The sequence below is a fragment of the Mucilaginibacter sp. P2_A5 genome (assembly GCF_056404995.1).
In genome coordinates this window covers 1-57,671 of record NZ_JBFUCY010000030.1, presented here as the reverse complement: position 1 = coordinate 57,671, position 57,671 = coordinate 1, and the positions used below count along the sequence as shown (strand labels likewise).

Annotated in this window: 51 protein-coding genes (1 of these 51 running past the window's edge); 23 read left to right on the top strand and 28 right to left on the bottom strand. The window is 43.2% G+C overall.

Annotation, left to right across the window (positions count from 1 at the left end; translation table 11 throughout):
• The 3 genes in view from fdhD to AC1DXF_RS22795 are tightly spaced (each overlapping or abutting the next) and all read left to right on the top strand, a layout consistent with a single transcriptional unit that may run on beyond the window.
• A protein-coding gene (gene fdhD, locus AC1DXF_RS22805) for a formate dehydrogenase accessory sulfurtransferase FdhD (protein ID WP_477451007.1) crosses the window boundary here: on the top strand, window positions 1-261 show its 3' end. Its footprint begins 609 nt before the window's first position; the window shows 261 of its 870 coding nt (coding positions 610-870); its start codon lies beyond the left edge, outside the window; it ends in the stop codon at window positions 259-261.
• A complete protein-coding gene (locus AC1DXF_RS22800; protein WP_477451006.1) occupies window positions 245-598 on the top strand; it encodes a DUF7009 family protein in 354 nt (117 codons plus the stop codon). The genes fdhD and AC1DXF_RS22800 overlap by 17 nt, the downstream gene beginning before the upstream one ends.
• On the top strand, window positions 598-2,916 hold the full coding sequence (locus AC1DXF_RS22795) for an FdhF/YdeP family oxidoreductase (RefSeq protein WP_477451005.1): 2,319 nt from the start codon (window positions 598-600) through the stop codon (window positions 2,914-2,916). Before AC1DXF_RS22800 ends, AC1DXF_RS22795 begins: the two co-directional genes overlap by 1 nt.
• Before the next feature lie 9 nt (window positions 2,917-2,925).
• Here the strand turns inward: AC1DXF_RS22795 and AC1DXF_RS22790 are convergent, their stop codons facing one another.
• From AC1DXF_RS22790 to AC1DXF_RS22780, 3 genes are all read right to left on the bottom strand, one after another.
• On the bottom strand, window positions 2,926-3,348 hold the full coding sequence (locus AC1DXF_RS22790) for an SMI1/KNR4 family protein (RefSeq protein ID WP_477451004.1): 423 nt from the start codon (window positions 3,346-3,348) through the stop codon (window positions 2,926-2,928).
• Window positions 3,349-3,362: 14 nt separating this feature from the next.
• Window positions 3,363-4,619, bottom strand: coding sequence for an arsenic transporter (locus tag AC1DXF_RS22785; protein ID WP_477451003.1), 1,257 nt, complete (start codon window positions 4,617-4,619; stop codon window positions 3,363-3,365).
• Window positions 4,620-5,195: 576 nt separating this feature from the next.
• Window positions 5,196-5,552: a hypothetical protein gene (locus AC1DXF_RS22780; RefSeq protein ID WP_477451002.1), complete on the bottom strand. Its 357-nt coding sequence runs from the start codon at window positions 5,550-5,552 to the stop codon at window positions 5,196-5,198.
• 384 nt (window positions 5,553-5,936) lie between these two features.
• Between AC1DXF_RS22780 and AC1DXF_RS22775 the strand changes: the two genes are divergently transcribed.
• The 10 genes from AC1DXF_RS22775 (at window position 5,937) to AC1DXF_RS22730 (ending at window position 17,119) form a co-directional block, all read left to right on the top strand.
• Window positions 5,937-6,254 carry a ferritin family protein gene (locus AC1DXF_RS22775; RefSeq protein WP_477451001.1) on the top strand — a complete coding sequence of 106 codons (318 nt, stop codon included), beginning with the start codon at window positions 5,937-5,939 and terminating at the stop codon, window positions 6,252-6,254.
• A 12-nt stretch (window positions 6,255-6,266) separates the two neighbouring features.
• Window positions 6,267-6,785 carry an O-acetyl-ADP-ribose deacetylase gene (locus tag AC1DXF_RS22770; RefSeq protein ID WP_477451000.1) on the top strand — a complete coding sequence of 173 codons (519 nt, stop codon included), beginning with the start codon at window positions 6,267-6,269 and terminating at the stop codon, window positions 6,783-6,785.
• 674 nt (window positions 6,786-7,459) lie between these two features.
• Window positions 7,460-8,182, top strand: coding sequence for a hypothetical protein (locus AC1DXF_RS22765; RefSeq protein ID WP_477450999.1), 723 nt, complete (start codon window positions 7,460-7,462; stop codon window positions 8,180-8,182).
• A 126-nt stretch (window positions 8,183-8,308) separates the two neighbouring features.
• Window positions 8,309-8,890, top strand: coding sequence for a Crp/Fnr family transcriptional regulator (locus AC1DXF_RS22760; protein WP_477450998.1), 582 nt, complete (start codon window positions 8,309-8,311; stop codon window positions 8,888-8,890).
• A 240-nt stretch (window positions 8,891-9,130) separates the two neighbouring features.
• A complete protein-coding gene (locus tag AC1DXF_RS22755) occupies window positions 9,131-10,147 on the top strand; it encodes an alpha/beta hydrolase family protein (RefSeq protein WP_477450997.1) in 1,017 nt (338 codons plus the stop codon).
• Window positions 10,148-10,559: 412 nt separating this feature from the next.
• Window positions 10,560-12,977: a glycoside hydrolase family 3 N-terminal domain-containing protein gene (locus AC1DXF_RS22750; RefSeq protein ID WP_477450996.1), complete on the top strand. Its 2,418-nt coding sequence runs from the start codon at window positions 10,560-10,562 to the stop codon at window positions 12,975-12,977.
• Between the two features lie 77 nt (window positions 12,978-13,054).
• Window positions 13,055-13,498 carry a DUF695 domain-containing protein gene (locus tag AC1DXF_RS22745; RefSeq protein WP_477450995.1) on the top strand — a complete coding sequence of 148 codons (444 nt, stop codon included), beginning with the start codon at window positions 13,055-13,057 and terminating at the stop codon, window positions 13,496-13,498.
• Window positions 13,499-13,517: 19 nt separating this feature from the next.
• Window positions 13,518-14,240 carry a DUF2071 domain-containing protein gene (locus tag AC1DXF_RS22740; protein WP_477450994.1) on the top strand — a complete coding sequence of 241 codons (723 nt, stop codon included), beginning with the start codon at window positions 13,518-13,520 and terminating at the stop codon, window positions 14,238-14,240.
• 2 nt (window positions 14,241-14,242) lie between these two features.
• Complete coding sequence (locus AC1DXF_RS22735) at window positions 14,243-14,617, top strand: hypothetical protein (RefSeq protein ID WP_477450993.1); 375 nt, start codon at window positions 14,243-14,245, stop codon at window positions 14,615-14,617.
• 1,275 nt (window positions 14,618-15,892) lie between these two features.
• On the top strand, window positions 15,893-17,119 hold the full coding sequence (locus AC1DXF_RS22730; protein ID WP_477450992.1) for an ROK family protein: 1,227 nt from the start codon (window positions 15,893-15,895) through the stop codon (window positions 17,117-17,119).
• A gap of 151 nt (window positions 17,120-17,270) precedes the next feature.
• Here AC1DXF_RS22730 and AC1DXF_RS22725 read toward each other — a convergent pair whose 3' ends face one another.
• The 6 genes from AC1DXF_RS22725 to AC1DXF_RS22700 form a co-directional block, all read right to left on the bottom strand.
• Window positions 17,271-18,122 carry a hydroxymethylglutaryl-CoA lyase gene (locus AC1DXF_RS22725; protein WP_477450991.1) on the bottom strand — a complete coding sequence of 284 codons (852 nt, stop codon included), beginning with the start codon at window positions 18,120-18,122 and terminating at the stop codon, window positions 17,271-17,273.
• A 131-nt stretch (window positions 18,123-18,253) separates the two neighbouring features.
• Complete coding sequence (locus AC1DXF_RS22720) at window positions 18,254-19,567, bottom strand: NAD(P)/FAD-dependent oxidoreductase (protein ID WP_477450990.1); 1,314 nt, start codon at window positions 19,565-19,567, stop codon at window positions 18,254-18,256.
• Between the two features lie 262 nt (window positions 19,568-19,829).
• Complete coding sequence (gene secDF / locus AC1DXF_RS22715; RefSeq protein WP_477450989.1) at window positions 19,830-22,817, bottom strand: protein translocase subunit SecDF; 2,988 nt, start codon at window positions 22,815-22,817, stop codon at window positions 19,830-19,832.
• A 115-nt stretch (window positions 22,818-22,932) separates the two neighbouring features.
• Window positions 22,933-23,415, bottom strand: a complete 483-nt coding sequence (locus tag AC1DXF_RS22710) for a dihydrofolate reductase (protein ID WP_477450988.1) — start codon at window positions 23,413-23,415, stop codon at window positions 22,933-22,935.
• 66 nt (window positions 23,416-23,481) lie between these two features.
• Entirely contained in the window at window positions 23,482-23,826 is a 345-nt protein-coding gene (locus tag AC1DXF_RS22705) for a four helix bundle protein (RefSeq protein ID WP_477450987.1), read from the bottom strand.
• 80 nt (window positions 23,827-23,906) lie between these two features.
• Window positions 23,907-24,728, bottom strand: a complete 822-nt coding sequence (locus tag AC1DXF_RS22700; RefSeq protein WP_477450986.1) for a thymidylate synthase — start codon at window positions 24,726-24,728, stop codon at window positions 23,907-23,909.
• 450 nt (window positions 24,729-25,178) lie between these two features.
• Between AC1DXF_RS22700 and ispE the strand changes: the two genes are divergently transcribed.
• Window positions 25,179-25,979, top strand: coding sequence for a 4-(cytidine 5'-diphospho)-2-C-methyl-D-erythritol kinase (gene ispE / locus AC1DXF_RS22695; protein ID WP_477450985.1), 801 nt, complete (start codon window positions 25,179-25,181; stop codon window positions 25,977-25,979).
• A 475-nt stretch (window positions 25,980-26,454) separates the two neighbouring features.
• Here the strand turns inward: ispE and AC1DXF_RS22690 are convergent, their stop codons facing one another.
• The 11 genes from AC1DXF_RS22690 to AC1DXF_RS22640 all read right to left on the bottom strand — a co-directional run bounded on the left by AC1DXF_RS22690 (window position 26,455) and on the right by AC1DXF_RS22640 (window position 38,979).
• On the bottom strand, window positions 26,455-27,681 hold the full coding sequence (locus AC1DXF_RS22690; protein WP_477450984.1) for a Gfo/Idh/MocA family protein: 1,227 nt from the start codon (window positions 27,679-27,681) through the stop codon (window positions 26,455-26,457).
• 20 nt (window positions 27,682-27,701) lie between these two features.
• On the bottom strand, window positions 27,702-28,724 hold the full coding sequence (gene ruvB / locus AC1DXF_RS22685; protein WP_147052417.1) for a Holliday junction branch migration DNA helicase RuvB: 1,023 nt from the start codon (window positions 28,722-28,724) through the stop codon (window positions 27,702-27,704).
• Between the two features lie 266 nt (window positions 28,725-28,990).
• A complete protein-coding gene (locus AC1DXF_RS22680) occupies window positions 28,991-29,722 on the bottom strand; it encodes a polyprenol monophosphomannose synthase (RefSeq protein WP_477450983.1) in 732 nt (243 codons plus the stop codon).
• Between the two features lie 48 nt (window positions 29,723-29,770).
• Entirely contained in the window at window positions 29,771-31,267 is a 1,497-nt protein-coding gene (locus AC1DXF_RS22675; RefSeq protein ID WP_477450982.1) for a POT-type proton-dependent oligopeptide transporter, read from the bottom strand.
• Window positions 31,268-31,396: 129 nt separating this feature from the next.
• Window positions 31,397-32,323: a hypothetical protein gene (locus AC1DXF_RS22670; RefSeq protein WP_477450981.1), complete on the bottom strand. Its 927-nt coding sequence runs from the start codon at window positions 32,321-32,323 to the stop codon at window positions 31,397-31,399.
• A 369-nt stretch (window positions 32,324-32,692) separates the two neighbouring features.
• Complete coding sequence (locus AC1DXF_RS22665; RefSeq protein ID WP_477450980.1) at window positions 32,693-33,871, bottom strand: acetyl-CoA C-acyltransferase; 1,179 nt, start codon at window positions 33,869-33,871, stop codon at window positions 32,693-32,695.
• 157 nt (window positions 33,872-34,028) lie between these two features.
• Window positions 34,029-34,187 (bottom strand): type II toxin-antitoxin system antitoxin, encoded by a 159-nt coding sequence (locus tag AC1DXF_RS22660; RefSeq protein ID WP_477450979.1) that lies wholly within the window; start codon window positions 34,185-34,187, stop codon window positions 34,029-34,031.
• A gap of 1 nt (window position 34,188) precedes the next feature.
• Window positions 34,189-34,728, bottom strand: a complete 540-nt coding sequence (locus AC1DXF_RS22655; RefSeq protein WP_477450978.1) for a hypothetical protein — start codon at window positions 34,726-34,728, stop codon at window positions 34,189-34,191.
• A gap of 4 nt (window positions 34,729-34,732) precedes the next feature.
• Window positions 34,733-35,590, bottom strand: a complete 858-nt coding sequence (locus AC1DXF_RS22650; RefSeq protein ID WP_477450977.1) for an SPFH domain-containing protein — start codon at window positions 35,588-35,590, stop codon at window positions 34,733-34,735.
• Between the two features lie 211 nt (window positions 35,591-35,801).
• Window positions 35,802-37,247: a DUF5723 family protein gene (locus AC1DXF_RS22645; RefSeq protein ID WP_477450976.1), complete on the bottom strand. Its 1,446-nt coding sequence runs from the start codon at window positions 37,245-37,247 to the stop codon at window positions 35,802-35,804.
• Between the two features lie 142 nt (window positions 37,248-37,389).
• The gene (locus tag AC1DXF_RS22640) at window positions 37,390-38,979 is read right to left on the bottom strand and encodes a hypothetical protein (protein ID WP_477450975.1); all 1,590 of its coding nucleotides are present in this window, start codon (window positions 38,977-38,979) and stop codon (window positions 37,390-37,392) included.
• Between the two features lie 85 nt (window positions 38,980-39,064).
• Here AC1DXF_RS22640 and AC1DXF_RS22635 point away from each other — a divergent pair, with 85 nt between their 5' ends.
• The 3 genes from AC1DXF_RS22635 to AC1DXF_RS22625 all read left to right on the top strand — a co-directional run bounded on the left by AC1DXF_RS22635 (window position 39,065) and on the right by AC1DXF_RS22625 (window position 42,981).
• Window positions 39,065-39,457, top strand: a complete 393-nt coding sequence (locus AC1DXF_RS22635) for a DUF423 domain-containing protein (RefSeq protein WP_477450974.1) — start codon at window positions 39,065-39,067, stop codon at window positions 39,455-39,457.
• A gap of 176 nt (window positions 39,458-39,633) precedes the next feature.
• The gene (gene priA / locus AC1DXF_RS22630; protein WP_477450973.1) at window positions 39,634-42,123 is read left to right on the top strand and encodes a replication restart helicase PriA; all 2,490 of its coding nucleotides are present in this window, start codon (window positions 39,634-39,636) and stop codon (window positions 42,121-42,123) included.
• Window positions 42,124-42,321: 198 nt separating this feature from the next.
• Window positions 42,322-42,981, top strand: coding sequence for a protein-L-isoaspartate(D-aspartate) O-methyltransferase (locus AC1DXF_RS22625; RefSeq protein ID WP_477450971.1), 660 nt, complete (start codon window positions 42,322-42,324; stop codon window positions 42,979-42,981).
• A gap of 115 nt (window positions 42,982-43,096) precedes the next feature.
• On the opposite strand, the gene smpB is transcribed toward AC1DXF_RS22625, so the two are convergent.
• The 3 genes from smpB to AC1DXF_RS22610 all read right to left on the bottom strand — a co-directional run bounded on the left by smpB (window position 43,097) and on the right by AC1DXF_RS22610 (window position 46,236).
• Window positions 43,097-43,549: an SsrA-binding protein SmpB gene (smpB, locus tag AC1DXF_RS22620; RefSeq protein WP_147059360.1), complete on the bottom strand. Its 453-nt coding sequence runs from the start codon at window positions 43,547-43,549 to the stop codon at window positions 43,097-43,099.
• Window positions 43,550-43,672: 123 nt separating this feature from the next.
• Window positions 43,673-45,586, bottom strand: coding sequence for an Nramp family divalent metal transporter (locus tag AC1DXF_RS22615; protein ID WP_477450970.1), 1,914 nt, complete (start codon window positions 45,584-45,586; stop codon window positions 43,673-43,675).
• Window positions 45,583-46,236, bottom strand: a complete 654-nt coding sequence (locus AC1DXF_RS22610; RefSeq protein WP_477450969.1) for a metal-dependent transcriptional regulator — start codon at window positions 46,234-46,236, stop codon at window positions 45,583-45,585. The genes AC1DXF_RS22615 and AC1DXF_RS22610 overlap by 4 nt, the downstream gene beginning before the upstream one ends.
• A 128-nt stretch (window positions 46,237-46,364) precedes the next feature.
• On the opposite strand from AC1DXF_RS22610, the gene AC1DXF_RS22605 reads away from it, so the two are divergent.
• A complete protein-coding gene (locus tag AC1DXF_RS22605; RefSeq protein ID WP_477450968.1) occupies window positions 46,365-46,835 on the top strand; it encodes an Lrp/AsnC family transcriptional regulator in 471 nt (156 codons plus the stop codon).
• 127 nt (window positions 46,836-46,962) lie between these two features.
• On the opposite strand, the gene ung is transcribed toward AC1DXF_RS22605, so the two are convergent.
• Window positions 46,963-47,640 (bottom strand): uracil-DNA glycosylase, encoded by a 678-nt coding sequence (ung, locus tag AC1DXF_RS22600; protein WP_477450967.1) that lies wholly within the window; start codon window positions 47,638-47,640, stop codon window positions 46,963-46,965.
• A gap of 73 nt (window positions 47,641-47,713) precedes the next feature.
• Here ung and AC1DXF_RS22595 point away from each other — a divergent pair, with 73 nt between their 5' ends.
• On the top strand, window positions 47,714-48,262 hold the full coding sequence (locus tag AC1DXF_RS22595) for a DUF2892 domain-containing protein (protein ID WP_477450966.1): 549 nt from the start codon (window positions 47,714-47,716) through the stop codon (window positions 48,260-48,262).
• 73 nt (window positions 48,263-48,335) lie between these two features.
• Here the strand turns inward: AC1DXF_RS22595 and AC1DXF_RS22590 are convergent, their stop codons facing one another.
• A complete protein-coding gene (locus AC1DXF_RS22590) occupies window positions 48,336-48,551 on the bottom strand; it encodes a hypothetical protein (RefSeq protein ID WP_477450965.1) in 216 nt (71 codons plus the stop codon).
• 171 nt (window positions 48,552-48,722) lie between these two features.
• Between AC1DXF_RS22590 and AC1DXF_RS22585 the strand changes: the two genes are divergently transcribed.
• Window positions 48,723-49,271: a hypothetical protein gene (locus AC1DXF_RS22585; RefSeq protein ID WP_477450964.1), complete on the top strand. Its 549-nt coding sequence runs from the start codon at window positions 48,723-48,725 to the stop codon at window positions 49,269-49,271.
• A gap of 280 nt (window positions 49,272-49,551) precedes the next feature.
• Here AC1DXF_RS22585 and AC1DXF_RS22580 read toward each other — a convergent pair whose 3' ends face one another.
• Complete coding sequence (locus tag AC1DXF_RS22580) at window positions 49,552-49,896, bottom strand: phosphoribosylpyrophosphate synthetase (protein ID WP_477450963.1); 345 nt, start codon at window positions 49,894-49,896, stop codon at window positions 49,552-49,554.
• Window positions 49,897-50,096: 200 nt separating this feature from the next.
• Window positions 50,097-51,707: a hypothetical protein gene (locus AC1DXF_RS22575; protein ID WP_477450962.1), complete on the bottom strand. Its 1,611-nt coding sequence runs from the start codon at window positions 51,705-51,707 to the stop codon at window positions 50,097-50,099.
• A gap of 210 nt (window positions 51,708-51,917) precedes the next feature.
• Here AC1DXF_RS22575 and AC1DXF_RS22570 point away from each other — a divergent pair, with 210 nt between their 5' ends.
• The gene (locus tag AC1DXF_RS22570; RefSeq protein ID WP_477450961.1) at window positions 51,918-52,316 is read left to right on the top strand and encodes a hypothetical protein; all 399 of its coding nucleotides are present in this window, start codon (window positions 51,918-51,920) and stop codon (window positions 52,314-52,316) included.
• A gap of 274 nt (window positions 52,317-52,590) precedes the next feature.
• Entirely contained in the window at window positions 52,591-52,767 is a 177-nt protein-coding gene (locus AC1DXF_RS22565; protein ID WP_477450960.1) for a hypothetical protein, read from the top strand.
• A 376-nt stretch (window positions 52,768-53,143) separates the two neighbouring features.
• On the opposite strand, the gene clpB is transcribed toward AC1DXF_RS22565, so the two are convergent.
• Window positions 53,144-55,759: an ATP-dependent chaperone ClpB gene (gene clpB / locus AC1DXF_RS22560; RefSeq protein WP_477450959.1), complete on the bottom strand. Its 2,616-nt coding sequence runs from the start codon at window positions 55,757-55,759 to the stop codon at window positions 53,144-53,146.
• A gap of 166 nt (window positions 55,760-55,925) precedes the next feature.
• Between clpB and AC1DXF_RS22555 the strand changes: the two genes are divergently transcribed.
• Window positions 55,926-57,260 carry a sensor histidine kinase gene (locus AC1DXF_RS22555; RefSeq protein ID WP_477450958.1) on the top strand — a complete coding sequence of 445 codons (1,335 nt, stop codon included), beginning with the start codon at window positions 55,926-55,928 and terminating at the stop codon, window positions 57,258-57,260.
• Window positions 57,261-57,671 lie beyond the last annotated feature (411 nt).

The following is a 57,671-nucleotide window of genomic DNA, read 5'->3' as shown; positions in this document are numbered from 1 at the left end:
GGGGCGGCGCTTGGCTATGGCTGGTTGCCTTTACAGCAAACCGTACTGCTTTTAAGCGGCAGGGCAAGTTTTGAGCTGGTACAAAAGGCGGTTATGGCCGGCATTAATATCATTGCGGCTGTAGGCGCTCCGTCAAGCCTGGCCGTACAATTAGCCGAAGAATTTAATATTACACTGATAGGTTTCCTGCGCGATGAGCGTTTTAATATTTACACCGCGGCACACCGCGTATTGATACCAAATTATGAAAATACGTATTAAAGGCAATTCATTAAGATACAGGCTTACCAAAAGCGATGTAGCGCAACTGGCAGAGGAAGGCCACCTGCAGGAAGAAGTCGACTTTGGCAGCCAGCAGCTATACTATGCCATTAAAGTGGTTGAGGATGATCACCTGTCGTCGATATTCAGGGAAAATACCATTATCCTGTTTGTACCTAATGATGTGATCAAAGAGCTTGCCGAAACTGATAAGGTTGGTTTTGAAGGCAAACATGGCAGCCTGCATTTACTGGTAGAGAAAGATTTTACCTGCCTGGATAATGTAGCCGAAGATCAGAGCGACAACTACCCCAATCCTTTAGCCGATAAAAAGTGATGAGTAAGGATGCTAAAGAACAGCCGTCGGCAGAAAACCCTGAAGAACTGCTCGACCTGAAAATCAGTAAGCCAAAAGTATGGGCAGCCGGCATTCCCGCGGTAACTGTTGCTATGGTTGATATTTTGCAGGAATCCGGCTTTGTGCGCGGTATGGAAGGCCTGTTTAAAATGAACAAGAAGGACGGCTTTGACTGCTCTGGCTGTGCCTGGCCCGATCCGGATGACGACCGGTCGCCCATTGCCGAGTATTGCGAGAACGGGGCAAAGGCCTTTGCAGAGGAAGCTACAACCAAAAAACTCACAGCCGAATTCTTCGCGCAAAACGCAGTTGCCGACCTGGCCAAACTGAATGACTACGAGATAGGCAAAAAAGGACGGATAGCCCAACCCATGTACCTGCCAAAAGGAGCCACCCATTATCAACCCATTAGCTGGGACGATGCCTTTAAAAAGATAGCCGGTAAGCTCAATAGCCTTGCCTCACCAAATGAAGCTGCATTTTATACCTCTGGCCGTACCAGTAACGAGGCCTCTTTTACTTACCAGTTATTTGTAAGGGAGTATGGCACCAATAACCTGCCCGATTGCTCAAACATGTGCCATGAATCCACCGGTGTAGGTTTGGCCGAGGCGATAGGTATAGGCAAGGGCACAGTTACCCTTAATGATTTTTATGATACTGATGTAATCATCATTATAGGCCAAAACCCGGGCACCAACCACCCGAGGATGCTTACCGCGTTGGAAAAGGCTAAAAAAAACGGATCTAAAATAATTGCGGTAAACCCCTTGCACGAGGCCGGGCTGATGGGGTTTAAAAACCCGCAAACAGTAAAAGGTTTCCTGGGAATAACCACCCAACTGGCTGATTTGTACCTGCAGGTAAAGATCAACGGCGATATGGCCCTACTGAAAGCCATAGAAAAACTGCTGTACAAAGCTGAGCTTGAAACCCCCGGTAAGGTATTTGATCATGAATTTATCAGGAACAATACCGAAGGTTATGAAGCGTTCCTGAACCACCTCGACCAATTTGATATAAACCATTTGGCCAATGAGGCTGGTGTCCCCCTGGATCAACTACAGCAGGCTGCCGACATGCTGAAGAACAAAAGCCGCATCATTATTTGCTGGGCTATGGGCGTTACGCAGCATAAAAACGGGGTTGATACCGTAAAGGAGATAGTTAATCTTGCTATCCTGAAAGGTGCCGTAGGTAAGCCCGGCGCCGGTTTATGCCCGGTACGCGGTCATAGCAATGTACAGGGCAACCGCACCATGATGATATTTGATAAACCGCAGCCCCGGCAACTGGATAAGCTTAAAGAGGTTTTTGGCTTTGAGCCCCCGCGCAGCCATGGTTATGATGTGGTTGAAACCATACAAGCCATGCATGGGGGTAAGCTTAAAGTCTTTTTTGCCATGGGCGGTAACTTTCTTTCGGCTACGCCGGATACTACTTACACGGCCGAGGCCATGCGCAAACTGGAAATGTCGGTCCATGTATCAACCAAGCTTAACCGCAGCCATTTGGTGCATGGTTATGAGGCGCTTATTTTGCCAACCCTGTCCCGCAGTGATAAGGACATGGTTGGGGGCGAGGCTCAGTTCATCAGCTGCGAAAACTCGATGGGTGTGGTCCAGATGTCAAAAGGTATGCTTAAACCTGTTTCCAAAGATCTGCTGAACGAGAACCAGATAGTTTGTCGCCTGGCCAAAGCCACGTTGGGCAACCGCTCGGTGGTCGATTGGGATACCTATGCAAATAGCTATGACGCTGTGCGCGATGTGATTGCCAAAGTGATCCCCGGTTTTGAGGACTATAATCAAAAGGTGCGCATCCCCGCGGGTTTTTACCTGCCCAATGGTCCAAGAGTGGGTAAGTTTAAAAGTGCGCAGTATGGTGATAAAATAGGCTTTAATATTGCCGGTCTGCCCAGTCACCAAATGGCCGCAGGGGAATACCGCATGGGCACCATCCGCAGCCATGACCAGTTTAATACCACCATTTACGGGCTGAACGACCGTTACCGCGGAATCCACAACGAGCGCCGGGTGATATTCATGAACCCCAAAGACATTGCCAAAGCCGGTTTCAAGGAAGGGGAGCACGTAGACCTTTACAGTAACTTTGGCGGGGTTGAGCGTGTGGCCCGCCTGTTTGTGGTGGTTCCCTACAACATCCCCGAAGGCAACACCGCCACTTACTACCCCGAGGCCAATGTGCTGATCCCGATTGACAGCGTGGCGGAGAAAAGCAATACGCCTACTTCAAAACTGGTGTTTATCACTATGAAAAAGCATGAGCAGGATTGAAATAACAGTTTATTTAAACCATTCTTCGCCGCTATTTAAACGGACAAACATATCGGTAAATGATGTGCCAATTTCTATGTGATTTATTGCTTCTAAGCCAATAAAAGGGGAGAGCACTATCCGATACCTATCTCTATCAATAAATTCAATTGCTATAAACTCACCACCGCCATCGCCACCAATCATCAGGGTATTTGGTAGTATCGACGTAATTTCATAATCTATATTTCGACGCAAGATGGAATCGATATCTTCAAGAACAACATATTCGGGTCCAACAAAATTTTCAAATGCTTCGTAATTTTCAAGGAAATACCGGTAATCATAAGGTAACCGGAAATTTATCGTAGCTTCAACGGTGTCTATAGTTGTCAAGGCTGAACCAGTTCGTTTTTTAGCGCCGTATAGTAATAAAATTTCTTCTATCTGCATATCTTAATTTAGAATTAAATCCACAAAGCTCCTAACGCAAACAGCAACGCAACCGTCATAACCAACGCCCCCAGCTTTAAAAACGTCCAAAAGCTTACATCCAGCCCCTCGCGGCGGAGGGCAACCAGCCATAAAATGGTAGCCAGCGAACCTGTTACCGACAGATTCGGTCCCAGGTCGATGCCAATGAGTACCGAACTTTTGATTATTTCGGGTACATTACCTTGTACAACATTGCCTGCTATTAATCCGGCGGGCAGGTTGTTCATCAGGTTACAGGCAAAGGCGGTAATTAAGCCGCTGCTCCAGGCCGTTGCATTTACAGCGTGGGCGGCATTTTCATGAAGCAGGGCCGTTAGACCTTCTATAATACCGGTTTTGCCCAGTGCCTCCACAATAATAAATAACCCGGCAACCAGGGGCAGCACAGCCCAGGAAACTCCTTTAACAACCAACCATGGATTTTTTTTACCCCTGATAATTACAATGGCCGATGTTAAAATTCCTGTAATGGCAGTGGGTAGGCCTAATTGAATATCAATTGCTGATGCAACCAGCAAAATAACAGCTGTTGCACCTATGCCAATGATAGCTGTTTTGCCGCCCTGCGCCAAAACCGGGATAGTTATATCTGTTTCAATTTTTGCTTTTAAAGCCTCACGCTGGGTAAAGCGCAACATAATATAAGTAACCGTAATGGCAAAAAACGAAGGCAAAAGATATTGCGCCAGCCAATGTAACAGCGGCGGCATATGGCTTCCATAAATTACCAGGTTGGCCGGGTTTGATATGGGCAATACAAATGAGGCGGCATTGGCTATAAACGCGCAAATAAACAGGTAGGGCAGGGGCTTATCAACCTTAGCAGCCCTTACAGCAGCTGCCACAGCGGGGGTAAGTACAACAGCAGTGGCATCGTTCGATAAAAAGACAGTAACCACTACGCCAACAAGGTATATGAGCAGGAAAAGCCTGCTTGCCGACCCGTTGGCCATCCGGGTGGCGTGGGCGGCCAGCCAGTCGAACAGTTTTTCTTCGCGTGCGGTTTCGGCAAGCAGCATCATGCCGGTTAAAAAAAGGTAAACATCGGTACCCTTGGCTATGCCGGTCAATCCATCCCCTAAGGTAATTAACCCAAAAATAACCAGTAGCGCCGCGCCCAATACGGCCCACCAGGCTTCGGCTACCTTAAACGGCCTGGTAATAACGCCTGCAATGGCTAAAAATGAAATGGTCCAGATGTAAATGTGCGTCATATAATATTTGCCCAAAGCAGCCAGTTGCAATAAAACCGGCCGGCCAATTTAGTGAAACGGGCTTAAATTCAGGGAACGATTAGCGCGATTGGTATGGAATCGTATTGATAGAAGCTAAAAGCATAATGCACAAAGCTTAAAGCTAACTAATTGATATTCAGAACTACCGTCATTGCGAGGTGCGAAGCAATCCCCGACATGCTAAGTCCTACAGAGTTGGTGATTGCTTCGTACCTTATAATGACATCGATATAAGTTATTGATTATCAAGCGTATTTTTTTTCCCCTCTCGAGAGGGGGCGGGATGGGAAGTGCGTTGGCAGGGGTGTGTTTTTCCGCGTTTCATTGCGTGTGCATAAACACACCCCTCCGCCCCTCTCAAGAGGGGAATCGCACATTTCCGCCGCTTTTAAAAGGGATCCGCAAAATTTCGTCTCTACATTTAGCCTCATTTGCAATCATGTCATCTCCATTTTTTTTGGTTTTACCTGATGGTTACTCGCAATGACGGCGGTTTAGGACATTGATTTAATTATATTTTGTTGTGCGTCACAATAGTTTTTTTAGGTTTTATCTGGGGGGCTGACCCGCTTATTTATCCAGCTTAAACCGCACAGTAACGCTGTTTTGCCCGCGGTAATATTTTCCGGTAATAACCCCCGGCATTTTATCATACGAATCCTGGATGTTAGCAAGCACAAAATATTCAATATTTTGGACGTATCGTGATTGGAACATCATGTGGCCACCTGCATCGGCGTGGCCGCTGTTTGCATAATAGGTTACGCTGCCCACTTGTATCTGGCTTGCACCGCTAAAACCGTTGGCCAGGCTAAGTTTAATTTGTTTGCCACGTAAACTTGCCGTGTAAATTGCAGTACGCTGCTGGGCAAAACCTACAAAAGGTAATACTATTAACAACAGGATAATTAAAACTTTAGGCCGCATAAAATTGGTTTATAAACAATAGTACGGGCAAGGCCGTGTGCAGGTTACAAAATAAATTCAAAAGTCAAAATTCAAAAGTCAAAAATTGACTGCCTGATTTAGGCATCATTTTAAGTTCATAAGTTTATCGATAAAATAAATAATAAATAAAACACACCGGCGAATAATTAAGTTTTTACTCACCACTCACCACTCACCACTCACCACTCACCACTCACCACTCACCACTCACCACTCACCACTCACACTTTCTACCTTTCGCCTTTAACCTTTCCCCTTTCGCCTTTAACCTTTCCCCTTTCCCCTTTCGCCTTTCACACCACCTAAATAAACATCCATTCAAACAAAACCCGCGTCCGGCGTATTAATTAATAAAAAAATATTATGTCATTTGATCAATACCACGAACCGGCAAACGAGTTATCGGCCGAGACCCGTACTTTTGCCAGGATGATTGTTTCGCTCACCGAGGAGGCCGAGGCCATTAACTGGTACGAGCAACGGATAGCTGTAGAAACAGACCAGGACGCCAAAGCCATTATGCAAAATGCCCAGCAGGAGGAGTTTAAACATTTTGGCATGGACCTTGAATTTTTGCTGCGTAAAAAGCCCGTTTGGCGTACCACTTTAAAAGCCATCCTGTTTCAGAAAGGGGATATTGTTGAACTGGGCAGCAAAGGCGAAGAGGCTGCAGAGGACTAAACTATTTTTACCATGAGTAACGAACGAATAAAACTGGTGCAAGGCGATATTACCAAAATTAAGGCCGATGCCATTGTAAATGCTGCCAACACATCATTATTGGGCGGCGGGGGAGTTGACGGCGCCATTCACAGGGCGGGAGGCAAAGCCATACAGGAAGAGTGCATCCAGATTCGTAACCGGCAGGGCGGCTGCAAAACAGGCGAGGCGGTAATTACTACAGGCGGTAACCTGCCTTCCAAATATGTTATCCACACTGTCGGGCCGGTTTACAATAACGGCGCCAAAGGCGAGGATGGGTTGCTGGCATCGGCCTATTTAAACAGCCTTAAACTGGCCGCCGAAAACCATGTGGAAACCATTGCTTTTCCTAATATCAGCACGGGGATTTACCATTTCCCCAAAATGAAAGCGGCAAGCATCGCCATAAAAACAGTACAGGATTTTCTGGCGGAAAACGACAGTATTAAAGAGGTAGTTTTTGTTTGTTTTGATGACGAAAACTGTGGTATTTACCAGGGCTTGCTCTGAATGAGTCATGGTATATGTCATAACTTCAAAACATAATCCGATTTTCTGCTTCACCGTTATCGTTAATCTTAGGTAATATTAAACAGTCAGCAAGTCTATCATTAATAACGAAGAGAAAAAATTATAACTTAAATTGATATTTAGCATTTACTGATACTTTATACCTATCTGTAGTATTATTTACTATTGTTTTAAGGCTATAGGGGATTACGCTTAAATATTTGGCAGTGCTCAGTTTAAAAATTTCTTGAAATACTTTGAAATACAAGGTTGTTTTGATAGCTTTGAATAGCAAAGTACTTTTATTAATTGAAAAAACGCAACAGCATGAAAATTTCAAGAACAAAATTCGTTATTCTCTTCCTCGTTTCGGTGTTTGCCTTTCAATTTATCTCTAATTCACTTTTAGGATCCGAAGTTCGGCTTTTTCCTATAAATGGCGAGTGGTTCCCGGGAGCCGGATCACCAATAGCCTGGAAGCGCATCGTATCAGCAATTTTATTCCCTTTCAAAATTGTTTTGATAGGACCCTTATCGCCTTTATTTACAGACCCGGATCCTGCACCCCCGATTTTGGTTTTCGCGTTTGCTTTATACTGGGCTGCTATCGCAATAGTTCTTTATTATCTCCTCTGTAAAATAATCCGACTTAAAAAAAATGAAATTTAACAATTATGAACAGAATTGAAGAAATATACTACGAGGCAAAGACTGACGAGTGGTTCAAACGGTTTGCTGTTTTTTGCCGCATCGCCTTAGCAGCGAGCTTTATTCCGGCAGGCTTCGTAAAAATCATGGGCGAACGGTTTGCAGCCGGTCTGCCGTATAACAACCCTTTAGGACATTACTTCGATGCCTTACACCTAACAGGATATTACTATACCTTTATAGGAATTGTTCAAATTATAACAGCTATATTATTACTTATCCCGAGAACTTCCCTTCTTGGCGCATTGATGTATTTTTCCATCATCGTCAATATTTGTGCGCTCACTTATGCAACCCGCTTTGATGGTACCCGGGCCGTCACGATGATGGTATTGGCTAGCTTATTTTTATTAATTTGGGATTATGACCGTTTAAAACATATTTTGCCATTTAAGCAGCCTAAAACAGGGGCCTCGATGTTAAAAAGACCTTTGGGTAAGCGCCTCCGGCTTCTGTTTTTCGGAGGTTCCTTCGCAGTTGTAGCCTTTATCATTATCGGTACTTTCTATTTATTTGAGATTGTGCCGGGCAACTCTGAAGCTGTGTGCAGAAATCAATGTGCATCCACCAAAAACCCCGCGGCTTGCGAAATTTTCTGCGACTGCATTTATAAAAAGGGTCAACCGCTGGATAGTTGTTTGGCAACTTTTGATAAGGCGAAAGATATTCGCAAATCTGGTGGGAAGTAACACAAAGTGTAACGCAATAGCATGCAATGATTTTCCATCTTTTTAGAAAAGGCGTTAGTCACACGGGTGAACTAAAATATTTATTTTAAACTGATACACTACCAAATATTTATTTATGTTAGCTACATGCACCCGGTTTTAAAACAATACTTTTCTGGTAAAATTAATCTTTCTGCCGGGCACGAGGCATTGATTGAGCGCTGTTTTAAATTGAAACATGCCAGTCGTAACGAGATCCTGGTACCAAAGGGCAGTGTAGCCAAAAATATCTACTTTGTTATTAAGGGCTGCCTGAGGGTTTTCCTGATTGATGACCAGGGGAGCGAGTCTACCCGGTTTTTGATATTTGAAAACAATATGGGAACGGCTTTTCCAAGTTTTATCAACGGCACACCGTCCCTGGCAGCTATTCAAAGCCTGGAGGCATCAGAACTGCTGGTGCTAAGCCGCCACGACAGGGACCTCCTGCTAAAGGAGATTCCCGGCTGGGAAACCATGTACCGCATAGGGCTTGAGCAGGATTATATTGCATCCATCCAACGGATAGAGAGCCTGATCACCATGGATTCAAAAGCACGGTACCAGGTGCTGATGGATACCCGGCCGGATATCATCAGGCGTTTGCCCAACAAAATAGTGGCCGATTACCTTGGCATCTCGCAGGAAACGCTCAGCCGGCTGAAAGCCCACCGGCCCTCAAAAGCCTAAGCCCCCGCGAACTTTCAGCTCGTGGGCCATATGGTTTCAGCTTTCAGCTGAACTTATGCCAAAGGCTTAAACCAGGTTAACCCACGAGTTACGCTAACGCTAACCTCGCGGGAGTTTGTGCTTGGCCGCTAAACCAATGACTAATGACTAATGACAACTGACCAACCTGATTTATTGACAATTGTCAATCTTTTTAACAACGATAAACACTTGATTTGTACTATTAAAACCATCAAAATTATGTACAGGCAAATTATAACCTTCTTTATATTTTTACTATCAGGTAATGTCGTTTTAGCGCAAACCAATATTGGCCAGCGCACTTTTCAGTTTAAAGACCAAAAGCGTAACCGCCCGGTAACAACCGAGGTTTGGTACCCCACAACAGATTCGGTAAAACAGGCCGATAAATACTTTTCGCCATTTACCCGTGTGCAAACCGTGCGCAACGGAAAACTGCCAGCGGGTAAGTTACCGGTTATTATGCTATCGCACGGTACCGGCGGCGGCCGGTTAACGCTGGAATGGCTGGCGGCAGCACTGGCGCAAAGCGGTTTTATAGTGGTGGCGGTTGACCACTGGGGCAATACTTACGATAACAAAATAAAGCTGGAGTTTTTAAAGGCCTGGGAACGGCCGCAGGACATTAGTTTTGCATTAACGTCGCTACTGAACGACCGGGATTTTGAGGCGGTTATAGATACCGGCAGGATAGGAGCGGCCGGTTTTTCACTCGGCGGATTTACGGTAATAGCGCTTGCAGGCGGCGAAGTTGATTTTGATGTATTACGCAATTATTATAAAACCGCTGGCCGTAAAGAAATTGAGATTCCCGAATATCCCGGCCTTTTAAAATCGCTGGATGACAGTACTCTGTTGGCCGCATCAAAACATTACCCTCCGCTGAAAGATAAACGGATAAAAGCATTCCTCTCTATCTCGCCGGCCATGGGCCCGGGTTTTGTTAATAAGCAGCAGGTAAAAAATATCAGCGGACCGGTTTATATAATAGGTTCGCAAAGCGACAGTATAGCGCCGGTAAAAACCAATGCCATCCATTACCACCAATTAATAAAAGGATCGCAGCTATACATTAACCCCGGCAAAACCGGGCATTATGTAATGTTATCAGAAGCCATTGAGCCCGTTAAGAAAGAAGCGCCAATATTGTTTGCCGATGATCTATCTGTAGACAGGCATGCCGTGCACCTGAAGGTTGATAGTTTGGCGGTGGCCTTTTTTACGAAAACGTTGTAGCTACCCGTAGCACCAAAGGGGAGCGAAAATATAATGGCGACGAGTTTGTATTTGTCGCCTTTTTTTGCACTGTTTTTGAACATTTTTGTATTAAAATTAAAACGGTTGCCCTTAACTGTGAGTTTTTTTGGATGCGGAATGAAAGTTTTCCGAGACATATAAATATTATATAAAGCATTGAAAATGAGGCACTATGGTGTTCCGCTTTTGTTTTTTTAAAAATACAACTCATTGATTATCAATACTAATGCGTTCCAGAGCGCTCCGGGTGTTCCATGCGTTCCGGTGGAACGCTTGGCAAATCAAAAAATTCCCCTTCTTCATGGGGCCGGGGCATTGTAACAGCTTCGTGATATTTTTCAGGCATTGCCCAATTCTCCTATATTTGAAATACAAACCGCAATTCATCTACATGAGAAAAAAGTATTACCTGCCGCGCATTTGCATGGCAACGGCAGTGGCTGCCGGGTTCACCTTATCAGCATCGGCACAACAAAAAAATATTTATCATAAAGGCTGGATAGACTTTAACAAAAATGGTAAAATGGATGTGTTTGAAGATCCATCTCAAACCATTGATAAACGCGTTGCCGATTTACTGGGCCAGATGACCGTTGATGAAAAAACATGCCAGATGGCCACCTTATACGGCTACAAACGGGTGCTGAAAGATGAAATGCCTGTCGCCAACTGGAAAAACGAGATCTGGAAGGATGGTATAGCCAATATAGATGAGGAACTAAATAACCTTACATCGCATACTGATGATGCGCCCACGCAATATTCGTTCCCCTTTAGCAAACATGCATCGGCAATTAATACCGTACAAAAATGGTTTGTGGAGGAAACCCGCATGGGTATCCCGGTTGATTTTACCAACGAGGGTATTCATGGCTTAAACCATGACCGCGCCACGCCTTTACCAGCGCCTATCAGCATTGGCAGCACTTTTGATAAACAACTGGTACGCCAGGCAGGCCAAACCGTAGGTCGCGAAGCCAAAGCTTTAGGCTATACCAACGTATATGCCCCCATACTCGACCCCGCCCGCGACCAGCGCTGGGGCCGCGTGGTTGAGTGTTATGGCGAAAACCCTTTCCATATTGCCGAAATGGGCAAGCAAATGGTTTTAGGCATACAAGAGGAAGGCGTTGCATCAACATTAAAGCACTTCGCGGTATATAGTGTGCCTAAAGGAGGGCGCGATGGTGCAGCACGCACCGATCCGCATGTGGCCCCGAGAGAGATGCACCAGGTTTATTTGTATCCCTTTCGCCGGGTTATCCAGGAAGCGCACCCTATGGGCGTAATGAGCAGTTATAATGATTGGGATGGCGTGCCCGTTACCGGTAGTTATTACTTTTTAACGCAATTGCTGCGGCAGCAATTTGGCTTCAATGGCTACGTGGTAAGCGATAGCGAAGCGGTTGAATACCTTTATTCCAAGCACCATGTAGCAGCCGATTATAAAGAAGCGGTAAGGCAGGCGGTTGAGGCGGGCCTTAACGTGCGCACCAACTTTACCATGCCGCAAACCTTTATTTTGCCGCTGCGCGAGTTGATTAAAGAAAACAAGATCTCGATGAAGGTAATAGATTCGCGGGTGGGCGATGTGTTGCGGGTAAAATTTCGTTTGGGTTTGTTTGATAGTCCTTATGTTAAAGATCCAAAAGCTGCCGATAAAGTTGTACATACAGCAGATGATGCTGCCATGTCGCTGAAAATGAACCGCGAATCGATGGTGCTGTTAAAAAACGAGGGCAGCCTGTTGCCTTTGGACAAAACGAAATATCCGAATATACTGGTTACCGGTCCGCTGGCCAGGGAATCCAATTATGCTACCAGCCGGTATGGGCCTTCGCATAACCCGGTTACCAGTGTGCTTGATGGTATTAAAAAGTATGTTGGCGCGGGCGTTAAGGTAAACTACGCCAAAGGCTGCGATATGATTGACGCTACATGGCCCGAAAGCGAGATAATTGAAACACCATTAACAGTACAGGAACAAGCAAGTATCGATTCGGCAGTTATGCTGGCAAAACAATCGGATATTGTTATTGCTGTTGTGGGCGAGGATGTAGATAGGGTAGGCGAAAGCCTGTCGCGCACCGGGTTAAACCTTCCGGGCAGGCAATTAAAGCTCATCCAGGCCTTACAGGCAACCGGCAAGCCGATGGTAATGGTGATGATAAACGGGCAGCCGCTTACCATCAACTGGGAAAATAAGTATGTGCCTGCCATTTTAGAGGCCTGGTTCCCCAGCGTACAAAGCGGGCAGATAATTGCCGAAACTTTGTTTGGCGATAATAACCCTGGCGGCAAATTGCCAATCACTTTCCCTAAAACTACCGGGCAAATTGAGTTTAACTTTCCGTTTAAACCTAATTCGCAGGCAAGCCAAAAGGGGCAGAACAGCTGGGGCAAAACCAGCGTAAACGGCGCTTTGTATCCTTTTGGTTATGGCTTAAGCTATACCAAATTTGAATATAGCAACCTGGTAGTATCGCCTGAACAGGAAAATTCGGAGGGAGATGTACAGGTAAGCGTTGATGTAACCAACACCGGCGCCCGCACGGGCGATGACGTGGTGCAACTGTACCTGAAGGATGAAGTAAGCAGCGTAACTACCTACGAGTATGATTTGCGCGGTTTTGAACGGGTAAACCTTAAACCCGGCGAAAAAAAAACCGTACAGTTTACCCTTCACCCTGATGACCTGGCCTTGCTTGATAAAAATATGAACTGGACCGTTGAACCCGGTAAGTTTATGGTGATGATAGGCAGTTCATCGGAAGATATTAAGCTGAAAAAGGAGTTTGAGGTGAAGTAAAGAGCCTTTTTTAAAAGCGGCTTATTAAAAGACTTGCGATTATTAAATTTCGCAAGTCTTTTTTGTAATATTGATACATGATTGAAGATTTATACCTGGGCGACTCATGGATCTCACTCGAGTTTTCGACAGACGGAGGACTGCCGGTTTTTGTGAAATTCAGGCCTTACCTGCAAAATTTTATTGATACCGGTTTTTATAACCAGCGGATGGATGTGATATGGTCATATAATTCGCCTAATGAAACTTTGCTGCCGCATGAAACAGACCTTGACCTGATGGAGCAGGTAGAAGAAGCCCTGTCAAATATATTGGAGCAGGACAACCAAACCATACTTGCTTTTACCTTTACCGGCGAAAACGAAAAATGGTGGGCCTGGTATACCACCGATGTTGATATTGCAGGCGAACGCCTGAACGCGGCATTGGCAGGCTTTGACGAATTACCCATTACTATTACCGCTAATACCGACCCGGATTGGGACGAGTATAACGGCGTATTGGAAGATTTTGCTGAATAGTTTTTAATTAACGTTTCACATGAAAATACCTACCATAACCGGTATTATAGACAGGCGCATATTGGTTAACTTTGCTGTCGATCCTGATATTGCCAAATTAATAGTTCCGGCCCCGTTTCGTCCCAAAATTGTTAATAGTAAAGCCATCGTGGGTATTTGTCTTATCCGGCTAAAAGATGTAAGGCCTAAAGGACTGCCCGCTTTTATTGGGATGGGTTCTGAAAACGGCGCGCACCGCATTGCTGTTGAATGGCAGGAAGATGGTGAAATTAAAGAAGGTGTTTACATTCCCCGGAGGGATACTTCATCCCGTTTCAACACCATTGTTGGTGGCAGGATATTTCCGGGCAGGCATTATCACGCTAAGTTTGATGTTAATGAGCATAACAGCAATTATCATGTAGCTTTTGAAAGCTCGGATGGTACTACCATTAGCATAGATGCTAAAATTACCGATACTTTTAACGTGGATTCTGTTTTTAAGGATTTAGATACAGCTTCTGATTTTTTTAAGGCAGGGGCTATAGGCTATTCGCCAAATGGCGATAAATATGAAGGTTTGTTACTGCATACAGAAAACTGGAAGGTAGAAGCCCTGGAAGTAAGCAAAGTGTCATCAAGCTTTTTTGAAGATGAAGATATTTTTCCAAAAGGAACTATTATGTTTGATAATGCGCTGTTGATGACCAATATACAGCACGATTGGTATTCAAAGCCCAATAAGGCGGTTGTAAATAACTGACCATGCCTGCAAATATCTTCCGTAAGATAAAATTTGATGCGCTGGTTATTATCATATCGTTGCTGATAAGCGGCACCTATATTTTAGATAGGGTAGTGTTGTTCTTTTTAAGGGCCTATTTGCGTAACCACTATGATTCGCATTTCCTGACAAAAAACAAGGCACAGGCAGATATAACAGGCATTGCTTACTGGGCATTGTTTATAGAAAGCTACTACCTTATAGTGTTCCATTTATTGGTACTAACAGCCGTATTGCTGGTCTTTTTTCACAAACAGTTACAATTGTATAAACGCGAACTACTTTGGGCTTACGTTATCATTGTAGTTAGCGATATTGGGTATTTTGCCATTGCAAGATTATTTGTTAAATATTAAACAGCGCGTCATGAGCACATCAAACCAACAAGTTATACCTATTTGGGAGATCAATGGTGAATGTTTATGAAAAAATAGAAAAAATAATACCTAAGCCCGTTATATGAAATGTCAAATTAATGTACTGATAATCACGTTATATGTATTTGTGGGATGTACATATCCAACTAAAAAAAGTAATGGATACAAAACTGACAAACCGGTTTTAGCTTCGGACAAAAAGATCACAATCAACCCAAAAACCACACAAAGGGTATCGTTAGCTAAAGGCAATACTTTTACGGTTGCTTCGACCGCAGCTGTTTTCACAATTTTAGATACTACCGAAATTTAGAAACGCCACAAAGCATCAACCGACGAGGAATTTTATACCGGAGCAGACGACCAAGTGTTTTATATCTCCGAGGCAAAAACTTTTCTTAAAAAACAGCCTGTCAAAATTATAGAGATTGATCCTGCTTATAAATACCTTGAGTTTAAACAACCTAACGGGATCATTCACAAAATTAAGTTAGATACTGTTGCTTTTATATTCAACCTTTACTTGTTCGATCCCAAAAAACAGCCCCAGAATGTAGATATGATGGATATGGAAGCGGAATACAAAAAATACTTTGGTAGGTAGCCTTGTTAATTTTATTGGCTCTATGACACTTTGTATGGTTTTTTTGATTTCAATAAGTTTCTACATGACTCTCTCTTTAAGGGCCATCGGCCCGACACGTATTGTAGCCACGGGTTTCAACCCGTGGATGATTAGCCAAAAGGCAACAAGAGTGCCATCGGCACGGCTCATATTAGGGTGTAGATACAGGTATTTTCAATTTGTTCAAACGATATATATGCGTTGATAATATGGATCGAACCGAACCGGCTCTCAATCGTTTTCTTTGTTTTTTTCCATGGGTTAAAACTCATGGCTACAAAATTGGCCGAGGCTACGCATCTAAGTCGCGTTGAATAAGCCCCGATGCGTCATCAAAATATATCTTTAGAAACTAATCGGCAACTGTATCTGTGTTAGCTAAATCTGCAAACTTTTATACATGCCAAACGTTCTAAATAGTGACACCCTCATTTACCGGACATTTAAACCGGTGATTCCCACAATTCACATGGATTAATTTATTTATTATCAATTCATTACTTTTACCAATTAACCAGGCCGTTAAAAACCGTAATAAATACAGTTGCTATATTGTACTTTATTTATAATTTTATAAACTTTAATTACTTAGGCATAGCCTTTTAAAAACTTTAACTCTTAATTGTTGAATGGAACCCGAAAATAAAGGTGTGAAGGGCAGTCAGCTCAAAAATATGATTATCAAAAGGCTTTATTTTAATAAAGCGATGTCATGTGCCGGACTGAGCGACTTGTTTGATAAAAGCATTCCGTCAATAGCCAAGGCCATCAATGAACTGATGCATGAAGGCTTCGTGGTTGAGCATGGGTACGCCCCTTCAAGCGGTGGCCGCCGCCCGCTCATGTATTCTGTTAAGGCCAACGCCATGTATATATTGGCCGTGGCGCTCGATCAGCTTACCGCGCGCATCCAGTTGTTTGATTTGCAAAACAGCCCGGTTGCCGATATGCTTACTTTTGAGCTTAAACTGCTCAACAACCCCAACGCGCTAACTATACTTACTAATCAGATTAATGGCTATATCAAAACATCGGGTGTAGCCAAGGGCAAAATCGCGGGCATCGGTATCGGCATGCCTGGCTTTATTAATGTAACCCAGGGCATTAATTATACTTATCTTGATGCCAACGGCAGCCTTACTGCCTACCTTACCGAACATACCGGCATTACCACTTATATTGATAACGATTCGAGCCTGATAGCGCTTGCCGAGCAAAAGTTTGGTATCGCCAAGGCGCAAACCGAAGTAATGGTAATTAACCTGGGCTGGGGTATTGGTTTAGGGATGATTGTGAATGGGAAACTATTCCGCGGGCATAACGGTTTTGCGGGTGAACTAAGCCACATCCCGCTATCCGAAGATGGTTCATTATGCGAGTGCGGTAAACGCGGTTGCCTGGAAGCCGAAGCATCGATGCTGGTAGTTGCCCGCAAAGCCATAGAAGGTATTCAGCAAGGCCGTATTACCAGTTTAAAGCACAATACCAACGATCACTCCAAACTTATGGGCGATGCCCTGCTGGATGCCGCCAACAACGGCGATCAGTTTGCCATTGAATTACTATCAGATGCCGGTTACAAAATAGGCAAAGCCCTGGCTATCCTTATCCATATCATGAATCCGGCTATTATCGTACTGAGTGGCCGTGGAGCAAAAGTTGCCAGAATATTGATGGCACCTATACAACAAGCCTTGCACAAATACTGTATCCCGCGTTTATCAGCCGGTACCGAATTGCTGGTATCCGAACTGGGCTTTGATGCCGAACTGATTGGCGCCGCAGTGTTAGTAATGGAAAATTTTGATAAAACCGTGAAGGCGAAAGTGGCGAAGGCAACGAAAACTATCGCTTGATTATAATTTGAGAATTTGAAAATGGGGCTAAGTTATTTGAGGATTTGAAAATTTGAGAATTTGAAAATAGGCTATGTTGTAGAGAAAATATCATTTTCAAATCTTCAAATTTTCAAATCCTCAAATTCTCTCCTCAAATCCTCAAATAGTTCTATAGGAACACCCTTCCCGAATACTCCATAGCTTCCCTGAATTTGTCCATATTAAGCCCTGTACGCTCGTTTTTGCTTTCAAGGTATCCAATTAAGTTTTCGGTAGCGATGTTGCCTGTAAGGTCATCTGCGGCCATAGGGCAGCCTCCGTAACCTTTAATGGCTACGTCAAACCTTTTACACCCGCTTTGGTAAGCTGCATCTATCTTAGGTTGCCAGGTGTCGGGTGTACTATGCAGGTGAATGCCGAATTCGGTTTTGGGGAATGCAAGGCAAAGCGCGGGATAAATGTTGCTGATCTGCTCTGCCTCCGAAATGCCAATAGTATCGGCCAGGGCTATGTTATTAATTCCTTCTTTTACCAGTTTGTCTGTCCATTCGTGAATAATGCCGGTGTGCCATTCGTCGCCATAAGGATTACCGAAACCCATAGACAGATAAACAAGTAGCTTTTTATTATTGGCAACTGCTAATTCCTGCATCCGCTTTACATTGTCAAAAGCCTGGGGCAGGGTAGTATTGGTATTGCGCAACTGAAATGTTTCTGAAATGGAAAACGGATAGCCCAAATAAGTTATCTCAGGGTGTCTTGCGGCTTCTTCGGCACCACGATAGTTGGCAATAATGGCCAATAGTTTTGACTGTGTATCGCTTAAATCTAATTTACTCAATACCTCTGCCGTGTCTTGTAGCTGTGGTATAGCTTTAGCCGATACAAAACTCCCGAAATCGATAGTATCAAAACCCACCTGCAAAAGCAGGTTGATATATGCCGCCTTTACATCCGTGGGGATAAAATGCACTATCCCCTGCATGGCATCGCGGGGGCATTCGGTTATTTTTATAGTCATTGATTGGTGAGTTGTGAATAGTGAGCAGTGAGTAGTTAATTGATTGTTAAATTTGCCCCTTTACATGCAAGCTTAAAACTTTTATTATTAATTATCAACTCGCCCATTCACCACTCACAATTCACCACTCACTAATCCACCGTCTCCGGCAAATGATGTTCGTTGGTAAGGCCTTCACGTTCAAACTTGCGGATAATGAGCCTGGTGCCGCCATTGTAGTTAATGTAGCTGGATACCCAGTTAATGAAAACAATTACCTTGTTACGGCCGCCCAAAAGCGATATCAGGTGCACAAACATCCATACCAGCCAGGCAAAAAATCCCTGGAACCGGATCTTTCCTAAATCAGCAACGGCTTTGTTGCGGCCAATGGTGGCTAACGAGCCTTTGTCGAAATATTTAAACGGAGCGGTAGGCTCATGGTTGATGAGTTGCATAATGGTTTTACCCACGTGCGCCCCCATTTGTATGGCTACCTGTGCAACACCGGGATGGCCTTTAGGAGTTTCGTCGGTTATCATAGCAGCCACATCGCCAATGGCGAAGATGTTATGGCTACCCACCATGCGGCAAATGCTGTCAACTTTTATCCGGTTACCGCGTTCAATATTGCCTTTTTCGATGCCTTCGGGTACCACGCCCATAACGCCGGCGCTCCATATCACGTTTTTGGTGCGGATGGTTTTGCCGCCTTCAAATTTTATTTCTTTACCATCATAGCTTTCAACCTTTACACCTAACAATACTTCCACCCCCATTTTGGTAAGGAAATCCTTGGCTGCATTTGAAGCCTGGTCTGAGAATGGCCCCAGTACCTTTGGTAAAAAATCTACCAGGTAAACCTTCATATCCTCCTTCTTTAGTTCGGGATAGTCTTTGGTTAATACGTGGTTTCGCAATTCGGCTAATGAGCCTGAAAGCTCAACGCCTGTTGGGCCGGCACCTACCAGTACAAAAGTGAGCAGTGCTTCGCGCTCGTCCTTGGATGTTTTAAGCAGGGCTTCTTCTATGTTCTGGAGTACGGAGTACCGTAAGTTTAATGCCTCCGGGATTGATTTCATTGGCATCGAAAATTTTTCGATATCGTGATTTCCGAAAAAGTTGGTGGTCGATCCGGTGGCAATCACCAGGTAATCATAAGCTATCGGGCCAATAGTGGTATCAATAGTATTATTGGCGGCGTCAACCTTTAATACCTCGGCTATTCTGAAGCGGAAATTTTTTTGGCCAGAAAAATTCTTACGTAGCGAGAAGGCTATCGATTCGGATTCGAGGCCTCCCATGGCTACCTGGTACAACAATGGCTGAAAGGTGTGGTAATTATGCTTATCAAGCATCAGTACGTCAACAGGCTTATCTGCCAGTTTTTTGGCTACCTGCAAGCCGCCAAAGCCACCACCAACTATTACTACTAAAGGGAATTTTGAACTATCTGATGTGTTCATGTGAGGGGTTATTTGTGTTCCTGTTTTAAAGTGCAAGTTTTACACTTCTGTCTGTTATGGCAGACGCAAAGGGGCGTCTGTCTATTTTATAGCCAACAGCACAATACCCATGCCGATGGCAATGTTTGTTATTGTTTTATGATGCAATTATACCTCATTATAGCCAATCTGCAACCCCATCCGTCGGCCTTTTTGGGTCGGGGTTGGGCTAAAAAAAAGGCCCCAAATTTCTTTGGAGCCTTTTGAATAATTTCAGATTATTTTATTTCAGGTCTTTTTTTCCAAAGTCAACTATCACCGGTGTTGCCACGCAGATAGACGAGTATGTACCGAAAATAACCCCGATTAATAATGCGAACGAGAAGCCTTTGATAACATCGCCACCAAATATGAACAATACAATCAGTACGAATATTACCGTTAATGCAGTAATAATGGTACGGCTTAATGTACTGTTGATAGCGCGGTTAATAACATCTTCCGTTTGTTCATCTTTTGATTTATGGTCAAGGAACTCGCGGATCCTATCGAACACCACCACGGTATCGTTAATAGAGTAGCCGATAACCGTGAGGATAGCGGCGATGAACGCCTGGTCGATATCAAGCGAGAATGGTAATATTCCGTTGAACAACGAGAAGAACGATAACACCAGCAAGGCATCATGCGCGGTTGCAACCATCGCACCCAAACTAAACTGCCATTTGCGGAAACGGATAAAGATGTATGCCGAGATCACAAATATGGCGATCAATACCGTGTAAACAGCCGATGTTTTCAATTCTTCGGCAATGGTAGCGCTCACTTTCGATTGACCCTGGATGTCGCTATCGCTTATTTTAGTTTCTGGTTTGGCAGCCAGCGCTTCAATTAAAGTTTTTCTAACCTGTACATCAACTGCAGGGGTATTTTGCTGGATAAGATAATTTGTAGTGATACTGATCTTATCGGCACCCAAAGTTTTAACCTCGGTACCACGACCTAACAAAGATGGGTCTACAACGCTGTGTATTTGCTCAGTTGTTATGTTTTTATTAGGGAATATAATAGTAAAGTTACGGCCGCCTTCAAAATCGACACCGTAGCTAAAGCCCCGTACAAATATTGAAATGATACCCGCGGCGATAAACAAGCCAGAGAAAATGTAAAACTTAAAGCGGCTTTTAACAAACGCGTAGTTTGCATTTTTAAAGGTATGTGAACTCCATGGGTTGCTGAATTTAATATCCCAGCCTTTATCAAGCATCCACTCAAATATAACCCTTGAGATTAACAGCGAACAGAATAATGAAGTGATAATACCGATCATCAATGTAGTTGCAAAACCCTGGATAGGGCCCGAACCGAAGATGAACAGGATTAAACCGGTAAGGAAGGTACTGATTTGCGAATCGAGGATAGATGGCAGCGCGTGTTTGAAACCATCGGCAACCGCTATTTTCAATGATTTGCCTAAAGCAAGCTCTTCACGTACGCGCTCGTATACCAACACGTTGGCATCTACCGCTATACCTAAAGTAAGTACGATACCTGCAACACCCGGCACGGTAAGCACCGCACCTAAGCTGGTAAGTACACCCATCAGGAAAAATATGTTGATGATAACCGCAACCACCGCGACAGTACCTGCACGGTTATAGTACGCAATCATGAAAACAAGTACTACTACCAAACCCAGTACGCATGATAGCAAACTGGCGCTGATAGCTTGTTTACCTAACGACGGACCTACAACATCTTCAGATACGATGTGTGCAGGAGCAGGTAAACGACCGGCTTTTAACACGTTGGCCAAATCCCTTGTATCTTCCTGCGTAAAGCTTCCTTCAATGGATGATACACCACCCGAAATTTCATTTTGAACGTTAGGGGCCGAGTATACGTTATCGTCTAAAACGATAGCTATTGCTCTTTTGTTGGTTGCAGCAGCAGCCTCGGCAGTAACGGTGCGCCATTTTTGGGCACCTTCCGAGTTCATGATCATCACAACTTCGGGGCTGCCTTTTTGGTTAACATCGTTTCTTGCGTCGGTAATTACATCGCCAGAAAGTACCGGGCCGTTTTCGGCGCCGCTTAATTTAATGGCGTATAAAGAAAATGCTTTTTGTTTGGCATCCTTCATGGGTTTTACATCCCAAAGGAATTTCATATTGCGTGGTATTGCCGATTGCGCAAGTTTGCTATGCAGGTAGCTATTAACCTTGGCGGTATCTTTTAACAAAGCATAACCAACAACAGGACCGGTTCCTAATTGCTGCTGACCGTTTTGACCTGGATATAAGTTTAACGACATTACAGACAATAATGGATGTTGCGCAGCCAATTGCGATTTGCCGGCTAAAGCGCTTGCCGAAGTGTCTTTTTCAGCGCTTTTTTGAACCTTGCTTAGCAACGAGCCTGCTTTTTTAGCGGTATCTGTTTTAGCAGCCGCGGTTGCAGTTGTTTTGGTGGTATCGGTTTTAGCGGCCGTTTTGTTTTTTGCACCAAACAGGTTATCAACGGCTATAATGGTTTGGTAAGCTTCGCTATTATCAAATGTTTGATAAAACTCCAGCTTTGCCGTTCCTGACAACAGTTTACGAACACGGTCTGGTTCTTTAACACCAGGCAGCTCAATCAGGATGCGGTTTGAACTTGCCTCTAACTGGATGTTAGGCTGGGTTACACCAAACTGGTTGATACGGGTATTTAAAACCGTGAATGATTGTTTTACAGCAGTATTGGCCAAATCTTTCAAATAAGATTCAACTTCGCTGTTGGTGGCGTTGAATTTTAAGTGGTCCTGGTTATCTTTTGTTGAAAAGATAGCGGCCAGCTTGCCATCCGGGTTCAATTTCTCATACTCGCTTACAAACAGCGCGATATAATCTTTCTGGCTGGTTTTAGCGTCAGCCTGCAGTTTATCGGCGTTTGCCAAAGCCTGGTTGAATGTTGCATCGGGGTTGTTGTTCGCAATTTTGCGTACCAGCTCATCAAGCTGTATCTGCATCGTAACGTTCATTCCACCTTTAAGGTCCAAACCTAATGCAAGTTCCCTTTGCAGTACAAAAGCGTAAGTGTGTTTGAAGATCGGATATACCGGTTGTGTTGACATTGAATCCAGGTAAGCCTTCTCTTTTTCAGCATTTCCCTTTGCGTATGCCTTGGCATCACTCTCAACTTTTTGGGCCACCCATGTAAAAGACAGCTGGTAGATACACACAACTGCCAGCAGAACGGCGAAAAATTTAATAACCCCTTTACCTTGCATCGAATTTGTAATATGTAATTAATTAGTTTATAAGCTATTTTTAATAAGACGGCAAATCTAATAAAATTTCGCAAGCAGAAAATTTTAAATTAAAACAAATTGATGACAAAAAATGTTAGCGACGTTCCAGTGTAATAAACGAATAGCTATACTTGTTTTTGTCATCGGGCTCAAAATTTTCCCTTTGCGTTTCCTGCCAGTCCCCGGTGTTTAACTCAGGGAAAAAGGTATCACCTTCAAATTCCTGATCAATTATGGTGAGATATATGCGGTCTGTTAACGGGATGGCTTGCCTGTAAATTTCGGCACCACCCACAATAAATACTTCATCTTCACCGGCACAAAGCGCTAATGCCGCTTCAATTGATTTTACAACTTCGCACCCTTCAATGCTGATATCCTGGCGGGTAACTACAATATTCCTGCGCCTTGGCAATGGTTTGCCTACCGAATCGAATGTTTTGCGGCCCATGATAACCGTATGCCCGGTTGTAACATCTTTAAAATGCTTTAAATCGTTAGGCAGGTACCAAAGTAATTTATTGTCTTTGCCTATCGCACGGTTTTTGGCGATAGCGACGATTATAGATGTGGTCATTTGTTGAATGTCATTAAGTCATTGGGTCATTAAGTCATTGAATAGTGTTGAAAAACGCAATACATTTTACTTTTTGACATTGCCGATGAATTTTATGTAAATGTTTAATTTTAGATGAATTGATTCTAACTGTTGAATCAAAGAGTGATATTGATCCTGAGTTATCAGGTTTCTTTCCTGCGATTTAATCAGCCAAGTTTTTGTTTCAATGATTGAACCTCTGCTAAAGTAGCAGAAGTTTTTGTTTTCCTTGTAATGAAATCTCCCAAAACCTTCGGCTATGTTAGCACTGATGGAATCAGAAGAGCGTACCAACTGTTTACCAACAGTATCTTTTGCAAAATAGTCCCATTTAATTACAATATCCCAGATGGCACGTGCAAACACTGCCGACAGATTGTAAATCTCCAAATCCTCAATCCGGTTACTTATATTCAACAACGAAAATCCAAAAATGACCTAATGACGCGCAGCAAATGACTTAATGACTATTATACTGCCACGACCCCTTTAATATGCGGATGCGGATCATAATTTTCCAACGTAAAATCTTCAAATTTAAAGCCGAAAATATCTTTCACGTCCGGGTTTATCTTCATGGTTGGCAAGGGGCGGGGTTCCCGGCTCATTTGCAGGTTAACCTGTTCCAGGTGATTGTTATACAGGTGGGCATCGCCAAGGGTATGGATAAAATCGCCATAATCCAGATCGCAAACCTGGGCCACCATCATGGTAAGCAGGGCGTATGATGCGATGTTGAAAGGCACCCCTAAAAATATATCGGCGCTGCGTTGGTACAACTGGCACGATAGTTTGCCTTTGGTTTCGCCTTTCGCTTTATCAGCGGGCTCCACGTAAAACTGGAACAGGCTATGGCATGGCGGCAATGCCATCTGGTTTACTTCGGCTACGTTCCAGGCAGATACGATCATCCGGCGCGAATCCGGGTTGTTTTTTATCTGGTTAACTACCTGGGCAATCTGGTCAATATGGCCGCCATCAGGGGTAGGCCAACTGCGCCATTGCACACCGTAAACAGGGCCAAGGTTGCCATCCGCGTCGGCCCATTCGTCCCAAATGCGTACGCCATTTTCTTTCAGGTAACGGATATTGCTATCGCCGCTTAAAAACCATATCAACTCGTGGATGATAGATTTAAGGTGCAGCTTTTTGGTGGTCACCATCGGGAAACCATCTTTAAGGTTGAAACGCATCTGGTAGCCAAACACACTTACTGTACCGGTACCTGTCCTGTCGTGCTTTTGCGCGCCGGTTTCCAATACATGCTTCATCAAATCGAGATACTGTTTCATTTTTTTAGTTCATTAGTTCACTGGTTCATTGGTCTTGTCAGTCGGTTTACTGTATTAGCATTAGTTAGGGTATCGCGTTTAAAATCAGTATTTTAAAAATTAAACATGCAAATTAAACGCCGTCCTACCAATGAACTAATGAACCAGTAAACCAATGAACCAACCGCAAAGAAAAATAATCTGTGTTAACTATCCTAAATATGTGTAAAAATACAGGATTGTTAATCATTCCTAATCAATTGGAAGATGATAACTTTGCCGCGGTTAATTGAATAAGTTGATTAGGTTGAGTGGTTGATAAGTTAGAATTTTCGGGGTAAAAGAATCTTTGAAAATTACAAAACAAGATGGAGGCTAATTGTCTTCTCAACTTAATCAACTTAATCAACTTAATCAACTTAATCAACTTAATCAACTTAATCAACCCAATCAACCATTCACCCAAAACGCATGATCCTTTTTCCCAACGCAAAAATAAACATTGGCCTTAATATTACCGAACGCCGCCCGGATGGTTACCATAACCTGGAAACCATTTTTTATCCTGTTAACATTAAAGATGCGCTGGAAGTGGTTGTGAGTGATGAACTGAGTTTTACTTCATCCGGACTTGATATTCCGGGCAGGGTAGAGGATAACCTTTGTGTAAAAGGCTACCACATGCTTAAAAAAGACTTCGATTTACCGCCGGTAAGCATTCATCTGCATAAAAATATTCCGATAGGGGCCGGGCTGGGCGGAGGATCGGCTGATGCGGCTTTTTTTATCAGGCTGATGAATGAGCAGTTTAACCTATGCCTGTCGGTAGATGAAATGACCGGCTATGCACGCCGCCTTGGCGCTGATTGTGCTTTCTTTATTGAAAACAAACCGGTGTTCGCTTTTGAGCGGGGAGATGAATTTGAAACGATAAAACTTGATTTATCGGCTTACAAAATTGTACTGGTAATGCCCGATATTCATATTTCCACTTCAGAGGCCTTCAGCGGCATAAAACCAACCCCGGTTAAAGATTCCCTGTTGGAACTCATCACCGAACCCATAACCGAATGGAAAAAGCATATCAAAAACGATTTTGAAACTTCCATTTTTAAAAATCATATCGAGATTCGGGGCGTTAAAGCGGCACTTTATGAGGCCGGTGCAATTTATGCCAGCATGAGTGGGAGCGGGGCATCAGTGTTCGGAATATTTGACCGCGCGACCGATCTTGGATTTTTAGAAACGGACAACGAAGTGTTTTATCTGTAGCGTTAAGTCAACAGTACTAAGTCGTAAGTCTAAAGTTTAATTTTTTCTTTTTTGGCTCAGAACTTAAGACCTGGGGCGAAAATAGCATAGAAACCGTTTTTATTTGCGGGTAAACAGTACAAATTTACACGCTTCCTTTTATATTTCAAAACTGCCCTTTATTCATGCATAAATAGGTAAAAATAAGGTAATCAATTACAACTTTTCAGCAATAAATGCGCTGTTTATTGACACAAATAGTGTATTTATCGACACAAAAATAAGATGGATTTTTTTGTGCAAAAATTCAAAAAAAACAGTCTGAAAAGCCGGGTACTTTAATCTTTAAAACTACCCGGTTCGCCACCACTCCATCCTTATTTCTGAAGAAGTAAATTTAACCAGCCGGTAAAACAAGTCAAAATGGTTAATCATACAATTCGGCATCAACTCATTTTTGTCTTATCTCTTGATTCTAACCTCTTAACTCTACCTTTTAAAGTACTATTCGCCTGCCTTCTTTTATCGATCTTTTGGCTGCATCCAATATCTGCATCACTATCATGTTGTATCTTAATGACGATCGGTCGTTATGCGATTTGATAGGGTTTTTAAGCGCGGCCGTAAAATAAGGCACGGGTGCATCGGCCGGTGCGGCCAAAGCCGGGGCTTTAAAGCTGCGTACGTTGTTATTGAACCTCACTTCAACACTATCCTTATCAAAGGTGTGGATATAGCCTTTGGCGCCAAATATCTCCATGTCTTTGATGCCGTATGGCCAGTTCCATGATGCTTCTATCATGCCTGTGGCATTTGGGTATTCAACAATAATGGTGGCATCGTCCTCAACCTTTGGATATACCGATGGCTTGTAATGCCTGGCAACCGCGGTAACCGCTATTGGCCGTTGCCCCTGCATCAGCCACGTCATCATATTGGCGCCATAACAGCCAAAATCGTTCAGTGCACCCGCACCGTTTAGTATGGGGTCTGTTAACCAGCTTAAAAAATCTTCGCTGCAACCAATCTCGCGGGGACCCTGGTGACCGTCATGAAATACCATTTTGCGAATGGTGCCTACACTATCTGCCCGTACGGTATTATATGCGCTTTGTACTGATGGGTACCAGGTGGTTTCGTAATTGGTAAGCAGGTTAATATAGTATTTAAGCGCCAGGAATTCCATGCGCCTGGCCTGCTCAAGTGTAGCGGCCAACGGTTTTTCAACCATTACCGAAATGTGCAGCGGTGCACAGGTTTCTACCACATCAATGTGCTTGCCTACTGCATTGTAACCCAATACAATTACCGGTTTACGGGCAAGGCACATGGTTTTCAGGTCGTCAAAAAACAAAGAATCGGGTACGCCATACATTTTGCCATACTTGGTCCATAGCTTTTTATCGGGTTCGGCAATGCCAACAATATTAACATTGCCGTTGCGGTATTCGTTTAGTATCAGGTGAATATGGTCGTGGTTTAGGCCGGCTATGCCCACTTTTGGTCCAGTGGCTATTTTTTTCACCGGTACGGTGTCCTTTTTTATTAAAGTGGTATCCTTTAATAACTTTTTTGCAGTATCCGCAGGTAGTGCCTCCGGTTTATTGGGTACCATTGGGATAGTAGGGGTAGGGACGGTTGTTTGCGCCATGCTGATCGTAGCGCAACTAACAAAGATCAGGGCGAAAAATAATTTAACCCCCAGTTTAAAACATGTTTTCATAGTAGTACAGGTAGAAATTATTAAAATAAGGATGGATTGCCCCCAAGCTTTATTTTACCCAGGTGCTTGTAAGCGCTTTCGGTGCACTCACGGCCGCGGGCAGTGCGCATTAAAAAGCCTTCCTGTATTAAAAATGGTTCATAAACTTCTTCAATGGTGCCTTCATCTTCGCCAACTGCCGTCGCGATGGTTTTTAAGCCAACGGGGCCGCCTTTGAATTTATCAATAATCGTGCTCAGTATCTTGTTGTCCATCTCATCCAGGCCGTGCTCATCAACATTAAGGGCGTTAAGGGCATATTTGGCAATGGCAGTATCAATATTACCGTCACCTTTTATCTGCGCAAAATCGCGTGTGCGGCGCAGCAGGGCATTGGCTATACGAGGCGTACCACGGCTGCGGCGGGCAATTTCATAGGCGCCTTCATCGGTAATAGGGGTTTTAAGTATAGATGACGACCGCAGTACAATGGTGGTAAGCAGCTTGGCGTCGTAATACTCAAGCCTGGCATTAATACCAAACCGGGCCCTTAAAGGCGCGGTAAGCAGGCCCGAGCGGGTGGTAGCCCCCACCAGGGTGAATGGGTTGAGCGAGATTTGAACCGAGCGGGCGTTGGGGCCGCTCTCCAGCATAATGTCTATTTTAAAGTCCTCCATTGCCGAGTATAAATACTCTTCAACCAGGGGGCTTAAACGGTGTATCTCGTCAATAAATAAAATGTCGCCTGTTTCCAGGTTGGTGAGCAGGCCGGCAAGGTCGCCGGGTTTATCCAGTACGGGTCCCGATGTTATCTTGATGCCTACACTCATTTCGTTGGCGATGATGTGCGAAAGCGTGGTTTTGCCCAAGCCCGGAGGGCCGTGCAGCAATACGTGGTCAAGCGCTTCGCCGCGCTGGCGGGCTGCCTGTACAAATATTTTTAAGTTGGCTAATATTTTATGCTGACCGGTAAAATCCTCAAATTGCTGCGGACGCAAAACCTTTTCGATATCACGTTCAGTATTACTAAGGCGTTCCGGTGCCGGATCAAGATGCTCGTTCATTACCAACGAAATTAGTTTTTTTTAGCTGAAAGCGAAAGAATTTTTAGGTGAAAGGCTAAAGGCGAAAGGTCAAAGGTTTGTTTTACAGCCGAAAGATAAAAGGTCACAGGCGGGCAGCTCCATTTAATAGGCTAAAACTTAAAAACGAAGCATAGGTTTTGCCTTGGTTGATCACCTTTCACCTTTCACCTTTCACCTTTCACCTTTCACCTTTCACCTTTCACCTTTCACCTTTCACCTTTCACCTTTCACCTTTCACCTCTAGATCATCCTTCCGGGTATTTCCTGAAAATACTGTTAATTTTCATTTGAATTACACCAAAAAAAGCTTCCTTGAATATCCCGCCAGACATTTTGGACGTACCGAGGATGCGGTTGATGAATATAATTGGTACTTCTACCAGTTTAAAACCGTGTTTAACGGTAGTGTATTTCATTTCAATCTGGAAAGCGTAGCCCACAAATTTTATCTTATCAAGCTGAATGGTTTCCAACACTTTCCGGCGATAACACATGAATCCGGCTGTGGAGTCATGGACATCTATGCCGGTAATAAAACGCACGTATACCGATGCAAAGTAACTCATCAGTACGCGGCTCATGGGCCAGTTTACCACATTTACGCCGGTGCTATAGCGTGATCCGATGGCTGCGTCGGCACCATCAATACAGGCTTGCCGCAACTTTAGCAAGTCGTCCGGATTGTGCGAGAAATCGGCATCCATTTCAAAAATATAGTCGTAATGGCGCTCAATAGCCCATTTAAAACCATGAATGTAGGCAGTGCCTAAACCCTGTTTTCCCGCCCGCTCCACTAAAAAAAGCTGTTCGGGGTATACATTCATTAAATTTTTTACAATGACGCTGGTGCCATCCGGCGATCCGTCGTCAATGATGAGCAAATGAAAATCATGCGGGAGGGAAAATACTTTGCGGATCATCCGCTCAATATTTTCCTTCTCGTTATAGGTGGGTATAATAACTATGCTGTCTGGCACAAACTAATTCTGATGTTGAATGAATAAAACACAAAACAACGAATTTTATTATACAATCGGGTTATCGGGATGAATTGGGGTTACTTTATCGTCGTGAATATCCAGTCCTTTAGCCAACACCTCATCTACCAGGTAAGCTTTTTCCTTCAATCTTGGGCTTACAAAAAGAAACACCACAAAAAATACGAGGCAAATACCTGTGAAAAGCCAAAAGAAGGAGGCGCCTGTGAAACGGGCAAAATAACCATGATTTGCAATACTGTTATTTACGATGGTGTTAAAAAACGAACCTACCGAATACGTAAAATACCAGATAGCCGTCATGGTACTTTTCATAGACACTGGCGATTGCGTGTACGCGTACTCTAGTCCTACTAATGAAACCAATACCTCGCCTGCCGATAATACTGCATAAGCAAATATTTGCCACCAAACCGAAGGATGTAAACCCTTATCAACCTTTTCCTGTAATAAAGCAATAATCAAAAAGCTGCCGGCAGTAACCAACAAACCAAAGCCTATTTTACGAAGCGGGGTTAGCTTTAATCCCAGTTTAGTTGCCAGGGGATACAAAAAGAAATTGAAAAGAGGAATCATCGCCAACAGGAAAAAAGCATTTACCGTTTGTATCTGCGATGGCAGAATTTTCCAGTTTCTTATACCTAAACTCAAGTTGAGCTCTTTTGATTGTAGTACCCACTCGGCGCTATTCATATCCCATAACGACCAAAAAACGGGAATAAAAGCAAATACAGCCATGATACGCCAAACAGCTTTGATGCCATCCACTTTCTCGTATCCATATTTAGCTTCGGCTTGTTCCCAGGCTGTTCCGGGCGCTGTTGAGCGAAATTTGCACATCAACGCATAAAAACTCACTGATATAAAATTATCTTTATTAATGCCTTTTGGCGGCAGTTTTACATAGCTTTTACGGCCTGTAAAAAATATTACGCTTGCCAAGGCCATTAAAATACCCGGTACGCCAAACGCCCATGCCGCTCCCCAATGTTTGTAAATTACAGGGATAAGCGCCATACTGAACATTGAGCCGGCATTGATACTGAAATAAAACCAGCTGTAGATGGTGGTCATTAAAGATTGGTTGCTGTGATCAAACTGATCGCCCACGTTGGCAGATACACAAGATTTAATTGCGCCTGCCGAAAAAGCGATAATAATTAGGCCCGTTTGAAAACCGGTAAGGTTGGTATCAAACGTTGATAACAGAAAGTGACCAAATGTATATATGAGAGAGCCAATTAATATTACCCTGTATTTGCCAAAAAACCAATCGGCCAGTATAGCGCCCAGCAGGGGAGTGGCGTAAACCAATGTGGAAAACATGTGGTTTATGCTATTGGAATGTGCGTTAGCAACTATCGTGGATTCATGTTTAAAAAATTGGTCAACCAAAAATACGGCGAGGATGCTCCGCATTCCATAAAAACTGAAACGCTCTGCAAATTCATTTCCGATAATGAAAGGTACCGCCCGGGGGATTTTGCCAATTGATCGTGATTGTGCTACTGTTTTTTCCTGCATTTATTTGTCAACTTAAAGTTTTGCTAAAGTAGTATAAATCTTTTAAATCAGAATTTTATACCGAATGTGTTACAAACTAAGGGTGGATTGTTTTGATTATTAGCTGCTAATGTGGCTATAATTCTAAAATTAATGTGATGTTGGAACAAGCTTTTTATCGCGCAGGGCCTGCTTTTTAGGGTCGATATATTGAGGATCGATAGCGTTGCTGACATTGTCGGGTACGTTTCGCATGTCCAATTGTTCTACATACACCCAGCGGCCGTTTTTCAATTTATAGCCGTCATAAGTAAGGTCGGGCCCGAAGGTTTCAGGTTTATTTTTTTCCTTTGCGTCAGGAGGGGCAAGGTGGTCAAACACAATGAGGTTTTGCTCGGGTACATATCTAAGCAGCATGGAGGCCTGGCGGGCATATTCAAATACAACACGGTGGCGTGTTTTGCCATTGCCATCAAACACCGGCATGCCAAATAATGCCCCGGCATCATTAAATGAAAGCACATCAATTACCTTCTTGGTCGATTTTACGGTATTGCCTTTCCAGCCTATCAATATATAATAGGTTTTTGCGCCGTAAACAGGTACTATTTTATAATATTGCGCGCCCAGCCATTTGCGGTTATTTGCAACAGAATCTTCGGGGTTTTTAAAAAAAGGCGTATAATCTTCCAAAGGGTACATTTTTAAAAGGCCACCGGTGTTCATTTGTATAGTGCCGTAAAAACGGTAGCTGCCATCCTCGTTCATAATAGGCCATGTAAAAATCCGGAACCGGTTATCGGGCGAATTGATGATGCTGATGGTTTTAAGAGAATCGAAGCGGTACAGGAACGAATTGGGCGTTTTTAAGGCGCTCACCATCGTTTTAATAAACTTATAGTTGGCGCTTTTACGTACCAGGTCGGTTTCGTCGTTAATGAAGGTTTTGCCCAGTATTTTAAGGGTATCCTCGTAAAGTTTTAACTGTTTAATATGCGCGTTCTCGTCAGAGTGCTGGGCATAGGTATGAATACAAAGCAGGAGAGATACGATGGATGTAAGAAGCTTTTTAATCACGGTGTTAATATGATTTTGTTCTAAATATAGCTATATATTTCTAAAATTCGATGTCGTGGGTATCAGATGTTCAATTGCGGGGGCCTGTCAATCCTGAGCTTGTCGAAGCATGACGTATCCAATTTACTGTCATCCTGAGTAAGTTTTATTTGCGCACAAATAATGGCATTGCAGATGACAAATTTTTGCATTGATAATCAGTTAGTTATAAATGTGTCAATGGCAGGTACGAAGGATCTATCAGCTGTGCATGACCGCTAGAAAAGTTGGCGAATAGATGCTTCGTTCCTCCGCATGACAGTCTTTTATTTTTAATGTCTTTCCCCCTTCAGTATTTCGCAAAATTTTTTCACCTGTTATTTAAACCTACTAACGTAAATTTTCGATAACCATTGCGCTGGCGCCGCCGCCGCCGTTACAAATTCCGGCAGCCCCAAATTTACCCTGGTTTTGTTTTAATACGTTAATTAAGGTCACAATGATTCGTGCGCCCGAGGCGCCCAGCGGGTGGCCTAAGGAAACTGCACCGCCGTTAACGTTAACTTTTGCAGGATCGAGCTTTAAAAGTTGGTTATTGGCAATTGCTACAACAGAGAATGCTTCGTTGATTTCAAAAAAGTCGATTTGGTTTGATGATAAACCGGCTTTGTGTAATGCTAATGGGATAGCCTTTGATGGGGCAGTGGTAAACCATTCTGGCGCCTGCTGCGCGTCGGCGTAAGATACAATGCGGGCAAGCGGTTTAATGCCCAGCTCATCAGCTTTTTCACGGCTCATTAATACCAAAGCTGCCGCGCCATCATTTAGGGTTGATGCATTGGCGGCCGTTACCGAGCCATCTTTTTTAAAAACAGGTTTTAATGAAGGGATTTTATCAAACTTGACGGCTTTAGGCTCTTCGTCATCGGCAAACTGGGTAATATCGCCTTTTTTGTCTTTCAGCTCAACAGGGGTTATTTCATTTTTGAATTTACCTTCGGCCTGGGCTTTTTGTGCCCGGTTATAAGATTCAATGGCAAATGCATCCTGCTCCTCGCGGCTGATGTTACAATCAACGGCGCAAAGCTCGGCTGCCGAGCCCATGTGGTAATCATTATAAACGTCCCAAAGGCCATCTTTTACCAGGCCATCGGTAATTTGGCCGTTGCCTAAACGGTAGCCGTTTCGGGCTTTATCCAGGTAATAGGGCACATTGCTCATACTCTCCATCCCCCCGGCAATAACAATATCATTTTGGCCAAGGGCAATGCTTTGCGCGGCCAGCATAATGGCCTTCATACCCGAAGCGCAAACTTTATTAACTGTAGTAGCAGGCAAATATGGCAGCCCTGCAAATATTGCTGCCTGGGTAGCCGGCGCCTGCCCCAAATTGGCCGACATCACATTACCCATATAAACTTCCTGAACCTGGTTGGTGCTTAAACCGGCTTTTTCAACTACCGATTTAATAACTTGTGCGCCAAGCTGTGTGGCGCTCAACGTGGCTAAGCTACCCCCAAAACTACCTATAGGCGTACGGGTGGCGGCTACTATTACTACTTCTCTCATGTGTCCCTCATTAAAATTGGTAGGCAAATTTAGTTATTTTGCATACAGTTGGCAGTTTTAAGTTAGCAGTTTGCAGCAACCGTTTTGTGGAACAGTTAGTTTATCAATAATTTTTAACAACCAACTTGCAAACTGCAAACTAAAAACTGCCAACTGGTTACTTCTTCTTCGCCCCTTTTTTACGTACAAGCAGTGCCTGTTGCATCAGGTATTCTATCTGTCCGTTTGTGCTTCTGAATTCTTCGGCAGCCCAGGCTTCCAGTTCCTTTAATACATCAGGGTTAATGCGTAATACAAATGCCTTTTTTTCAGCCATATCAACCCCCTGTACCTGCCGCGGCTGCGGCTTGTGCTTGTTTTATCAAAATTAAATTAACTCCCAATAATACCAGCAATGGCATATCGGGTATGGCTTTCAGTTTATCCAGGTCAACTGACACTTCAAAAGGCCTTTTAAAGCCCCACACAGCAGCTTTTACGCTTAAAATGTCGCCATGTTGATCGCTTGTTAAACTAAATGTGCGGGTAAAAAGCTTTTTGTATGCATACATGGCTTCAAAGCCATTGTTCATGCTTAATTTTACCTTACGGGATAATATCTCGGGGGTTATGGCGCCCAATTCTATTTCATTAATGTCTTTTATCAATAAAGTGCGGCTAAAAATGGCTTTGCGCTTAATGATCCATGTTTTTTGTGCCGATTCCAGTATCGTCGTGGTTTTCCAAATGCTGGCATGGGTTAGCTTTCCGTAGCTGAATTGCCCATCGCTGAGTTCAAAAGATGGCCTGAAAAGGCCATTCTTTATAATGATCAGTTGGTTGGTGCGTAACTGATCAAAGCTTCTAAACTGGTCCATATTATTAATGATATAAGGTACCTGTATTTACCACGGGATTAACGCTTCTGTCACCACATAATACAACCAGCAGGTTGCTAACCATGGCTGCCTTCTTTTCTTCGTCAAGCTCCACAATGTTTTTTTCTGATAGCTTGTTCAAGGCCATCTCTACCATGCCAACAGCGCCTTCAACAATAAGCCTGCGGGCGGCAATAATGGCCGATGCCTGTTGTACCTGCAGCATGGAGTGCGCAATTTCGGGCGCGTAAGCCAGGTGCGAGATTCTTGCTTCCAATACTTCAATACCGGCGCGGTCGAGCCTTTCATTTAATTCTTTTTCCAGCAAAAGGCTCACCTGCTCGGCCCCGCCACGTAAGGTAATGGTAGCTGTTTCATCCTCCAGGTTATCATATGGGAACGAGTTGGCCAGGTGCCTTACAGCAGCCTCACTTTGTATATTTACGTACTGGATATAATTTTCGACCGCGAAAACCGCGCTGGCGGTATCTTTTATCTGCCATACAATTACGGCAGCAATTTCAATAGGATTGCCAATGCTGTCGTTTACTTTTAGTTGCTGCCCGTTAAGGTTAAATGCCCTTAATGATACTTTTCTTTTTACGGTAAAGGGGTTTACCCAAAAAAAGCCATCTTTTTTAACGGTACCTAAATATTTACCAAAAAGGGTAAGCACTTTTGATTCGTTGGGGTTAACGATAACCAAACCCGGCAGTATAAAAGCAAAACCTATAATGCCTATTATGGCGCCAATAGGTTCTTCGCCAATAAAAAAGCAAACAGCGGCGGCTGCCAACATTGCCAACAGCAATATAAATGCAGCAAAACCCGAGGGTGGGTTGATGGTTTTTTCGGAGTTCATGGTGATTTAATTTGATTTTAAAATGATATCACAAAGATATCATAATTAAAATCATAAAAGCAAGAAAATCAGGCAATAATTAACAGTCCGTGGATGAACCACAAAATATCGATTTAGCAAACTGTATCGAACTCTGATATCGAAAAGGATTGGTGTAATAACCGGAAATAAAGCGTCTTGATTCCTGACCCTAAGCTCTTGACGCTATTTTTTAATAGCCTGTTTTGAACAGTCGGCCCCATAGCCTGCCGAAGAAACCTTTTTCGCCCATAGGGATGTAGCTTGAATTCATAGGATGCTCAATTACGGCGCCAAATTTCAACGAAAAGCCAAGAAATATGTCCATGCCGGAGTAGGTGCCAATATGATCTATCTGGGTTTGGTTACCCAGTGCGGCAAATGCAAGCCTGCCTGTGTTAATAAGCCTTTCGGAGCCTCCGTATACCTCAAAGTTCGGAGTTTTATACATAAACTGTGCACCCACATTAAATAGCTTCATATCATCGTAACTGGCTGTAATGGTGGCGGTATAGTTTTGATATTGCACGTGGTTAACCAATGCAGCGGTAAACCCTGTAAACCAAAACTCTTTGGAGCCTATTAGGGTTGGCGTGTATTTGAAATTATTATCGTAATCTATCCAGTATGTTTTTGACGCGCTTAACTCGCCCCTGGCATTTGTTTTTGTAGTAAACGAGCCTATTTTTGACATTGCCTGGGTGCTTCGGAAAAGCTTAATTACGGCATTGTAGATGCTATCTTCCCTGCCACCTGACCTTAACCCGGTTATGGTTGTAGTATTATCAAAATCAGAAGCAAGCGAACGGCTGCTCCAGTGTATAAAGCCTAAATCTTTAATATTTGCCTGTATGGTTATGTTATCGTCAGTTATGTAAGATGTTCCAATGGTTATAGAAGCGCCCGGGCTTCGGAACGTAGGCAGGTAATCGTGTGCCGAAGGCTGGCCCGGTATGTAGCTCGAATAATAACGGCCGCGCATGCTGACGGTAGCCTGGTTATTAACCGTATCAAACACAGCGTGTGAACCTGTAACATCGAGCTTTGAATATTTTATGCCCAGCAAAGCACTCAGCTTAAAACCAAAGGCAAACTGCTTATTAATCCGTTCGCGGTACGAATAACTGACCTGGTTATATGTTTGATATTGAAAATGATTGTTAAAGATATCATCGTAAGGATTGCCTTTAAAATTACGTACATCGTCAAACAAAGCAATCGTTTCATCAGATATAAGGCCACGGCTTTCTGCTTTTAATTGATACGAAAAGCCCATTTCTACATCGCCATTAAGACTTGTGAAAGATTTAAGCATAATCGCATAAGCATTAACGTTGGCATTAATATGGTTATATTTGCTTTTACCAATTTCTAAATATGCTGATTGATAAGTGTTTGGCGATGCAAATAGGCGTCTTTTTAGCGACTGTTGTATGTCGCCGGTAACATAAGCATTGGCATTAAAGTTGGGTATAAAAAAGTTGAATGCATATTGCCTGCTTGAGTCGGGTATAAATGATCTTACCGATGGGTTTTCGAACGAATCATAAAGCGTACCAGTGTTATACTGCGAAAATTGCTGGGCCGATACMGAGAAAGAAATGAGCAAAAAGAAAAGGACAATGTAAATTTTATTCATATATAATATCTCGTCGTGCCTTAGTTCGTTTTAATTTTTTTAAAGATAAAATTCAAAACGGGTTATCTGTAAAAAAGAATAAATTAATCAAAGGGTTTAACGTATTTAAGTATAAATTGGTTGTGAGCGTGCCAAAGTAAATTTATTTTGTAAACGCAGCACTGTCAATATTGTTTATTTTCATACAAAAATTGGTATAAAAATTCTTGTCGGATGCTGTGAATTGATAAGCTGCTCCGTAAAAATCTTTCCAGCCGGGATGATTGTTTTCAAAAGCGTCATAGAACGAGTCTCTGAGGTCGCGTTTTAATATTTGCTGCGCGTTTTTAAAATTGATAAAAAAGGCCACATTGCTACGTTCGGCAAGCAAATTGTCAAACTGGTTATACTGTTCGGTTTTGCTGATGAATTTACGGTTGATATAGGTATCGGTATAACTGGTTAGTTCTGATGGCGATGCTGCCAGCACCAGGTAGTTGTCTATAATCATGAAATATGGTTTCCTGAAAATGCTAAAAGCATCTCCCAATAAAAAAAACGGAATTTTTTCATAATTAAACTGCCCCATGCCGTCATTTACCATAGTACTGATGTTGGTCATCAAAGGCAATAGCTTTGAACCATCTTTAACCGAAATAATGGCAAATTTTTCCTGGTATCGGGTTGTAACCACAGCAAACTCATTGCTTAATAAAGGCTCAAATTCGGTTTTTAACAATAAGCCGGTCTCCTGTTTAATTTTGCCGAAAAGTTTATCCTTTTCATCGTTTACGCCTGCCTTAAGGTGCCATTGAGATAAATCGGCCTCAAATTTTTGCGGGTCGGATACGGCAAAACAAATACTATAGGCCGTAGTTGCCGGGAATATATCTTTTAAGCGATTGTTAACAGGCTGCTGTTTGGTAAACAGGTTTAAGTAACTATAGGAACGATTGTTTAAACTGGTTATCCCATTAAACATTAAAGCATCGTTTTTGTAGTTTATGCTCAGCGCGGCAACGGCCGGCAATAAACGAAAGCTTTTAAAAATATCGGTATTCTTGTTTTTAAAAAACTCGTCAAAAAGGGGCGATAACTGCCCGTAATTGATATATAAATTGGCCAGTGAGTTGGCGTTTTGCTGATCGGGCAGGGGTACAAATATGGTTTTGCTTTTGTCGCTTTTGTATAGCGCGCTTAAGTCTATCAAAGCTTTTGAAAAACTGCCTACAAAAATATTATCCTCTTTTTTAATGATGTAAAAATGCTTGTTGATACCCTTTAGCAAAATATCGTACTCAAGCCCAATGGCATTGCGGTTAATAGTAATTGAAAGCGCCCCCTTTGATTGCCCTGTTATCTGGTTAAATGAGTTTGGATCAAAACCGGCAGATGCGGTTGTGGTTACCAACAATCCTATATCGCCGGTATCTGATGGATGAACGGAAACGAACACATTTTGGCCCAAAAAAAACTGATCGGACAGGGGAGACAACATCAGCAACCTGCGTAAGGTATCCAGATCGTTTAGTTTTTGTTTGCCAATAACAGCAGCCAACAGGTGGTTGCCATTAAAGATATCATAAAAGCCCTTTTCGTTATTAAATTCAAATACGGCAACCGCATTATCGGGAATGCTTTGCATTACCTGGTTATTGCGTACGCCCGGCGGGTTTAAATTTTTAAAATATACAACCGTTATAAATACAGTGGCAGCCAGTAAAATTATGGTGGTTACTATCAGTCGTCTCATAGCGGTTTGCTTTACAAAGATAGAATTTTACCCTGCGGCATTAAAGTAATACTTTCAATTGGTTAACTTAGCTTTTTATATCTGCATGAACAAACAAATAATCGTCACCGCTTCGCTTTTAGGAATGCTGGCCGTAATAACCGGCGCTTTTGGGGCACATGGGCTTAAAGCAGTTTTGCAGCCCAGCCAGTTAGAGGTTTGGCACACTGCCGTACAATACAATTTTTACCATGTATTTGCCCTGCTTTTTCTTGCTACCTTTAAAGAGCCAAAGGGAAAGCTGATCAAAGCTGCTTATTACCTGTTTACCTTCGGGATAATATTTTTTTCGGGATCATTATACCTGCTAAGCTGCCGTGATATTATAGGCTGGAACTGGCTGATATACATGGGCCCGATAACACCACTGGGCGGCCTGCTGTTTATTTTAGGCTGGCTAGTGATGGCGATAGCTGCTTTCGGCGATAAAGTTAAATAGAGTCAAGAGTCAAGAATCAAGAGCCAAGACGGAAAACAGGTGGCCGTTTGGGTTCAGAATCTCGACAAGAATTAACAAACAAGAATTTAAAGTTTATCATCAAGAATTAAGATGGAGAAATAGGCGATGGTTGTCTTGATTCTTGACTCTTAATTCTTGACTCTGCTAAAAACAAAATGTTAGAGTTTGCCGAAATTGAGTATACCGATCGTAAAACGCTTTTTGTAGAGGTGATTTTGCCGCTGTCTATCTCAAAAAATTATACTTACCGCGTGCCTTTTGAAATGAACAACGCCATTGCCATTGGAAAAAGGGTTGTGGTGCAGTTTGGTAAAAGCAAGCTTTATACAGCGGTGGTTAAAGATATAAGCGAACTGGCGCCCGAAAAATACGAGGCTAAGTATATAATTGAAGTACTTGATAACCTGCCGGTGGTTACGCCCCACCAACTGCACTTTTGGCAATGGGTGGCCGATTATTACATGTGTAACGTAGGCGAGGTAATGAATGCTGCGTTGCCTGCCGCGCTGAAACTGGCCAGCGAAACCAAAATTGAACTTAATAAAGAATTTGATATAGACCGGAGCGCGCTGCACGATAAGGAGTTTTTAATTGTGGAGGCGCTGGATATTCAGCCCGAATTAACCATCAGCGACATAGCTAAACTGTTAGGCCAAAAAACGGTTATGCCTATTTTGAAGCTGATGTTTGAGAAAAATCTCATCCACATTAGCGAGGAAGTAAGCGAACGGTACAAGCCCCGCAAACGTACTTTTATCACCTTAAACCCGGTTTACAACAACCCGGATAACCTGCGCGAATTATTCCCGATACTGGAAAAACGTGCGCCTAAACAAGCCGATGCCTTGCTGGCGTATATCAAACTGTCGCGTACCCAAAAGGCTATCACCAAAAACGAGTTGATTGAGGAGAGCGGGGCGGGTGAATCTAGTATAAAGTCACTCATAGAAAAGGAAATTTTATTTGCGGTTGAAAAAAATGTAAGCCGGCTGCATTTTGAGGACGATATAGACGCCGTAACCAATTTTGAGTTAAACGAACAGCAGGCTGAAGTGCTGGAAAGTATCCGCCGGCAATTGCAGGAGAAGGACGTAACGCTGTTGCATGGCGTAACGTCATCCGGCAAAACGCAAATTTATATCCGGCTTATTGAGGAAATGATGCGCGAGGGCCGCCAGGTGCTTTACCTATTGCCCGAGATTGCGCTTACAACCCACATCATCGAACGGTTACGTATTTATTTTGGCGCCGATATTGGCGTATACCATTCCCGTTTTAATGATAATGAAAGGGTAGAGGTTTGGCAAAAAGTGCTTAATAACGATTATAAGGTGATCCTGGGCGCACGATCATCTTTGTTTTTGCCCTTTAATGATCTTGGGTTGATTATTGTTGACGAAGAACACGAAACATCCTACAAACAGTTTGATCCTGCCCCACGCTACAACGCGCGCGATGCCGCTATATTTTTAGCCAATATGCACCGGGGAAAAGTGCTGCTGGGTTCGGCAACGCCATCATTTGAAAGTTATCATAATGCCAAAACCGGTAAGTATGGCTTCGCGGAGCTAACCGAGCGTTTTGGCGGTGTACAACTACCCGATGTGGAAGTTGTGAGTATTGCCACGGAAACCAAGCAAAAAACTATCCAATCGCATTTTACCAGTGTGTTAATGGCTGGCATAACCGAGGCTTTGACCAATAAAGAGCAGGTGATATTGTTCCAGAACCGGCGTGGTTACGCCCCGGTACTGATGTGCAAAATCTGCGCGTTTACGCCCAAATGTATTAATTGTGATGTAAGCCTTACTTACCATAAAAGCAGCGGTAAGCTGCATTGTCATTACTGCGGGTATAAGGAAGATTCGCCATCTATTTGCCCGGCCTGCGGGTCTACGCACCTGGAATACAAGGGTTTTGGTACCGAAAAAATTGAAGATGAGTTAAGCCTGCTATTGCCCGATGCCCGTATTGCCCGCATGGATCTGGATACCACCCGTGCACGCAACTCGCTGCAAACCATATTGAACGACCTGGAGGAAAAGAAAATAGATATACTGGTAGGCACCCAAATGGTAGCCAAAGGGCTCGATTTTAGCGACGTTACACTGATAGGAATCATTAATGCCGATAGCCTGCTCAAGTTTCCGGATTACCGCGCCAACGAACGCAGTTTCCAGATGCTGGCGCAGGTAAGCGGCAGGGCGGGGCGCAGGGGCAAGCAAGGAAAGGTGGTGATACAAACTTATGACCCGTTCCATCGCGTTATTAAACAGGTGATAGCTAATGATTACAGCGATTTGTACTATACGGAGATGGCTGAACGTAGAAGTTTTAAATATCCGCCGTTCTACCGTATTATTAATTTAGACATCAAACATAAAAATCCCGAAATACTGTATAATCAATCGGTTTACCTGGCCAATGAGTTGCGTAAACATTTCGGCGAAAGAGTGATTGGCCCCGAGTCGCCGTTGATTAGCCGCATCCGTAATTTTTATATTAAATCTATCATGTTAAAGTTTGAGAAAGATGGGATTTCGATTGTAAAGGCCAAGGCGATATTAAAGGACGTAATTGTGCAGTTTCAGACTACGAAGTTGAGTAAAGGGAGTATTGTACAGCCGGATGTGGATCCTTATTAAATAATGTTTCCCCTTTGTCATTCTGAGGAACGAAGAATCTATTATACATTATGCATTTATTCCGTAGAGGTTCGCGAATAGATCCTTCGTTCCTCACGATGACAAAGTAGAAATTTATAGGTTAACACATAAGTGTTTACGATTTGCTGTTCAATCCCTCTCCCAAAATCACCAAAATCCTGTTAACTTTACTGCGTAATGGCTCAAAAGTACATCGATAATTACCGCGAAAAAGGCGCCCGTAAACGGCTGGTTGATTTGTTGGAGAAAAAGGGGATTCAGGATAAGGATGTGTTAAACGCGATAGGCAAAGTACCCCGTCATTACTTTTTTGCCGAGACTTTCTGGAACCAGGCCTACAAAGATATTGCCTTCCCGATAGGCGAGGGGCAAACCATTTCCCAACCGTATACCGTAGCCTATCAAACCGAGTTACTACATATCCGCAAGGGCGATAAGGTACTGGAAATAGGCACCGGATCGGGCTACCAGACTTGTGTTTTATTAGAAATGGGTGCAACCGTTTACACTATCGAGCGCCAGGAAAAACTCTACGAAAAAACAAAATATGTATTGCCCGAAAAAATGGGTTATAAAGCCCATTTCTTTTGTGGCGATGGCTCAATAGGCATAGCCCAACATGCCCCTTATGATAAAATTATTGTAACTGCCGGCGCCCCCACAGTGCCCGATGTATTATTAAAGCAGTTGAAGATTGGCGGTATTTTAGTAATCCCCGTAGGTGATGAAGAAACCCAGAAAATGGTAACCATCTTAAAAGTTGCCGAGCACGACTATGAAAAAATTGTGTTGGATACCTTCAGGTTTGTGCCGCTGGTAGGGGATAAGGCCTGGTAATAAAGATTTCGGAATTGGGATGTTCGATTTCGGATTTTTAAATTGAGATTTGATTTAAATTTAGAATAATACATTCTCTAAATCCGAAATCGAACATCCGAAATCCCAAATCAAGTTACCTTTTCATCACCCTGTCCATTTCTATCTTCGTATCCCGTTCTTTCATGGTTTCCCGCTTATCAAAGGTTTTTTTACCTTGTGCAAGGCCGATTTCCAGCTTGGCAAAACCGCGCTCGCTGATGAACAGGGCGAGGGGAATAATGGTTAACCCTTTTTCTTCGCCACGCGTAAGGAGTTTTTTGAGCTCTTTTTTGTTAAGCAATAGCACGCGGTCGCGTTTGGCTTCGTGGTTATAGAATGATCCATATGAATACTCTGATATATGCAGGTTACGCACATATAGCTGCCCGTTAATGAAAGTACAAAATGCATCATTAATATTGGCTTTACCTTCGCGGATGGATTTAATTTCGGTCCCCAACAATTTTATGCCGGCCGTGTATTTATCCAGTACGTGGTATTCAAAATAAGCTTTTTTGTTTTTGATGTATATTTTATCCTCGGCCATTGTATTCAGATGTAAAGCTTGCAAACTTACAAAAAAATAACCCGCTCTCTATCTTACTTAAATGGCGAAACCTTTTGATGGTTTTTTTTAAGTCCTCCCCTTCAGGGGAGGATTTAGGTGGGGCTATGTACTTTGCGGCTTCACAATTAATACGGGTACATTAACTTTGTGCCTTACCGAATTTACTGTTGTGCCAAAAATCAAATCTTTTAAAGCTTTGTGCCCATGCGAACCCATCACAATAAAATCTACCCCGTTTTTGTTCACAATAGCGGCAATAGCATCTGCCGGGTTACCATATCCAATTTCACCATCGGCTTTATAGCCTAATTTTTTCATCGCCTGTACATATTTATCCAGGTTGTCAAAATCGCTTTGGGTTTCGTTATCCATCACCTGGCCGCCGTAATAGCGTGCCCCGGCAGTTTCTACCACGTGTATAAGGGTGTAGGTAGCCTGCTTACCACCTTGCATAATGGCGTGGCGCATGCAGTCGTTGTCGTTTTTTGAAAAATCAATAGTGATGGCTACGTGTTTATATATAATGGCATCCAGCTCGTTAATAGAATTTGCAATACCATGCGGAACGTAGGTTGGCTTATCGCTATGTTTATAAAACATCGGCCTTAAAAATACAAAAAGCAGCAACAAGGCTATCCCGATAACTATCGGCACAACAAAAATATAAATGTATAAATCGGCTTGCCGGCTTTCTTTCAGCCAGTCGCCAATCTGGTCATATACCAGCTTGGCGTTAAGGCCTACTATGAGTATAGCGCTTGCCCAGGCTAAAATTTTTACTTTAAGGCTGATGGCAAAATTTCCCATCCGCTTTTTGTCGGATGTAAAGTGGATTAAAGGAATTACCGCGAAACCAAGCTGAAGGCTCAATACCACCTGGCTTAAAATAATCAGGCTGCCCAAGGCTTCTTCTCCGAAGTATATGATGGTGAATACTGCCGGTACTATAGCCAGCACCCGTGTAAGCAACCGGCGCAGCCAGGGTTCAATACGGAGGTTAATATGGCCCTCCATAATGATTTGCCCCGCAAGGGTACCTGTAATGGTTGAGCTTTGCCCCGATGCGATAAGGGCGATAGCAAACAACACAGGGGATATCCGCCCAAATATGTGTTCCAGTAATTTATAGGCATCCTGTATTTCGGCAACCTGAAAATAACCGTTTTTAAAAAAAGCGGTAGCGGCAAGTATTAATATGGCCGCGTTTACAAAAAAAGCAAGGTTAAGCGCGATAACGGTATCAAACAAGTTGAATTTTATGGCCGATTTAAAGCCCTCTTCGGTGCGGGTAATTTTACGGGTTTGTACCAGCGACGAGTGCAGGTAAAGGTTGTGCGGCATTACCGTAGCGCCAATGATGCCAATAGCTATATACAGCATTTGCTGGCTTACAGCGTCATTTTTAAACAGGTTAACAGGAATAAAACCTTTTGCAACGTCCAGTACCTGTGGCCCGACAATAAACATCTCGACCAGGAATGAAACGCCGATGATGAAGATCATTGATATAATAAAACCCTCCAGCTTGCGCATTCCCTTATTCATTAAATAAAGCATGAGCACGGTATCGGTAATGGTAAGCGATACTCCCCAGATGAGCGGTAAATTAAATAACAGCTTTAAGCCGATAGCCATACCGATAATTTCGGCCAGATCGCAGGCTATGATAGCTACCTGGGCCAATATATACAGGCAAAAATTCACAAAACGGGGGTAGGCGTTCTTAGAAGCCTGTGCAAGGTCCAACCCACGTACTATGCCCAGCCGGGCGGCTAACGATTGCAGTAATAACGCGATGAGATTTGAAGCAAACAAAACCCAGATAAGCTTATACCCAAATGCGCTGCCCCCTGCAATGTCGGTGGCCCAGTTGCCCGGATCCATGTAACCTACGCTAACCAGGTAGGCCGGGCCGAGGAAGGCCATTGTTTTACGCCATCCGCTCAGGCTCTCGGGGTTAACCGAGCTATGTACGTTACCTAAAGAGTGATTATCATTTGTATTATTTTTGCTCATAGGGCTATCAGTAAATTATTGGCAACCTCGCGGCTAATATGTACTTCTTTATCTGTATCAAGTTTCAATGCCACCGAATGATCATATGCTATAACCTCGGTGATGGTGATTTTTTTGCCGATGGTAAGTTGTTGCTTTTCCAGGTATTGTAAAAATGGCGATGTATGGTCGCGCACTCCCGAAATTACCCCGCAATCGTTAATGGTTAATGCCGAAATTGGTTTAAGCTCGGCCGATTTAAATTTGCCGTTACAATCGGGTATCGGATCGCCGTGTGGATCGTGCTTTGGATGGCCCATAAATTCGTCGAGCCTGTCAATCAATTCTTCCGACGAGATATGCTCCATTTCTTCGGCCATGTCATGTACCTGGTCCCATTTAAAGTTTAATTTCTCTACCAAAAAATATTCCCACAGTCTGTGTTTACGAATAATGCCGATTGCTATCCTTTCGCCGGCGGCCGTAAGGCTTACGCCCTGGTAACGGGTGTAGTTAATCAGCGCTTTATCCGCCAGCTTTTTCAGCATATCTGTTACCGATGAAGCCTTGGTATTTAATGACGCGGCAATTTGATTGGTGCTGGCCATTCCGGCATCAGTTGCCAGGTGGTAAATGCATTTCAAATAGTTTTCCTCGGCTAATGTGTTCATTTATACAAATCTAATAAAAAATTTAGACTAATCTAAAATATGAAGACATGAGAAATATATTTTTGTTTTACTCGTTTTAATTGAAATTTAATTTCGTGAAATGCGGAATATATTATATTTGCAACACTATGGGCGCTGAATTAGATAAAATAGACTTACAGATACTGAAGATATTACAGGAAAATGGAAGGATAACCAACCTTCAATTGTCCAACGAAATTGGCCTTTCGCCGGCGCCAACGCTTGAGCGTGTGCGTAAGCTGGAAAATGCCGAATACATTAAAAGTTATCATGCCCTGGTGGATGAAGAAAAATTGGGCCTGGGTATCAAAACCTTTATCCAGATTTCGTTAGATTTTCATCAGAAAAATACCATCCAAACATTTTTGGACGAGATAAAGACAATTAAAGAAGTTACCGAGTGCCACCATGTAACCGGCCAGTGCGATTTTTTACTGAAGTGCTACGTGCGCGACATTAAATCATACGAACAATTGATCATGGAAAAAATAAGCCGAATCACGGTAGTAAAAACCTTCCAAACCATGATGATTATGTCGACCAGTAAGAAGGAGCCGATAGTGCCGCTGGAATACTAATAGAGGCAAGAATTAAGAGTCAGGAATCAAGATAAGTTCATCTTGCTTGTTGGATTTTATTGTGAAGCGTAAAAGAAAAAATCTTTTACGCTTTACTTTTTTGCAGCTGTCTTGATTCTTGGCTCTCCTAACGAAGCTGCCAATCAATCTCCTTCTTCCCTTCTTTCCTCAATATCTCATTTGTTTTCGAGAATGGCTTGCTGCCGAAAAAGCCCCGGTCGGCCGAGAAGGGGGATGGGTGGGCGCTTTTGATGATGAAATGTTTTTTTTCGTCGATCAAGGCTGCTTTTGATTGGGCGAAGGCTCCCCAGAGGATAAATAAGATGCCTTCTTTTTTATCGGATATGGTTTTGATAACCTGGTCGGTAAATTCTTCCCAGCCTTGTTTTTGGTGCGAGCCGGGTATGCTGGCCCTAACTGTTAATGTGGCGTTTAATAGCAATACACCTTGTTTGGCCCATTCCTCCAGGTTGCCATGTGCAGGTATTTTAAACCCAGGGATATCGCTTTGAAGTTCTTTGTAAATATTGGTTAATGACCGGGGGATAGCAATCCCTTTTTGTACCGAAAATGAAAGACCGTGTGCCTGGTGCGCGCCGTGGTACGGGTCCTGCCCCAGGATTACCACTTTAACATCATCAAAATGGGTGGTATTAAAAGCGTTAAAAATGTCGGCGTTTTTGGGGTAAACTATTTGTCCCGATTCTTTTTCCTGTAATAAAAATTGTTTTAGTTTAACCATGTAGGGCTTGTCAAATTCGGGTTGTAAAACCGCCTGCCATGATGCGTCTAATGAATTGGCCATAAATATTTTTATAGATGTTGATTTAGCGTACAAATAAACAGATATTTGTGCTTAATATATAGTAAAGCAAATTATGTCAAATATTGTTCGGTTAGTTGTAGCGTGTGTATTCTTTGGCGCAGCCGTTGCGCTTTGTGCTTTTGGCTTTTGGGGCTGGGGTATTTTGGTATTGCTGTTCGGTGGTATTACATTGTTAAGTTTCTTTTTTAACGAAAATATGATCTTAGCCCAATATTTTTTGCGCAAAGAGAATTCGGAGAAAGCGGAGGCCTGGTTATTGAAAATTACCGATTACGAAAAGCAATTACATAAAAATCAGCATGGTTATTACAACCTGTTGATCGGTTTGATCGAATCGCGCAGAGCACCGATGAAATCTGAAAAATATTTTAAGAAATCATTACAGCTGGGGATGAAAATGTCGCACAATATAGCGTTGGCTAAATTGAGCCTGGCGGGTATCTCAATGGCAAAACGCAACAAGCGCGAAGCCCAGATGTATTTGTCGGAAGCATCAAAAGATGATAAAAATAAATTACTTACCGACCAGATAAAGATGATGAAAGGCCAGTTGGCCCAAATGGATAAACAGGTAGTAAGGGGCGGATATCGCCAGTTTTAATCCGGATAAGGAAGGCAGAATAAAAATTAAGGAAAAAGAGATAAAAATAAAAGGGACCCAAAACGGGTCCCTTTTATTTTTCGTCAATAGCGCTAAAATAGTCGGCTGTGGCGGAGTGGTTTTGATAAGGGTTGATTATGCGGTCGCTATATGAAAACTCGCTTTCTTCGCTTGGGTTGGCCACTTCAACCATCTTTAATAAACTCCTGATAAACGACAGGTTGAAATTGCTCCTGTTAAGCTTTATCAGGTATTCGTTTTCGGTGATCTCCAGAATTGAATTGGTCATGATGTTTGTATCTTATTGTTTATTACAATTATAATCAACATTATTAAGTTGAACGTTGTATTTGCTTTAAGCTTTCATTAACAAATTGTTATCGTTATTGGGCCATTGAACCGGTATAATAGATTTTAGGGGTTACAATATATTTATAAAGTGTTTTATCTTTATAGGTAAATGACCAAATCTGAACTGATTAAGCAAATAGCCAATATAATTGGCAAGCCCAAAGTGCTGGAGCTAAGCCGCATATTGAAGGCACAAAACTTTGCTTTGCACGATTTGATTGATATTACCTTTCACCCGGATAAAGCTGTCGCTTTCAGGGCGGTATGGATGCTGGAAAATGTTTTTTTAACCGATCCGGAAAGTTATCTTGGCGATCTGCACTATATGATCTCGCGGTTCGGCGAAGTGAAACACCCCGGATGCCAGCGCCATTATGCTAAAATAATAATGCACATCACTGATGAAAATGCCCCGGAGTCGTTACAATTAAAGCTTCAGGAAATCAATTTTGAACCGGTGGTTGAGCAACTGTTTGACTGGATGATAAACCCCAGGGCAAAGGTTGCTGTAAAAATATTTGCAGCTTATGCCTTATTCAATTTAAAAGAATCATTTCCCTGGGTTAAAGAAGAGCTTACCGCTCAAATGGAGTTTTTAATGCGTAACGGCAGTGCAGCCATACAGGCAGGCGGGAGGAAGATATTGAAAGGGTTGTAGATGTGCAGATTTCAGATTACAGATGTGCAGATGATTAATCAATTTGAAAATTTGAGGATTTGAAAATTTGAAAATTAGATTTCTCATATCTAAAATTCATCCTTTTCATCTGCACATCTGCACATCCATTCTTTCATCTGCACATGATGGAACTGCAGAAGTGCTGCGGATTACAGATGTTCGGATTTCAGATGATTGAGCTTTGAGTTGTACGAATATGCAGACGATTATCAAAAGGCTTAATTTGCACATCTGTAATCTGCACATCTGCATATCTAAATTACGCATGTGGCCTATCTTCTCCGTGCAAATTATGGCTTACCTGGCCGTGGTGCAGCTTAGCGTGTATGGCAGACGAGCTATCGTCGGCATAAGTACCATAGGCATTCACTAATACGCCTTTAAGGTTATATTTTGGTGATGACACCGCGTACACTATCGACATATCATCGGGATTGCTGGCACCTTCAAAGCGGTAAAACTCGTCAATTATAAAATCGTCGGCACCCATATGAATGGCCTGGGCCTTATCATCTATGGTATCGCCTTCCAGGCTAAGGTTAGCTGTATATCCCCGTTTGAAAAGATCATTGGTGGCATCAAGCAGGCTTTCGTAATTTTTCATGGTGGAGATGTTTTGTTAAGTAATAGCAATTGATACTGCGTGTATTTGTGTAACCAATAAACTATTGATGTTGTTTTGATTTAGTGAATAATAAGCCTCTTATAAATCTACATTAAACAAAATGTCTCATTGCATTTAAGCAACAAGACATTTTGTTTATTTAAGGTCCTCCCTTTCTGAAGAGGTTTAGGTGAGGCTGTTTACTGCGCCTTAGCCAGCCACAGCGAAGCATTTAAATGCAAAGCCGGGTGCGAAGTATAACCCGAAGGTGCATCGCCAGACCAGCCGTTAAACAGGTTGTCGTTGGTATCGCCTGTGCCGTCATCGGCAGGTGAGCTATCACCAATAAATACAACCCTGCCGCTGCCGTATGTTGCCAAAAGCGCCATTGCATTGGCAGTGCCGCCATTAGTAGCGCTGTTGCGCCAGAATAAGCCCTGTACGCTTGCGTTATTTGCAGGGTACAAGGTAGCGGTTGAGCCGTTATAGAAAGCCAGTTTTGAAGCCGTGCCGGCCGCGCCGTTTAATACTATCTGCGCATTGGTATTGGTGCCTGTATAAACGTTGGTTGAAGGCCCTTCGCTGATATCAACGTAATTGATATTGAAACCAAAAGGATTACTGTTATTGATGCCGTTGTTGGTCATCAAATCGTTCCATACACGGGGCGAATCGTAACCATCGCCATCCCTGTCAGACGGGTTGTAACCATTGGCATCGGTACCTGCAGTTGTAGCTGCGGTGTGGTCGGCTATCATAAACAAGCCGCCGCCGTTGGCAACAAAGTTCATTAAAGCAGTTTTCTCTGCAGCAGTGAATAAACGGTTAGGCTCAACAACCACAAATACATCATAATTGCTCAAATCCTGCGCGTTTGCAGTACCATAGGTAATGGCTGTTCCGCTCGGCAATGATTCTACCAGCTCGCCGCGTTTTACCAGTTCGACAGCCCATGCCGAAATAGCGCCTTTCCAATAGGTTTCGGCAGTGCCCGAAGTAATGCCTGTATATGATGCTGTTGGTATGCGCTGTGCTTTTGTTTCTACAGTGGTACCACCGGTATAAAGTGGCACACTTTCGGTGCCATCGGCATCAATTTGCCAATCGGCGCTGCCTGCATTTTCAAGGTGACTTGCATCAAACAGGAATTTTTTGCCTGTAAGTACAGTGCCGCCGCCGCCGGTGCCGCCATCATTTATCGTAATATCATCAATATCTATACGATTTGTACCGCCGGTTAATTTGCGGATCTCGATACGGGCAGTGCCGGTTACGCCGGTAATGGTAAAAGTTGATAAGGTTAAGGTTGAAGTAGTGGTTATGGTTGATCCGGCCTGTGTATAGCTGCTGCCGCCGTTTACAGAATAAAATAGTCCCCATGTGCTGGCGCCATCGCTGCCGTAAGTACCGCTTTTAATAGTAACGGTGCTGATGCCTGTAGTAACATCAAACAGCATGGTAATTTTACCTGTGTTGCGGATACGGGCTGCCCAAGAGCCTGCCTTCAAATCGCCCGATAAGTTGCCAATTAGGGCGTCGTACAAATTCCATGAGTTGCCCGATAGTGTAACGTTATCGCCGCTGCTTGAGCCTGTGGGCGATACATCATAAGCAGTTTTAGGACTGGTTGCCCCTACTTCGAAACCCTGTGTAAGTGATACAGCCTGGATTTTAAGTTTTGTTACCGATGCTGTTTGGTTGTCGGCAGCATTTTGAACCGGCTGATTTGCATTTTTTTGACAGCCTGAAGCCAACGCTCCGGCCAAAGCTAAGGCAGCAAAAAGCAGCCTCGGATTTGTAAATTTTAGCATAGTGTGTTTTTTAGGTGATTAATGTATAAGTATGTGTTTATTAACTGTGTGTCAAACTTGGTGATTATTATGTAATTAACTATTGCTAATATATTAACTTATTGTTAAATGTGGTTGAATTAGTTGACAGAATGAGTGGTTGATCAGGATGAATTTGCCCGGCAGGATTGAATTTAATGCTACTTAAGCAACAATTTACTATCTTTACTTATGCTCATTCGTAAAAATTTAACCGGGATAAAAAGCAAGGTTAGGCATGGCCTGCTGGCGCTTACTTTATTGGTTAGCTTTTTTTCGATATCCGGATATATAAATAGTAACCGGCCAATAGCAAAAGCAACAGATACCGAGGTATTGGCTGTTAAACCGTTTGCATTAAAAAATGGCATCGGTTATAAAAGAGCATCCGTAGCTTTTTATCGGGCTGCATTTGTTCCTTTAGATCATAAACAAAGTTTTGGCCCGCGCATTTTGCTTTATGATAATCTTGTTGCGCATAAGTACCGGCATTTAAGGCTGCTTTTTTTAAATCACAAAAGCGCAGCTAATTTTCAAATCATCCCGCCAACTTCGTATCCAGCCGATCAGGATCATTTATCTGTCGGTTAATCCCTTCCAGTTTGTCCATTTATAATGGAATAGGTAAAATTTCTTACTCGCTTAACGCGCTGTAAAGCCAGGGAAATCGCTTTTAAAAGTTGATCCTGAAGAAAGGTAGCTCCTAAGGAGCAAAAAAGGTTGAACTATTCGTTTTCTACAAACAGGTAGCCTCTACGAGGCAGCTTAAAAGTGTATTATTTTGTAAAGGTCAACCGTTTGTAGCTGAAAAGGTTTAAAAGCGATTTCCCTGGCTGTAAAGCTTGTTGAGCACATTGCTAAATGCATGAAAAAGCTAAAAAAGCTGCTCAGGCTTGTTTGCCTGGGCCTGTTTTTATTATTGGCTGTAGCCGGCATTTCAATTGCCGGTGCAGCCCCCATACTTGCCAAAAACGAAGAACGTTTTAATAATACAGAAAACTTGATTGAAATGGTTGATGAGAAGGAGGAGGATGAAAGGTGAAAGGTGAAAGGTGAAAGGTGAAAGGTGAAAGGTGAAAGGTGAAAGGAATTATGTTAAATATAAAAAATCCGGTAATCCGATTAATCTGGTAAAATCCCGGTTCAGACAATTTTGCGTTAGGGATTGGCGTGGATACCGGCCAACGAGCGTAATGCCTGCAGGCGTATGAACAAAAAGCCCGGGCCGCAGGCAACGCCCGGATTAGTATCAAGTAGCGAGTATCAAGTATCAAGATTTTTTAGTCGGTATCAGTTAGCGAATATCAAGTAAAAAAATAGCCGCCCGAAAACCGGGTGGCCATTTTTAATATAATGGATTAGATGAGATCTAACCCAATCAACCTAATCCAACTCAATCAACCCAATCAACCACTCACTTATCCAACCACTTCACCAACCTTAGGCGTGTTGAGGAATACAAAGTTGTTATCAAACATATCCACTTTTATGGTGCTGTCTTTATCTACTTTGCCGGCCAGTATCTGTTTCGACAGTTCGTTCAGGATCTTTTTCTGGATGACACGTTTTAACGGACGGGCGCCAAACTGCGGATCGTAACCTAACTGGGCCAGCCAATCCAAGGCTTCTTCGCTTGCTTCCATGGTAATGCCCATTTCGGCCAGGGTTTGTTTTACCTGGTTAAACTGTAGTTTTACAATATCATGTATCTCGTTGCGGCTAAGCGGTGTGAACATGATGATCTCGTCTATCCTGTTCAAAAACTCGGGGCGGATGGTTGCCCTTAACAGGTTAAATAGCTCATTTTTGGTTTTGGCTATCAGTTCATCGCGATTACTATCCTCCAAAGTCTGGAAGTTTTCCTGGATGATGTTTGAGCCAATATTGCTGGTCATGATAATGATGGTATTTTTAAAGTTTACCACACGGCCTTTATTATCGGTTAAGCGGCCATCATCCAATACCTGCAATAGGATATTAAATACGTCAGGGTGCGCTTTTTCAATCTCGTCCAATAATACCACGCTATACGGTTTCCTGCGTACGGCTTCGGTTAACTGGCCACCTTCATCATAACCCACATAGCCCGGAGGCGCTCCTATTAGTCTTGAAACGGCATGGCGTTCCTGGTATTCGCTCATATCTATGCGCACCAGGGCGCCTTCGTCATTAAACAGGTATTCGGCCAGGGCTTTGGCCAGCTCGGTTTTGCCCACGCCGGTTGTGCCCAAAAATATGAACGATCCTATTGGTTTGCGCTTATCCTGTAAACCGGCGCGGCTGCGGCGTATGGCATCACTTATCGCCTCTATCGCTTCCTCCTGCCCTGCAACACGCTTGTGCAGCTCGCCTTCCAGGTTTAACAGTTTTTCTCTTTCACTTTGTATCATTTTACTCACCGGGATGCCTGTCCAGCGGGCTACTACGCCGGCAATATCATCGGCAGTAACTTCCTCTTTCAGCATGCGGCTATCGCTTTGGTTTTCCAAAAGGGCGGCTTTTAGTTTTTCCACCTCGGCCTGGGCCTGTACAATGGTGCCGTAACGTAATTCGGCTACTTTACCGTAGTCGCCGGCACGTTCGGCCTGTTCGGCTTCGAGTTTGTAGTGCTCGATTAGTTCAACTTTTGTGTTGATGCCATCAACAAGGTCTTTTTCACCCTTCCATTTGGCACGCAGCGAGTCGCGCTGAGCGGATAGATTGGCAATTTCTTCACTTAATTCGGCAACCTTGCGGTCGTCCTTTTCGCGTTTAATGGCCTCGCGCTCAATTTCAAGCTGCATAATGCGGCGTTCCAACTCGTCAACCACTTCGGGTACCGAATCCATCTCCAGGCGTAGTTTTGAAGCAGCCTCATCCATCAGGTCGATAGCTTTATCCGGTAAAAACCTGTCGGCTATGTACCGTTGCGACATTTCAACCGCTGCGATTATGGCTTCATCCTTGATCCGCACTTTGTGGTGAGTTTCGTAACGTTCTTTTAAACCACGTAATATCGATATGGCATCGGCGGCATCAGGTTCTTCAACCATAACCTTCTGAAAACGACGTTCCAGCGCTTTATCTTTTTCTAAATATTTTTGGTACTCGTTAAGGGTGGTTGCACCTATTGATCTTAATTCGCCACGGGCCAGGGCTGGTTTTAAAATGTTGGCAGCATCCATAGCGCCCTCGCCACCACCTGCGCCAACCAGCGTATGTATCTCATCTATAAATAAAATGATCTCGCCATCGCTTTGCGTAACTTCTTTTATAACGGCTTTAAGGCGTTCTTCAAACTCACCTTTATATTTGGCGCCTGCAATCAATGCGCCCATATCTAAGGAGTACACTGTTTTTGTTTTCAGGCTTTCGGGAACATCACCTTTGATAATCCTGAAAGCAATACCTTCGGCAATGGCTGTTTTACCAACACCCGGCTCGCCAACCAGTATGGGGTTGTTTTTGGTACGGCGTGACAGGATCTGGATAACACGCCTAATCTCATCATCACGGCCAATAACAGGGTCAAGCTTGCCGCTTTCGGCGTACTCATTAAGGTTGCGGGCATATTTGTTTAGGGCATTGTAGGTTGCTTCGGCATTTTGGTCGGTCACTTTGCTGTCGCCACGTAAAGCTATAATAGCTTTTTTAAGGTCCTTTTCGTTTACACCAAAATCTTTAAGCGCGCCGCTTACTTTGCCACCGGCTGCCAGCAAGCCTAAAAGTATGTGCTCCACCGACACAAACTCATCTTTAAACTCCTTTAAGTATCCTTGCGCTTTTTGCAGGGCCGAGTTACTATCTGACGATAAGTAAACGTTGCTGCCGCTAACTTTCGGGAACGATGCAATCTGGGTATCTAGTACCTCGTTCAGGCGGTTAAGGTTAACATTAAGCTTTTTTAGTAAGTAGGAAATAACATTTTCATCAACCAGCAGCAAGCCTTTTAACAGGTGCGCCGGCTCAATTGCCTGCTGCTGATTGCCGGTTGCAATCTCAGAAGCCTTTTGTACAGCTTCCTGTGCTTTTATTGTAAAGTTGTTAAAATTCATAGTGATTAGTGTTATGAGTTGTATTGGTCAAATCCCTTGCCAGTTAACCTGAACATGATAAAAAGTCATATGAAAAATATTTTAAACGTCATTTTGTCGCCAATAAAAATAATTGTAACATTTTTAATACTTTTATCTGTTCGATAAATATCAACTTCAACTCACTTTGACTACGCGCTTTTTTTTTAACACCCTGCCTGTTAAGTACAGATCATTGTACAGGGATTTTTACACCTATCAAAATTTGATTGCCGTAAGGGCAGCCAGCATCATATTTTTACTGTTAAATATAATAATCAGGGTACTGTATGTTGTTTTCCCGGCAAGCCTTACCAAAGCGCAAAACTTTCCCGAATTTAACGCAAGTAACTGGGTATTCCTGGTTATAACCCCATTTTTCCTGATAGCTGCCAACCTGCTGATATTGGAATATAAAAAGCATAAAAAAGGTACACAATTGATGGCGCTTGTTGTGTTTTTATTTTCGCTGTATATTATTACCTGCGGTATGTATTCCAGCTTTATCGCCACATCCGATCCCAGTAATTCGCTTACACTTTACCTGATAGCTTTGTGCCTTATCAGCGCGATAATGGTATTTGAATATTACGAAACCCTTATCCTCATCATAGGCATCGAACTGTTTTTTACCGCTTTGCTGCTATATAGCCAAACATCGGCAACGCAAATGCTTTATAATCAGTTAATATCAGTTGTGCTGTTATCGGCCTTTTATTTAACGTCGAGGTATTTTTTTACTTACAAAGCCAATAGTTACCAGCAGGTTTTATTAATAAGCGAAAAAAATCAGTTGATAGAAGGCGCCAATGTGTTTAAAAACCAGGTGCTGGGCATGGTAGCTCATGATCTGCGTAATCCCATCGCCTCGGTTGAGTCGATAGCGATGATGATGGAATTAGATGAGGTGACCGAGGATACGCAGGATAATTTAAATATGATTAAAGAATCGTGTGCCAAAGCCCGGTCGATTATTGATGACCTGCTTGATGCCGCCCGTAATGAAAACGGGAGACCAATTGAAACCGAAAGGACAGAACTGAATCAGTTGCTTAAAACCGCCGTAAACTCCTGGCGGACCCAGGGGAAACTGAACGTTGATGTTATTTTTACCAGTAGTGTAAACCCCGCTTATGCGCTGATTAATAAAGAAAGGTTTTCCCGTGTAATTGACAACCTGGTGAGTAATGCCGTGAAATTTTCAAAGGATAACAGCCGTGTTGACGTGCGGTTAAGCCAGGTTAGTAAAGATGTGATTATTGAGGTTCAGGATTATGGCATGGGGATCCCGCAGGCCATGCTTCCCGAAATATTTAACAGCTTTACCAAGGCAGGCCGCACCGGCGTGCGTGGCGAAAAATCGACTGGCTTAGGACTCAGCATTGTGCGCCAGATAGTTGAAAGCCATAAGGGTACTATCCACGTTGAAAGTACAGAAGGGAAAGGCTCTGTTTTTGTGGTGAAACTGCCTGTTGGTCATTAGTCATTGTCGCTGCGCTTGTCATTTCGCTGCGCTGTCATTGGTCATTGTCGCTTCGCTTGTCATTGGTCATTTCGCTGCGCTGTCATTAGTCATTGGTAGCTGTAAAGTTTGGCAAAACGCTGAAGGGGAAATGACATTCAAAAATAAAAAACTGTCATGCTGAGGAACGAAGCATCTATTCGCGAACTTTTCTATCGGTCATGCAAAGCAGATAGATCCTTTGTACCTGCCATTGACACATTATGCAGCAGTTTGATTTTCAACCAGTTGCACATTGTGCTTTTTAGCTAATCTTTTCAATGATGCCATCTCTCTTTTCTTTAGTTGCTCTTCATAACGCTTAGTTCCCTCCTCCACGTACGCGGTTCCTTTGGTTAATGTATTGTAATAGGCTATAGCCAGCTTTCTGGC

Bases quoted from the DNA above. Each gene is read 5' to 3' on its own strand.
- AC1DXF_RS22605 (WP_477450968.1), top strand. From the start codon at position 46,365: ATGGGCGCTGAATTAGATAAAATAGACTTACAGATACTGAAGATATTA.
- AC1DXF_RS22610 (WP_477450969.1), bottom strand. From the start codon at position 46,236: ATGAACACATTAGCCGAGGAAAACTATTTGAAATGCATTTACCACCTG.
- AC1DXF_RS22740 (WP_477450994.1), top strand. From the start codon at position 13,518: ATGAAAATACCTACCATAACCGGTATTATAGACAGGCGCATATTGGTT.
- AC1DXF_RS22650 (WP_477450977.1), bottom strand. From the start codon at position 35,590: ATGAACTCCGAAAAAACCATCAACCCACCCTCGGGTTTTGCTGCATTT.
- AC1DXF_RS22655 (WP_477450978.1), bottom strand. From the start codon at position 34,728: ATGGACCAGTTTAGAAGCTTTGATCAGTTACGCACCAACCAACTGATC.
- AC1DXF_RS22730 (WP_477450992.1), top strand. From the start codon at position 15,893: ATGGAACCCGAAAATAAAGGTGTGAAGGGCAGTCAGCTCAAAAATATG.
- AC1DXF_RS22640 (WP_477450975.1), bottom strand. From the start codon at position 38,979: ATGAGACGACTGATAGTAACCACCATAATTTTACTGGCTGCCACTGTA.
- AC1DXF_RS22700 (WP_477450986.1), bottom strand. From the start codon at position 24,728: ATGAAACAGTATCTCGATTTGATGAAGCATGTATTGGAAACCGGCGCG.
- AC1DXF_RS22750 (WP_477450996.1), top strand. From the start codon at position 10,560: ATGAGAAAAAAGTATTACCTGCCGCGCATTTGCATGGCAACGGCAGTG.
- AC1DXF_RS22570 (WP_477450961.1), top strand. From the start codon at position 51,918: ATGCTCATTCGTAAAAATTTAACCGGGATAAAAAGCAAGGTTAGGCAT.
- AC1DXF_RS22780 (WP_477451002.1), bottom strand. From the start codon at position 5,552: ATGCGGCCTAAAGTTTTAATTATCCTGTTGTTAATAGTATTACCTTTT.
- secDF (WP_477450989.1), bottom strand. From the start codon at position 22,817: ATGCAAGGTAAAGGGGTTATTAAATTTTTCGCCGTTCTGCTGGCAGTT.
- AC1DXF_RS22635 (WP_477450974.1), top strand. From the start codon at position 39,065: ATGAACAAACAAATAATCGTCACCGCTTCGCTTTTAGGAATGCTGGCC.
- AC1DXF_RS22745 (WP_477450995.1), top strand. From the start codon at position 13,055: ATGATTGAAGATTTATACCTGGGCGACTCATGGATCTCACTCGAGTTT.
- AC1DXF_RS22665 (WP_477450980.1), bottom strand. From the start codon at position 33,871: ATGAGAGAAGTAGTAATAGTAGCCGCCACCCGTACGCCTATAGGTAGT.
- smpB (WP_147059360.1), bottom strand. From the start codon at position 43,549: ATGGCCGAGGATAAAATATACATCAAAAACAAAAAAGCTTATTTTGAA.
- priA (WP_477450973.1), top strand. From the start codon at position 39,634: ATGTTAGAGTTTGCCGAAATTGAGTATACCGATCGTAAAACGCTTTTT.
- AC1DXF_RS22565 (WP_477450960.1), top strand. From the start codon at position 52,591: ATGAAAAAGCTAAAAAAGCTGCTCAGGCTTGTTTGCCTGGGCCTGTTT.
- AC1DXF_RS22595 (WP_477450966.1), top strand. From the start codon at position 47,714: ATGTCAAATATTGTTCGGTTAGTTGTAGCGTGTGTATTCTTTGGCGCA.
- AC1DXF_RS22660 (WP_477450979.1), bottom strand. From the start codon at position 34,187: ATGGCTGAAAAAAAGGCATTTGTATTACGCATTAACCCTGATGTATTA.
- AC1DXF_RS22675 (WP_477450982.1), bottom strand. From the start codon at position 31,267: ATGCAGGAAAAAACAGTAGCACAATCACGATCAATTGGCAAAATCCCC.
- AC1DXF_RS22755 (WP_477450997.1), top strand. From the start codon at position 9,131: ATGTACAGGCAAATTATAACCTTCTTTATATTTTTACTATCAGGTAAT.
- AC1DXF_RS22690 (WP_477450984.1), bottom strand. From the start codon at position 27,681: ATGAAAACATGTTTTAAACTGGGGGTTAAATTATTTTTCGCCCTGATC.
- clpB (WP_477450959.1), bottom strand. From the start codon at position 55,759: ATGAATTTTAACAACTTTACAATAAAAGCACAGGAAGCTGTACAAAAG.
- AC1DXF_RS22720 (WP_477450990.1), bottom strand. From the start codon at position 19,567: ATGAACACATCAGATAGTTCAAAATTCCCTTTAGTAGTAATAGTTGGT.
- AC1DXF_RS22585 (WP_477450964.1), top strand. From the start codon at position 48,723: ATGACCAAATCTGAACTGATTAAGCAAATAGCCAATATAATTGGCAAG.
- AC1DXF_RS22765 (WP_477450999.1), top strand. From the start codon at position 7,460: ATGAACAGAATTGAAGAAATATACTACGAGGCAAAGACTGACGAGTGG.
- AC1DXF_RS22760 (WP_477450998.1), top strand. From the start codon at position 8,309: ATGCACCCGGTTTTAAAACAATACTTTTCTGGTAAAATTAATCTTTCT.
- AC1DXF_RS22625 (WP_477450971.1), top strand. From the start codon at position 42,322: ATGGCTCAAAAGTACATCGATAATTACCGCGAAAAAGGCGCCCGTAAA.
- AC1DXF_RS22735 (WP_477450993.1), top strand. From the start codon at position 14,243: ATGCCTGCAAATATCTTCCGTAAGATAAAATTTGATGCGCTGGTTATT.
- AC1DXF_RS22795 (WP_477451005.1), top strand. From the start codon at position 598: ATGAGTAAGGATGCTAAAGAACAGCCGTCGGCAGAAAACCCTGAAGAA.
- AC1DXF_RS22775 (WP_477451001.1), top strand. From the start codon at position 5,937: ATGTCATTTGATCAATACCACGAACCGGCAAACGAGTTATCGGCCGAG.
- AC1DXF_RS22800 (WP_477451006.1), top strand. From the start codon at position 245: ATGAAAATACGTATTAAAGGCAATTCATTAAGATACAGGCTTACCAAA.
- AC1DXF_RS22615 (WP_477450970.1), bottom strand. From the start codon at position 45,586: ATGAGCAAAAATAATACAAATGATAATCACTCTTTAGGTAACGTACAT.
- AC1DXF_RS22590 (WP_477450965.1), bottom strand. From the start codon at position 48,551: ATGACCAATTCAATTCTGGAGATCACCGAAAACGAATACCTGATAAAG.
- AC1DXF_RS22725 (WP_477450991.1), bottom strand. From the start codon at position 18,122: ATGACTATAAAAATAACCGAATGCCCCCGCGATGCCATGCAGGGGATA.
- AC1DXF_RS22575 (WP_477450962.1), bottom strand. From the start codon at position 51,707: ATGCTAAAATTTACAAATCCGAGGCTGCTTTTTGCTGCCTTAGCTTTG.
- AC1DXF_RS22710 (WP_477450988.1), bottom strand. From the start codon at position 23,415: ATGACCACATCTATAATCGTCGCTATCGCCAAAAACCGTGCGATAGGC.
- AC1DXF_RS22770 (WP_477451000.1), top strand. From the start codon at position 6,267: ATGAGTAACGAACGAATAAAACTGGTGCAAGGCGATATTACCAAAATT.
- ruvB (WP_147052417.1), bottom strand. From the start codon at position 28,724: ATGAACGAGCATCTTGATCCGGCACCGGAACGCCTTAGTAATACTGAA.
- ung (WP_477450967.1), bottom strand. From the start codon at position 47,640: ATGGCCAATTCATTAGACGCATCATGGCAGGCGGTTTTACAACCCGAA.
- AC1DXF_RS22790 (WP_477451004.1), bottom strand. From the start codon at position 3,348: ATGCAGATAGAAGAAATTTTATTACTATACGGCGCTAAAAAACGAACT.
- ispE (WP_477450985.1), top strand. From the start codon at position 25,179: ATGATCCTTTTTCCCAACGCAAAAATAAACATTGGCCTTAATATTACC.
- AC1DXF_RS22580 (WP_477450963.1), bottom strand. From the start codon at position 49,896: ATGAAAAATTACGAAAGCCTGCTTGATGCCACCAATGATCTTTTCAAA.